The organism is Oligoflexus sp. (assembly GCF_035712445.1).
Lineage (GTDB): Bacteria > Bdellovibrionota_B > Oligoflexia > Oligoflexales > Oligoflexaceae > Oligoflexus.
Genome location: NZ_DASTAT010000053.1, coordinates 1 through 57,215 on the forward strand (window position 1 = coordinate 1; position 57,215 = coordinate 57,215).

The window sequence follows — 57,215 nt, forward strand, 5'->3', positions numbered from 1 at the left end:
CACTCTGAAAGTTCCTGCGATCAACGTCAACGACTCGGTCACCAAGTCGAAGAACGACAACAAATACGGCTGCCGCCACAGCTTGAACGACGCCATCAAACGCGGCACCGACATGCTGCTGTCCGGTAAAAAAGCTCTCGTCATCGGTTACGGCGATGTGGGCAAGGGTTCGGCTCAGAGTCTTCGTCAGGAAGGTATGATCGTTCGCGTCACCGAGATCGATCCTATCTGTGCGATGCAGGCCTGTATGGACGGTTACGAAGTGGTTTCGCCTTATAAAAACGGCGTGAACACCGGCACGGAAGACGGCATCAACAAGGAACTCCTGCAGAACACCGACCTGATCGTGACCACGACGGGTAACATCAACGTCTGTGACAAGCACATGCTGACCCATGTGAAGTCGGGCGCTGTGGTCTGTAACATCGGCCACTTCGATAACGAAATCGACACCAAGTTCCTGCGCGATAAATTCGAATGGCAGGAAGTGAAGCCTCAGGTGCACAAGATCTTCCGTGACAGCAAAGATGAAGAGAACTTCATCATCCTTCTGTCCGAAGGCCGCCTTGTGAACCTTGGCAACGCCACCGGTCACCCCTCGCGTATCATGGACGGTTCGTTTGCCAACCAGGTTCTGGCGCAGATGTATCTTTATGAGAAGAAGTGGGCGGACAAGAAGAGCGAGCCAATTTCCGTTAAAGTCCTGCCCAAGAAGCTGGACGAGGAAGTGGCCCGTAACATGGTCGAAGGCTTCGGTGGCGTGATCACCAAGCTGACCACGGACCAGGCGAAGTATATCGGCGTGAAGGCCGAAGGCCCTTACAAGAACGACGATTACAAGTACTAAGAAGAAAAAAAGCCTGCTCCTTGTTTAAGGAGACAGGCTTTTGTTTTGCACAGCCTGCTGCTTGTCAGGAGCAGGCCCTTCCCTCACCAGATCTTCACCACGTCCTTCTCGGGCAGCACCATCGCATCCTTGGCTTTGCACTGGAACACCTTGGCAAAATCAGGCTGATTCTTCATCTGCTGATTCACGCGCGCCCAGCCGAGGGCATGCGGATCGGTTTTAAGCCGCATTTCCTTTTGCTTCGGCAGCATGATGCCGCACCAGACGCGGGCATACTGAAGGAAAAAGGCGCGCTTCATTTCATCCGTGCCCTTGCCTTCCGGGAAAGCGGCGCGATAGGCGAAGGTCACACCAGTCAGATCCCCGATGTTTTCCCCCAGGGTCAAGCGACCGTTGTGACCAATCTTATTGAACTGCTGCTCAAAATTCTGACCGCGGAGTTTGAAGTTCTTCACGTCCTCATCAGTCATCCACTGCTTCAGGCGGCCTTCCGCATCAAACTGCGCGCCTTGATCATCAATACCATGACCAAGTTCATGACCGATGACGGCCCCGACGGAACCCAGGTTGATTTCCACCGGCAGGCTCGGGTCATAGAACGGGTACTGAAGAATGCCGATCGGCATGACGAATTTATTATCATCCGGGCTATAGTATGCATTGACGGTCAAAGGACCCATTTCCCAGACGTTCGAATTGCGTTTCTGTTTAAGTTCCGCCAGCGAACGCTCCTGCAGTTTCGCGGCCAGCTTCTCAAAGTTCCCGTTCGGTTCGGTCAGGCTGTACTCGGCCTCGGGATTGAAGCGCCATTCCTCATCATTGCGCGGCTTCACCAGCTGCAGACGCGCCTTGCTCATCTTTTCCCGCGCCCCGCCTTTGCCCTGCTCGCTCAGCCACTGGTTGCTACTGATGCCATTGATGATGGACTTCCTAACCTCTTCGGCCAGCGCCACGAATTTATCTTCCGGGAAATCCGGGAAGACCTTCGGCAGGAGTTCCGCATCAAGTTCCTTCGTAAAGCTGTTCATGACAGCCATGGTGCAGCGCTCCTCGCGCTCGGGACGAACCTTGGGGGCACCCAGCTGCTTCACACCGAAAGCATAGTAGGCTTTTTTGAATTCGGGATAGCCATCATCGAGCATCGAACTCAAGCTTTCAAAGAGATAGACCGCTTTCAGAGTCTCCAGCTTCTCACGGTTCAGACGATCCTGCAGCCAGGCATAGGTGTCGGGTGTGAAGTGACGAATCAAGGTCGTCTCAGGAACCTGCGGCAGCACGTCTTCAAAATGAAAGTTCGGATATTTCTTCACAAGGTCCGCGCGGCTGACTTCGCTTTTCTGGACCCAGATGTCGCGCCATTCAGCAGGCAAGGGGCTGACTTTGGCGAAGCCCGTCTCGAAATCGAGCACGGCCCGGGCTTGGGCATCGGCAGCTGCTTTCGGGGTGCCTATCGTTTGGAAGAACTGGACCAGAATCTTTTTAAAGGCGCTGCGCACTTCCGGGCTTTCATAATACGAACGCTCCGGCAGACTCATGGCATTGGCTACGAAATAAAAATCATAAACGTCCGGCTGGCTCTGGTTGGCAAGATTGCCGATTTCCAGAAAGCTGGTACGGGCCGCTTTTCTTTCATCCGCCAAAAAACGGGCGAAGGCCGCGTGGTCCTTGATGGCTGCCAGACGCTGAACAGTATCCGCGACGCGTTTTTTTTCCTCGTTCGCGCTGGCGGCTGGATCCATGCAGGCATTGTAAACGGTCGCCAGAGTCTGCGAACGCGGAGCCAGCTTCACGCCTTTTTTCGATTCGGCGGCGATATCGCGCAGAAAGGCTTTCTTCTTGTCCAGAAGACGTTCGGCCGAATCATCGAAAGCAAAGGTATGGCTGGAACGATCCGGCCGCAGGGCATAGCTGTCGATCGCGCGGGAGCAGGCATAGCTATAGAAGTCGTCGCAGGGACTGACGGTATCATTCACAGGAAATTCACGGCGATCGGGAATGGTGCTGGTGGCTTTGGGTTTGGGCGGAGTCACGGCCAGGAGCGGCGCAGTGAAAAGACCAAGGGCCAGTAAAGAAAGAGACTGACGTAGCATGAAGACTCCCTAGAATTGTCCGGAAAGCATGACGCAGAGCGGGATACGAAAATACACGAGCAGGATTCAAAGACCAATAGAATAAAAATGGTGAAGTTTCCCTAAGTTATGGCGTCATAAAAAATCCATCAAACGAAATACCCTCAAGGCCTTGAGCCGGTCGGCAGAGTTTGCCCGGCAAAGCGTTCACCAATTCTAAAATCAGCCCTGATTGCGGCAAATTTTTAAGCCCAGGAGCAAAGGCCATTTTGGTCTATTTTGTGAAAGCCTCAAAGGCTTCTGATGAAATTTTCAGCAGGCCCGGAAAAATTCTTCCGAAAGACGGTTGATTCACTCGGAGGAAAAAGCATGCTGCGCTTTTTAGGCAAACTGATCCTATGCTTTCACGCCTTGCTGCTCCTAAGCGGTTCTGCATGGGCGGAGGATCTGCGATTCAAAATCAATCTGAAATCGAAAAGACTGCACCAGGACCGGGAATGGCTGATCGAAAGAGCCGCGCTGTGGGATGGCAAACATCTCTATATCAATCCCCAGCTCGACTTCAGCAATGTCGCGTGCGCCGGAAATCCGGAAGGCGGATGGAAGTGCACGGGCACCGTGGTGGCGACAGGTGATTATGCGCCCAATGTTTCCCTGACTTTTGACTGGAATGAAAGCGGAACGCACGACAAGAGCGAAAGGCTCTATCCCTCGCAGATCGCTGAAAATGCCTTCCGCATTCAGGCTGCCGGCATGGGTGTGGTCGTTTACGCGGAACCCAACTGCGCCTGTCGCACGGCCCAGTGTTCCAATACGGTTTCCGTTCTGATCCGTGAAGGGGCTGGAGGACGCGTTCTTTGGGGACCGGAAACGCATCAGGTCATCTTTGATGAATCCTGCCGCATGCTCCTGATGCTCGGGAAAACCCAGCCGATTGATGCTTCCATTCAGCGTTATGATCCAGCAGCCCTGTCTTTGGCCGTGACTTTGGATGGTGCCGAGCAGAATCTTGATTACCTGCCGCTCAGTGGCAAAGGTGAAAACGGTGCGCAGGGTCCAGCCGGAGCCCCTGGCGCTACAGGTCCCCAAGGTCCTACCGGTCCTCAAGGTCCTCGTGGTGAAATCGGTCCGGTCGGTCCTCAAGGTTTGGTGGGTCCACGCGGAGAAGCGGGTGCTCCTGGTCCCCGCGGAGAAATCGGTCCCATCGGTCCGGGTGGACCTGAAGGCAAACAGGGTCCACGCGGTCCTGAAGGTCCTGTTGGGCCGCCCGGTTCCCAAGGTCCCAAAGGTGATATGGGTGATGAAGGTCCCAAAGGTGAACGCGGTCCCACCGGTTTGCCGGGTCCTGCCGGTGCGCAGGGACCCATTGGTGCTGCCGGTCCCAAGGGTGATAAAGGCGACAAGGGTGATGCCGGTGCGCGCGGTCCCAAAGGTGACATTGGTGAAACCGGTCCGCAGGGTCCGAAAGGTGACCTAGGTCCGACCGGACTTCCCGGTGCCAAGGGTGATCCTGGTGCGCAGGGTCCTCAAGGCGCGCGCGGAGAGAAAGGCGATCCGGGTGAACGCGGACCCATTGGTCCCACAGGTTTAAAGGGTGATAAAGGTGATACGGGCTCCACGGGTCCCCAGGGTTTGCCGGGTGAAGCTGGACCTAAAGGTGATAAAGGCGAGCGCGGTGATACCGGACCTCAGGGTTTGACCGGTCCGAAGGGTGATCCCGGTCCAGCCGGTCCAACCGGAGCCACGGGAGCCAAGGGTGATAAAGGCGACAAGGGTGATACCGGAGCCACGGGTTTACCCGGTGCCAAAGGCGATCGCGGTGATACCGGCCCGATGGGTCCGCAGGGTCCCAAAGGGGAAACAGGTCCTCAGGGTGCTCAGGGTTTGAAAGGGGACAAGGGCGACACCGGTGCGGTTGGTCCGAAAGGTCCTGCTGGTCCCCAGGGTGAACGCGGTGAGATCGGTCCTCAGGGTTTGACCGGAGCCAAGGGTGATAAGGGTGACATGGGCGATCAGGGTTTGCCTGGTGTTCAAGGAACTCAGGGTCCCAAAGGTGAAAAAGGTGATACCGGGGCGATCGGTCCTCAGGGCCCGCGCGGCGAGCAGGGTATTCAAGGTTTCAAAGGTGATAAAGGCGACACCGGTGCAGCCGGTCCCGTCGGTCCCAAAGGTGATACAGGTCCTGTTGGTCCCACTGGGCCCCAGGGTCCGAAGGGTGATATCGGTGCCGATGGTCCGCGTGGACCACGCGGAGAGCCTGGACTTCCGGGAGCCACGGGTCCTGCCGGTCCCCAAGGTGATGCCGGTCCTGCGGGTCCGAAAGGCGAGCGCGGCGAAACAGGAGCGCCTGGACCTGCTGGTGAGAAAGGTCTTCCCGGCGCGAAAGGCGACAAGGGTGATACCGGCGCTGCGGGTGCCATAGGTCCCAAAGGTGACAAGGGTGATCCTGGTGTCGCCGGTCCTGCCGGTCCCAAAGGTGATACAGGATTCACAGGTCCTGCCGGTCCTGTTGGTCCCAAGGGTGATATTGGACCCCAGGGTCCCACCGGGCCCAAAGGGGAAAGCGGTGAACGCGGTCCCATCGGCCCTGCCGGACCCAAAGGCGACAGTGGACCGGTTGGTCCCGCTGGTCCCGTCGGTCCCAAAGGTGAATCCGGTGCAGCCGGTCCTGCCGGACCGAAGGGTGACGCTGGTCCCGTTGGTCCTGAAGGTGCTCGCGGCCCCCGCGGTGAATCAGGTACTCCTGGTGCCGCAGGCCCCGCTGGTCCCAAAGGCGACAAAGGCGATCCCGGGCCCGAAGGCCCCCGTGGCCCCCGCGGTGAAACCGGCCCCGCCACCGACCTGACTGACATTCTTCGCCGCCTTGATGCTCTCGAAGCACGGCCCTAACACAAACACCCCGGCTCTGGCCGGGGTTTTTATTTCCACCCCGCAAACCTTAAAAAGACCGCGACCCGCCGCATCCGCGCGCGAAACCTCAAAACCCTCGGCACGCTTGCCGCGCTTTCTTCCGCGCCCCGGCTGCCCCGCTTCCGCCCGCGATCATGACAAAGGGCCGTCTTTCGGATTGATCACAGTTCCGCTCGGCCGCATAATCGTTTTTTCTGCCTCATGCGCAAGGAATGCCACATGCCGAAAGAAGTTTGGGTTCTGGGCTTTGTCAGTTTGCTCATGGATATTTCCTCCGAGATGGTCCACAGCCTTTTGCCGCTGTTCATGGTAGGCACTCTCGGCATCAGCGTTTTCGCAGTGGGATTGATCGAAGGCGCGGCGGAAGCCACGGCGCTGATCGTAAAAATTTTCTCGGGCGCTCTGAGCGATTACCTCGGCAAACGCAAGGCTCTCGCCATTGTCGGCTATGGACTGGCGGCTATCACAAAACCCATGTTTGCCCTCGCCCAAAGCAGTGGCATGGTGCTCACCGCGCGGTTGACCGATCGCATCGGCAAAGGCATTCGCGGCGCTCCGCGTGATGCCTTGATTGCTGACATAACGCCAGCTGCGATGCGCGGCGCTGCCTTTGGCTTAAGACAATCTTTGGACACGATCGGCGCCTTCGTGGGTCCGCTCCTGGCCACCGCTCTGATGGTGCTCTGGGCCAATGACTTCCGCGCCGTATTTTGGGTTTCTGTGATTCCCGCGACCCTCGCAGTCCTTCTCCTTCTGGTCGGCATTCGCGAACCCGCGTCCCATTCTGAACAAAAACGTACCAACCCCATTCGCATGGACAATCTGAAACGCCTGAATGCCAGCTACTGGTGGGTTGTGGCTCTGGGTGCGATCTTCACCCTGGCCCGTTTCAGCGAGGCCTTCCTCGTTTTAAGAGCCCAGGAACGCGGCATCCCCATGGCCTGGGTCCCGCTGGTCATGGTCGTGATGAATGTTATCTACGCCGCGTCCGCCTATCCCTTTGGTCGACTTTCCGATCGCATGTCTCCCCTTTATCTGCTCGCCCTCGGCACGCTTGTGCTTTTGATCGCTGACGTTGTGCTGGCCCTTGGCACCAACGGCACTCATGTGATGATCGGCATCGCCTTCTGGGGCATTCATCTCGGCATCACACAGGGTCTCATGTCGGCTTTGGTCGCTCACACCGCGCCTGCTGACCTGCGCGGAACCGCCTTCGGTTTTTTCAACCTCGTTTCCGGAGTGGCCATGCTTATCTCGTCCGCGCTGGCCGGTCTTCTTTGGGATCAGCTCGGCGCAGCCTCGACCTTTTGGACGGGGGCGGGCTTCTGTGCGCTTGGACTTGTCGGCCTTCTTAGGATACAAGGTATTGATTTTAAGCAGGTTTCCTAGTTGGTCAGAATAGTCCCCAGCCTGTCACAAAGCAGGCGGGTCCACCGTATACTGTCAGGGAAGTGAGCAAGGGTGTTGGATCATCGGAGCGATGAGGAACTTTTGGATCAATATCACGCAGGGGATGCTGAGGCTTTCCGCAGCTTCTATCGGCGGCATGCCGGGCGCGTGCTCGGCTATCTTCAGACCAAAGGCCTAAATGCCCAGGCCGCCGAGGAAGTTCGTCAGGAAGCCTTTCTACGCCTGCATCACTCCATCCATCGTTATGAAAGCGGGCGCCCGGCGCTGCCCTGGTTTTTCACGATCGTGCATAACTGCCTGGTCGACAGCATCAGGCAAAGCCAGAGCCTTATGAAAATGAAAAACGCCTGGCAGAACAAGGGACCGGAAACCGTCACGGTCCAGGATCACGCGGAAGACGAGGACCCGGGAACGGCAATCCTGAATTCCCTTTCCGCCGAACAGAGGCAGGTGGTCGAGCTGCGGGTCTTTGAAGAAAAATCCTTCAAGGAAATGGCCCATACCACCGGCAAAAGCGAAGTGGCGCTGCGAAAAATCTATGAGCGCGCCCGCCAGAAGATGCGAGGCTTTTGGAATGGAGAGGATGCATGAAACCTGATCCTTCGGACTGGCAAAAATTTCTAGACAGTGAAGCCCCGGTGGATGCTGCGGTCCCGGTTCCCGATGCGATTGAAAAAGATCTGGTGCGCTCACGCACGCACCTTTCTTTCACGTATATCGGCGGCGCCGCGCTCGGCTATCTGATCTCGCTGATGATCTGCGCGCAATGTTCCGTCGGCCTTTCGCCCCTGGCCTGGAAAGTCAACTCGCTGATTCACACCATGCCTGATCCCTGGTGCCCGATCCTCTGTGGTTTCATCTTTGGATTTTCTCCGACGCTCGTGAGCTTTCTTTATCTTTCACGCTTTCAGCATCGCTTTCTTATATTCCGCATGGGCTGGCTGCCGGCGCTGGTGCCTGTGATCAGCGGCGCTCTGATGCTGCTTTCCGATGACCCGCACGGCTGGGTCTGGCGCAGCATCTGGCTCGTCACAGCAATCCTTACGCCCTATCTTTTCGAACTGGCTTCGGCCTTCATACTGAAACAGGCCCGCTGGAAACCGGGGACCGGTTCTTCGATTTAAGAAGGGAATAGGCAGAATATCGCGCGTGGGATATCCGTAACTCGGCTAATTTTCTATGTATTATCAGGGGATACAAAGCACCTCATGTGCAGAAAAATTCGGCCGATAAGATCCTCAGAGTTTTTCAGCAGGTGCTGTAATGTCGAGGCAGAAACTGTTACATACCATCGCGAGCCGAGTGCCTGTCACCCGGTATCTCGATTATCGTGAATATCTTCAGGCCGTTTATCTGGCTCTGAAGCAGGAACTCGAATCCTATTCCTACCTCAGCTTTGCCGAGGATCTTGGCTTTTCCAAAACCAATGTGGTGCATCTGATCATCAAAGGCAAAAGACCTTTGACGGGCAAGGCCGCGGATCGTATCAGCAGCGCGCTTGATATGCGCGCCAATGAGCGGAAGTATTTCGAGCAGCTGGTCAGCTTCCAAAATAGCCATGATCCGATCGAGCGTGAAGTCATGATGCAGAATCTTCTGCATTATAAGACCAAGGACGTGCAGTCCGAGGCCAGCCACGATCAATTGGAATTTTTCACCGAATGGTACAACGTCGCCATCTATGAGCTGGCGTTCACACCCTATTTCAATGAAGATACCAAAGAGCTGGCAGGCCTTCTGACCCCGCGCATCCGGCCCGAGCAGGCGCGCAAGAGCCTGGAGCTGCTGCAGCGTTTGAATCTTCTGCATAAGGACGAGACGAGCGGCCGCCTGGTGCCCCAACGCAGACGCGTGAGCACCGGGGATGAGATCGCGTCCCTCGCGATTATTCGTTATCATCAGAAAATGATCGACCTCGGCAAGGAATCCCTGACTTCTGTGGAAGCCTCGCTGCGGGATATCAGTGCGATTTCGATTGCGATACCTGAGGAAAAGCTGCCGGAGCTGAAGAAGGAAATCAGTGCGCTGCGTAAAAAACTTCTGAGCATGGCGGAGCAGGAAACCAACCCTGATGCCGTGTATCAGGTGAACTTCCAGCTTTTCCCGCTCAGTCGTCAGAAGGCCAGGAGATCGTCCTGACCAACGAGACCGCTATCTCACTGACACGCGCAAATTCTCGTATACCCAAAGAACGGTGAACTCGAAGGATCGGTCGTGGCCGAGTCAAAGAACGTTTGCCCGTTGGCCGAGCGGTGACAACCCAGCCCGCGGAAGGTCATGACATCACTCACCCCGATGCTGGGAATAGGCGTGCGATCTGGAAACTTTGCATAAAGATCGGCACAGGCCTGGCGATTGCCCGCGGCGCCGGCTCCAAAGCGTTCGACGACCCAGGGATGAACCTTCATCTGCGACTGACCGCAGTATTCCGTACACGACGAAGCCACGGTCACCATGCAGATGCCTTCCAAAAGAACCCCATCCGTACAGGTTTGATTGGTGGGCGTCGTCACGGGTTTGGGCGCGACGGGAGGCGGTGTTTCCGCGGTCACGGTCTCGCCTTTTTCATCGGCTTCACTATAGGTATAAGTACTGGACTGCGCGGCCGTCCGCAGCTCGACCAAGGGCGCGCCGGTGAACGCAAAGATTACGTCCCAGGGTTCGCCGCTGGCGGCCATGGATTTGCTCACGCGGATATTCGGGTTCGCCGTCGGAGCGAGCTTCACTTCATAACGATTCCAGCTGTCTTCCGTGGTCGGTATGCGTTTGCCATCGCGGCTCGCGACGCTGCAACCAACCTGCACCAGCTCACCGGCGGCATTGATATCCGAGCAGTTCACCAGGTATCCAGGAACACCGGCTCCCGTTTCCGTCGGTCGGTCGTTGGATTGCGTTTTGGGATCTATGGCCACGGATTGCTGGGCCGTGGAGGCAGTAGGTTTGGAAACCAGAAAGCCCGTCGGCATACAGGCCCCAAGGCCGGCAGCCACACCAAGACTCAGGATGATGGTTTTTATGGTTCGCATGGTTCCCTCCAAAAAACGTATCGGCACTGGAGGGACTCAACCTAAATCCGACTTGTAAGATGCCCTAATCACTGGAGGAGTCGGGCTCCTTTCCCTCGTCCGTAGGCGGGGCATCGGGGCTATAAACACGGACAAGGTCTTCGGCCATGCCGAGGACATCCAGGTGCTTTCCAAAGCTCAGCTTCTGGCTCAGGGACATGTATTCATAAAGAACGATGGCCGCGATCTGCCGATGATTGCTGCGATGAAGCCAGCGGGCAAGGGCCAGCCAGACGAGGAGCCTCTGGTCGATGTTCCTCAGGACCTCGATCTTGGTGATCACGCGCTTGATATCCGAGAGCCTTTTGGCAAAAGGAATATCCGTATCATAGGCTTGCTCCAGGCACTGGGCCAGGGCGTGAAAGCCGCTGTTCCGCTGGACGTCCAGGCCATGGATCAGCTTCGAGAGCTTATCGACCTTCCGCGACCAGGTCGTCTTCGGATGCGCATAGGCCCAAAAGAAAAGCTCCAATGGATAAGTATTCGTGTAATGGGAACTGCCTTCCTTCGTCAGCTGAAAGAGACCGGATAAATCCAGCGTTTGACTGGCTTCAATACAGGTCTTTTCCCAATGCAGCTCGTGCACGCAGGCGGGATCGGTCAGCTGCGCAGCATACTGCTGAACGATCTGATTGGCCTCGGGGATCGCGCCCGAGAGCCTTGTGGATTTAATCAAATATAGGCGCAGGCGGTCCAGGGTCTTCGGCTCTTCCGTCTCGCGCAGGCCCTTTTGAAAGAATTCGATCGCCAGCGAGGTGTTGCCAAGCCGCAGCGCATTGATGCCAATCCCAAGGTTCTGGCGGGCCATATGTTCCGCGGGCATGGCCGACATGTGGGCGCTCAGCAGCCTTTCCCAAAGCGAAGGAAGAAATTCCCCGTTGCCGAGGTGAATGTCGCTCATCACGGAATGCATTTCGGAAAAGAGAAAGGAGATCGGCGAATGCCCGGGCTTCACCCCAGCGACGCGCAGGATGGCTTCACCCAGGTTCGCAAGGTCATGAATTTGTTTTTTCCCAAGGCCCCCAAAGCGTTCATGATGCACAAGGGCGGACATGATGAGGATGAAGCGCCTCAGCATGCTGACAGAATCTTTGGCCAGATCGAGGAGCTGGATCTGCTCCAGGATGTAGTTGAGCCGCTCGGCCTCGCCCGATTCTCTAAGGACCTGGTCGAGTTCGATTTTGATCTCTTTTTTGGTTTCGTCGATAAGGGCTTTTTTCCAGCCTTCCCGACTCCGGCCTGCCATAAAAAGATCCTCGTATTTAAAGTCGCTTATCCTTGCGCCCCTTATCGGAGCTTTCCGCCGAAAGGTAAAAAAAAGACTGCGGATCACAGGGATCCGCAGTCGAAATGCAAGCTAAGGCTAAACAGATAACCGAGAGAGTCGTAAAAAATCACCCTCCATGAAGACCGTATTCAGAGCTTACAGGCATGACCTTCAGGATTTTCATAAGGAAGCTCTCCTCTTTAGAAGCTCGTTGCCTGATACCTAAGAGATTGCAACGGTCGTGCTCAAGAGGGCCAGAGGCGGAAAAGCCAGTCCTGCCGGGGACGTAAACCCGTTTTGAGGAGCGTTCTCAAATCGGAGATCTGTTTATGAAAAAAGGTCCGCGCCAGGGCTTTGGATTCATGTGCTCGGAATGAATAGAAGTTTTTAAAAATGCCCAGGGTTCAACCCGGAAGGGCCGAGGCCTGATCGAAAATTCGGGACTTAATCTTTGGAAATGCCGGGAAAAAATTCCTTGGGAGCGATTTGGGAAAGGGTGTACTGAGGGGATAAAAAGCGGGTTCCACAGGATAAAGAGCAAAAGGCGGACCAAAGAAAACAGCCCCGTGCCTAGGACCAGGGGCTGCTCAATCAGGAGTAAAAGCCGACCAGGTCAGGTACGGCCACCGGAGCGGCCCGAGCCGTTGCCTTTGCGCTCTGTTTCGATCCGGCAGGGTTCGAATTCCAGTTTGGAGCCCGTACCGTCCGCATAGACGATAAGATTCTGCTTTTCCGTGAACGCGATGCTGAAGGACTCCCGCGCGTTCGTGGGATCATTCGGAGCAAAGATCTCGCCGGTGATGGTTCCCGCGGTCGGGCGGCAGCCGCCGTCCGCATTCATCACGACATTGCTATAACGCATGACGACCATGAGGCCATCATCCTCTTTTCGGGATGAGACGACGCCCGAGGTGATCTTCAGCGACTTCAGTTTCGACTCGGCATTGTACGATTCTTCCATAATCAAAGGCGCATCGGCCTGGGTTTCGATGCGTGTGCGCATCTGAGTGGCCGCCGCCTGGGCCGTGCGGTTGGTGATCTCCATATCCGTCCCGAAGGTCAGGGAGCGCTGGAGCCGCAAACCGGCCGCAGGATCCATCTTCATGTTCTTGATGGTGGACTGATGCAGGCCGCTCGATTTCACGCTGCTTTCCCGAACGAAGGCCTGGGATGGATCCATCACGATGAGGCGGCTGTTGGTCCGCTCCAATGTTCCATCGATCAGGACATCCTGGGTCGCGTTCCAATCTATTTTGGGCCTGGTCAACTCACTGTTGCAGGCCAGGGTCACGCCCGGACTTTGCATGCGCGAAGCGAAGACGCGGCTGAGGCTTTCGGTGACCTGGGTGGCGCTGGACGCCTGGCCCGAGGTGCGCGTCGCGCTGCTCGTTTCCTGATGGTTCAGAACCAGGGAGCCATCGGGCTGAACGCCACAGACCAGGCTTTCGTTGCTGGCTATGAGCGAGGCGCTGCTGTTATCAAAAGCGAATTCCAAAGCCGCTGTCAGCGCTTCGTCGTATTGGTTTTCCACAAGGTAACGGGCATTGATCCGCAGGGATTCCACTGGCTCCGCCGGTTCGATGGATTCGATGGGAACATTGGGCATGCCCGGAACCATAGGTCGGCCATCGCTTTCCTTGGGCTGGGCGGGAGTGGGTTCAGTCGGGTTGCCGACTTCCACGCCGCAGCTTGCGAAGACTGCGCTGAAGAGAGCCGCAAAAAGTGTGCTGAGAGTTCGCATGCTCACGACTTGGCTCCTTTATCCCGGCTTAAAGGAAATAATTGAATATTCGTTTGATAGACCACATCAGCGTTCCTGGCCTGTTCGGCCATATTCAGGAGCTTCTTACGGAACAGGCTGATTTCCTTTTTGACCTCCGGCAAAAGACTGCTGGGAATCGCAATGGAAACAGAACTTATGTCGCGAGCCTGGGCGTGGATGGCTGTTAAAGACTCCTTCCCCAGTTCGATCATTTTCTGGTGGTAGCGGGTAATCGCCAGGGACGCGATCTCGTCGCCGGTGCTGATGCGGGAATGCGTAGGTTTATACTGGCCCGAGTCCGCATCGCGACTCAAAAGCCCAAGGCGTTCCAAAAGTTCAAGGCTCTTGCGCGCCTGCTCGGGGCGGATGCGCGGCGTCAGGGTCGCAGCCAGGGCTTTGGGATCGTCGCTGAAGGTGCTGGTGAAGCTTAATTCATAGATGGCGCTATGAAACCATTCGGTGAAGAATTCGAGCTGGGCGAGAAGATTGTCTTCTGCTTTCACTTCCTTGGTCTTGAGTTCCACCAGTTCCTGGAAGAGGAGTTCGCGTTTCATCGAATCGCGACTGTTGTGATAGGCCACCAGATCTTCGAAGTATTTGCGCTCTTTGCCCTGCAGCTGCAAAACATCCGCAATGCGAATGGCGGCTTTGCTGGTCAAAGGACGCCGGCCTTTGATGATGAGATGAAGGACGTTGGTGCGCGAAAAGCCAAGATCATCGGAGTAGTTCAAATACGAGTACTTGCCAAGCTCCTGCTTGATCGCTTCATAGACCGCCTGCAGATACTCCCGGTAGTCGAGAAACCGGCTGACCGATACACGACTCGCAATAGCTACGATGAGTTTCGAGTGAGACATACCGTTCTTTCTCTAAAGAATATTGGCAGACATTTTCCTGTATCGGCCCGCGGTTTTTCGCACATGAGCAAATTTTGTAAGTCTTCAAAAAAGCAAAGGAAACAGCCGTGAAATTCGGGGAATGTAGAGTTATTTCTGCACCCTCGCTTTTATTTCATTTTGTAAATAATTTTGCACATGAACCTGGCTGGATCCATCTGCAGGCCATTATAACAATTGAGATAAAGTGAGCACTCTCAAGATTTACCAAGTTTTTCCGATAATAATTTGCATACGGGTTGGCCGTCAGATGCCTGCCAACTTCTTCGAGAGAGCGAGAGGGGACGTGGTTATGAAATTCAGAATGGCGATTATGAGTCTTGGGGTCGTGATGTTCATCGGGGGCTGCGAATCGAGTCCTTCGATACCTGTGCTGTCCCGGAGAAGCGGCGCTGACAAAGTAGAGGAAGTCAAAGCGCCTGTTATAACCGAGCAAGCCGATCAAACCCCAGCCAAGGAAGCCCCAGCTCCTGACCTTCAGGCCCAGGCTCTGGCGATCCTGGATCGCGCCTGCGTCAGCTGTCATAGCGCGACCAACATTCAGGGCAACTTCGGAAGCCTGGATAATGTCGAGGCGATGCTGGCCAGTGGACGTTATCTTGTTGCAGGCAGCCCGGAACGCTCTCTTGTTTATACCAAGCTCGCGCCTATGGGCAACATGCCGCCGTCCGGCACGCTGAAGCCCGAGGAGGTGACGACTATCAAGGAATGGATCAGCGGTTTGAAAGCGGTGCAGATCGTTCCTTTGAAAGACACCCAGGTATTGGACCTTGTCCAGAAAGATCTGCAGGCCAACGTTCCGGTTGCGGATCAGGATCAGGTTCGTTACTTCAGCTTTCATGTGGCGAACAATGTCGGCACCAACGAAGCGGCCATGGAAAGCATGCGCAAAGCCTTCGTCAAAGTCGTCAACAGTCTATCCCGCTCACCGGCCCTCGTGAAGCCTGTGGCGATCGACCCGAAAAAGTTGATCTATCGCATCAAGCTCAACGAGCTGGGCATTCCTGTGCCGATCTTTGATGCCGTGATGAGCGATTTCTATCCCTTCACGCAGCAATTCGTGAATAACGTTTCAGACCGAACGGCTCAGCTGGCGGCTCAGACGGATGTCTCGCTGCGGACAGCTATCGGTTCAGCCAACTATCTCTTGCGAGCAGACTGGTTCATCGCGACCGCGACCCTGCCGATTCCTTATGAACGTCTGCTGCAGATGGGTGCGGATCAGGCTGCGCTGGATGCTCAGCTGGGCGTCACCATTCAAGCGAACCTCGCTGCCAACCGCGCGATACGGTCCGGCTTTAAAAATTCCGGAGTCTCGACCCAGAACCGCGTGATCGAGCGCCATAGCCAGAGCAATGGGCTTTCCTATTGGATCAGCTATGACTTCGCGCGTCTGGATCAGATCGAGAATATTTTCGCCAATCCCATCGGTCCGCAGCCGGTCAGCGCGACGAAGGCTTTCCAGCACGATGGGGGCGAAATCATCTTTCAGCTGCCGAACGGTCTGCTGGCTTATCGCCTGGTCAACGCCACAGGTGTGATTCTGGACAAGGGTCCAACCAGCATCGTGAAACAGAATGATGCGCCTTCCCAGTTTCTCTCGGCTATCGTCAACGGAGTGTCCTGCATGAACTGCCATGGCGCGGGCCTTCTTTATAAGAAGGATGAGGTGCGGGCCTTTGCCCAGGCCAACGTCGGTGCCTTCACCGCGGCCGAGATGGAAAAAATTCTGAACCTTTATCCGGAAGAGAAGCCGTTCAAGGATCAGATGGACAAGGACAACCTTCTTTACTTCAACAGTCTGAAGACGCTCGGCATCGAACCCAAAAGTCCTGATCCTGTGAACCAGGCGTTCCGCTTCTATAATCGTTCGCTCAGCAAGAATGATGTGAGAGAGGAACTCGGCGTGACGGAAGCCGCCCTGGACAGCCTGCTTCTGAATGAACCCTATCGGACCCAGTGGACCAGTCTGCGCACCCAGGGCTTTATTTCCCGTCAGGAACTCAGCCTTCTGCAGACCCAGGCTATCGAACAGGCCCGCATCGAACTGAACGTCGTTGCGCCACTGAGCGGTGATTTCCTGGCGACGCCTGATTGCATGTTCGCCAGCCAGGTTCAGATGGATAACTGTGTCGTCAATGCTGGGGCCGCGCCTGCAGTGGCCCTGCGTTAAATGGAATCCCCGTATTGAATGTCATGAGCCTCCCCAGTGGCACATTCCAATTCCAGGGCCTTTCCTCCGGGGAAGGCCTCTTCTTTTGAAATGTAGTTTTATTACAACAAATAATGCATCGCCGTCCTCGGGATTTAGATCAAAAATATCAAATATATACAGGAAGAAGTTTAGATGGTCTTAATACGCACACGGACTGATGCCTTGCGCTTTAGGAGAGAATCTTGTAATTTAACAACGTAACGAAGCATGGAGGTTATTATGACATGCAGTTGGATTCGTAGGTCGTTTATGGTTTTAGGTTTGGGCATGTCCCATGGGATTTCACCAGTCTGGATGATGAATCCCCAGCACTCGCCGAACTGCGAGCGCAATATGGGACGTTACTGCAAGTACTGCCGCCGCAATCCCTGATTGATCCGACCCGCTTCATCGAGGGTTCTGCGCAAACTGCCTTGTATACTTGACGGCTTCACGCGCACAGTCGGGGACACCCACACGCTGACTGTCGATCGAGCAAAGACTCGTGCGCACGTAATAGTAATCCAGGATCTGACGATAGTCCCAGGCCTTGCGTCCCGCAAGCGCTGCAGCACCTTGCTGACTCATACCCACACCATGGCCGAAGCCAAGGCCCTTGATCATGATCTGGCCTTCCGGGGCGGGATTGATGGTGAAAAGATTCGAAGGCAAAGTTCCCACCACGCGTTTGAAGGCGCGGGTCGGGATGGTGACGTATTCACCTTTCGCGTCGATCATCGTCACGGCTTTCACGCGGCCGGAATTGGTCTGTCCCACCATCGGAACCACCACCTGGGCGATGGGGCGATCCTTGGTCCAGTGACCCATCTCTTTCATTTTCTCGGTCAATTCTTTCAGGCTGAAAGGTCGTTCCCAGACTGTGCGATTCATTTCAAGATCAAAAGCCTCGGGGCGCGCCACTGTAAATGGGGCCGGCTGGTCCCAGATCGTGTTGGCTTCTTCCGTCGAGCCGCCGCTGTCGGCATGATAGAAGGCCTGGATCACCTGGCCCTGATACATCAGGATCTGACCTTCCGTCGCAAACACCGCTTCATCGGTTTTTTCCTTGCGATGGGTCACGCCTGTATACGCCTGATAAAGGACCGTATCATCCACATCCCAAAGACGGGCGGGCACGTAGCGACGCGCGCGCAGGATGTGATAGACGGCATAGGTACGGGCCGCCACAGCCTGGCTTTTGATGGCTTCCAGCGGCCAGTGATGGAAGACTTCCGAAGGCACCACGCCGCGCAGATAGCCGCGAAGGCTCACGACGTTGATCGCTTCCAGGATTTTTTGTTCCTGCCTGGTCGCGGCATGAACATAGAGCAAACCTGAATAGCTCAGAGTCTTCATTTTTTCGCCTTCATTGCGTTCCAAAGTGAACTGCTCAGGGCAATCGATGACCACGGGATTTTGGAGATCCTGGGCTCTCAGTTTGATAAGAGTTTGATCGCGCTGCAAAACGCCGCCGGGGGCCATCTGATCCTGGACCGCTTTGAAGATCGTGCAGGGACTTTCAGCGCGAATCGTGAATTGATCGAGCAGCTCGTCCTTACCATGAGGCAGATAGTCACGCTCATGGGGAAAGATTTTCACACGAATGGATGCCGTCGAGGAAACATTCTCGGCTCCATTCAGATTGAGCATATAAAGACTGGCATCATCTTCGCCTTCATCCGCAATGAGTTCGCCCGCGATTGCGCGCGCGGCTGGTCCTGTCAGGACGGGGAGAAGGGTGATGACCAATGCCAATAGCTTTTTCATAAGGAGTGACCTCACTGGTTAAGCTTAGGCTCTAGTGTGCTTATGGGAGTCTTATTGCAAGAAGCGTGTCGCTTCTTAATTATCTGATATCAAAGGCATAGTAAGAATTTTTTAGGGTCTTTCGTCAAGACCGTGGGCACTAAACAGTAGTCTACTTAATGAAAGAGGATGAGTTGCCTTGATCAGGACTGGTCTGCGCGTCACGCAAGGGGACTTATCTTCTGAAAAAGAGGCCGGGAAATGCGCGTTCTCAAGTTTCAAGACAGGCAAGCCGATAGTGTGAGCGGAGGCCAACCAATGAAAAATGCTTCGTGGACTATCCAGGTTTTTTACAGCGCTGTGTTCTTGAGTGCACTGGGCTGTGCCTATTCCAAGCCTTCCGCTCCGGTGACGCGTACGAATTCGACAGCACCGGCTCCGGCGAACGGAAACGCCACACCACAGACCGGGAATAATGCGGATGAGAAAACTGCGGATTCTGTAACGGCGCCGCAGACGGACGATAAGGCCGCTCCCACGCCAGCGCCTCCAGCGACGCCGGCTGCGCCTCAGGCGATGACTTTGACCAGCACCGCCTTTGCGAATAACGGCGCGATACCTCGCGTGCATGTCGCGGTCAACGGTGGCGGAAATATGTCGCCGCCCCTTCAGTGGAAAAATCCTCCGGCAGGAACGGGATCATTTGCCATTCAGATGGTGGATCTGGATTTTCTGAGGCCGTCACCGGCCCCTTTCATTCACTGGGTGATCACCAACATTCCGGCCACCAGCACTCAGCTGCCGGCAGGCTTGCCCGGCGGCAATAACCTGGCAGCGCCAGCAGAAGCTTTGGGTGCCAGCCAATTCAAAAACTATGGGGGCCCGAATCCACCGAACCTCCATCGGTATGAGTGGACCATCTATGCGATCAAGCAGGGTCAGACGCTGAACATCATCGAGAATTCGACCATGAACAAAGCGGAGCTGGAGGCCAAGAGCCTCGGCAAGGCCACGATTACCGGAACCTTCACGCCCTGATCCCTAGGGGAGCGAGTCAGAGCTGCTTCAGAGCCGCTTCCAGGTTCCCCACCGTTCTTTCCACATTCATCAGCTTATCCAGACCGAAGAGTCCCAGGCGGAAAGTTTTATAGTCCGCCGGCTCATCGCACATGAGCGGAACGCCGGCTGCTGTTTGCAGTCCAGCCTTGGCGAACTTTGTGCCCTTGTGAATGCCATCATCATCGGTATAAGACACCACGACGCCAGGCGCTTCAAAGCCCGGGGCCGCGACGCTTGGAAAACCATACTGCGCAAGCAGCGCCCGCACTCTACCACCCAATTCCCGCTGCCGTTGGTCCAGCTCATCAAAGCCCAGGGCCTCGGCCTCTTTCATGGCCGCATGAAAGCGCGCGAGCGCATCGGTCGGCATCGTCGCATGATAGGCATGACCACCGGCTTCATAGGCTTGCATGATCTGCAGCCATTTTAAAAGATCGCAGGCGAAGCTCGTGCTGCGGGTTGTCTCGATCCTCTGTTTCGCAGCCGCACCCAGCATGATAAGCGCGCTGCAGGGGCTGGCGCTCCAGCCCTTCTGCGGGGCGCTGATCAGGATATCGACGCCCAGCTTTTTCATGTTGATCCAGACCGTCCCCGAAGCGATGCAATCGAGAACGAAGAGCCCGCCGTGCGCATGAACCGCTTCGGCCACGGCGCCGATATAATCATCAGGCAGGATGATGCCCGAGGCCGTTTCCACATGGGGTGCGAATACAAGGTCGGGTTTGTCCTTTTGAATGGTCTCCAGCACCTCTTTTAAGGGCGCAGGCTGAAACGGTGCCGCGTGACCATCATGCAGACGGCGGGCTTTCAGAACGTCATGATGAGCGGGGATGCTGCCCATATCAAAGATCTGAGACCAGCGATAGCTGAACCAGCCATTGCGCAGGACCAGACAGCGCTTTCCACTGGCGAACTGCCTGGCCACAGCTTCCATGCCATAGGTTCCGCCGCCGGGAACCAGCGCCACGGCTTCCGCTGCATAGACGTCGCGCAGCGTGCTCGAAATCGAGCGCATGATTCCTTGGAATGCGGCGGACATGTGATTCAGTGAACGATCGTTAAAAACGACTGAATATTCCAAAAGCCCTTGGGGATCGACTTGAGATACAAGTGTTGACACGATTGTGCTCCCAAAATTAATCAAGCGGCAAAAAAACCAAACGAAGGTTAGCACGAGTCTTCCAGGGGGAATAGGCTGGAATTTGCGTCAAGCGGACGCTTCGACGCAGCGGTGTGTTCCGATACGTTCAGGCGATGTTGCGCTGAGACGTCTGCTTTAAGTTCAGCTGCAGGGTGGCTGCGAAGGTCTTGAATTCCAAAGCGAGCTGGTCGATGCATGCGGCGGCATCAGCCGCGGTCATGGACTTCGGCATATCTTCCAGATTCTGACAGACGGCTGCGAAACGGCTGGCACCCAAGGCGGCGCCGACGGATTTCAGGCGATGGGCTTCGAAAGCGAGAGCCTTGCGATCCCCAGCTCTTTGGGCATTGCGCATTTTTTCAAGGCCTTCTGGAATCATGGCGGCAAATTTCTCAAAGAGCTCGTTGATCAGATTCTGCCGATTGGCGTGGGGCACGAGACTTTGCAGCTGCTCAAGGATATGCGCATCCAGAACAGGCTTTGAAGGCATGGGAGTCGATCCGCCACCTGCATTCTGCAGCGGCAGCCAGCGGCTCACGACCTCGACCAGCTGCTGTGGCGTCAGAGGCTTGGGCAGGTAGTCATTCATGCCGGCGCTGAAGCACTTATCCATATCGCTTTTCATCGCATTGGCCGTCATCGCCACGATCGGCATCGCGACCACAGGAGCCTTTAAGCTGCGGATGCGGCGGGATGCTTCGTAGCCATCCATCTCGGGCATGTTGCAGTCCATGAAGACGATATCAAAGCGCTCCCTTTGCAGTCGATCGAGCGCCTCCTGTCCGCCGTTCACCGCCACTGCGCTCATGCCGATTTTTTCCAGCATTTTCACCGCGACGGCCTGGTTCAGGGCGACATCATCCACGATAAGTGCATGGCCGTGGAAACGAAGATTCGGATCGAAGCGATGGGCCGACTTCGGTCCCTTGGACAGACTTGAGGCGCGCTGCAGCTTGATGCGGAACCAAAAACGCGAACCCTGACCCTCTTCGCTGATGACACCGATTTCACCCCCCATGCGTTCGACGAGGTATTTGGAAATCGAGAGACCAAGACCGCTGCCACCAAAGCGCCTGGATGTCGAACTATCACCCTGCACAAAAGGTTGAAAGAGTTTCGGAGTCGTGTCGCTGGAAATGCCGATCCCTGTGTCCGTGACTTCAAAATGCAGCGTGCAAATTTCCTGCGCAACCTCAAGCCGCTCGACCTTCAGCGAAACATGCCCGGCGCTGGTAAATTTGATGGCGTTGCTGATCAAATTATTCAGGACCTGCTTCAGCCGCGACGGATCGCCCAGGAAAACCGCATCGCCTGGCACCTGATTATGAAAAGTCAAAGGCAGACCCTTGCCGCGGGCGGTAAAGGAGAGGGCCGTATGCAGTTCACTCAGAAGGTGCTGCAGCGAAAAGGGCACCGTTTCGAAATCCAGTTTGCCGGCTTCGATCTTGGAGAAATCGAGGATATCATTCAGAACGCTCAAAAGCAGCGAGCCCGAAGTCTGGATGGCCTCCACATACTGCATTTGAGTCGCGTCAAGCGAGGTGTCCATCAGAAGACTGGTCATGCCCGTGATGCCGTTCAAGGGCGTGCGGATCTCATGGCTCATCGTGGCCAGAAAGCGGGCCTTCGCCTCGGCAGCTTCCAAAGCCCGCTTTTCAGCGCGGACTTTATCGGTCACATCAAAAACAAGGACTGTGAATCCCTTGACCGTATCCCCCACCTTGTCCGGGATATAATGCGCCTGGGTGTGACGCATCTCGCCCGACGGTCTATGAAAGAGGTCGCGGTCAAATTGTTGACGCTCGCCACGCAGGGCGGCTTCGATATAGGGTGTGTTGCTGGCATAAAGATCAGGACCCAGGAGCTGCAGCATGGTACGGCCCAAAAGATCCTCGGGCAGGTAGTTGAACCAGTCGACGTAAGATCGGTTGGCATAACAGCAGCGTTGATCGCGATCCCAATAGGCGATAAGTGCAGGGATTTCATCGAACACTATGAAAAGATCCACGGTCGCTCTTCGCACCATCTTGGCAGCACGATGACGCATGATAAAATCTTTAAAATAGTGACCGATCACAAGTTCCTCGTTCTTTCGCCAAATAATTGCATGGCAAGGGGGCTCAGCAAGCCATAACGGAATCCTCGCACGTCCGCAAAATATTTCCTATGGGATCGGAAAAATACGGTAAAGATTGAGAAGGCGCTATTTGATTCCAAGCCTTTGCGCCAGCCGATGCAGATTGCTGCGATGCATTCCCAGAAGGCGAGCGGCCGCGGCCCAGTTGCCATCCACGGCCTGCAGGGCCCGCAGTATCTCTTTTTTTTGAAAAGCCAGAACGGCTTCCATAAGCGGCTCGAAGCTTTCCTGGCCTTTCGATTTTTGAGGCGATGCGTGATCTGCGGCGCTTTGATTGAAGATGCCATCCAAATGTTCGGCGCGAACATGGGAGGCCGGTTTATCGGTGGCGCGTGAAGCCCGCAAGGCCGCGCGGGTCAGGCTGTGCTCCAATTCGCGCACATTCCCGGGCCAATCGTAATTCTGCAGGATCTGCAGCGCCTCCTTATCCAGCCGCAAAGAGCGGACACCGAGCTTCAGGCTGATCTGCCCCAGAAAATAATCCGAGAGAAAGACGATATCATCCTTGCGATCCCGCAAAGGGGGTATCTGCAGTGGGTAGACGCTAAGGCGGTGATAAAGATCGGCGCGGAAGCGACCCTGTTTGACCTCGCGGCTGAGGTCGCGATTGGTTGCCGCGATCACCCGCGCGTTCACCCGATGCGTGCGATCCGAGCCGACCCTTTGAATTTCACCTGATTGAAGCGCCCGCAGCATACTGGCTTGAATGGACAGCGGCAGTTCACCAACCTCATCCAGAAACAGCGTGCCGCCATCGGCGAGTTCGAATTTTCCCATGCGATCCTGCGAAGCGCCCGTGAAAGAACCTTTGACATGACCAAAGAGTTCACTCTCGGCAATACTTTCGGGCAAGGCGGCACAGTTCACATGGACCATGGCCTGCTCACTGCGGGGTGATCCCATATGAAGGAGGCGGGCGACCAGCTCCTTGCCGGTTCCAGTTTCGCCCAGAATCAGCACAGGCAAATCCGAGGCGGCCACCATATTGATTTCGCGCTTCAGAGTTTGTATGGCCGCGCTTTCGCCGATAAGCAGGCTGCCCTCGCGATGGAAGCTATCGCGCTGCAGTTCGACCGCCACGCGCTGATTCTTCTCCACTTTCTGTTCGAGCCTGTCGATCAAGGTCGCCGTTTGCATGGTGGCCGCAGCCAGAGCCGCAATGCGTTCCAGCTGCATATTGCTGATGCCATCGAAGGCGCCCTCTTCGAGCGCATCCATGGTGAGGAGTCCAACCACCCTGTTTTCCAGCCAAAGTCCACAGCCCATGCAGGCGTGAACGCGGTGACTCCGATCTTCGGGATCACGCAGCCAGGCATCGAAGGGATCGGGCAGGGGATCATCCGCCGCAAAGCGAATCGGACGGCGGGATCCAAGGATCGCGGCCAGGCGTGGATGCTCGCCAGGAACGAAACGATTTTTCAGAAGATTTTCGGGAAGGCCATCAACGGCCAGGGGAACAAGGGTTCCATGGTCAAAGCGAAAAAGAACGGCAACCGCGCAGGGAACGAGTTTACGCACGGCATCCAAAAGCCTCGAATAGCGAGCATCACTGGGAAGGCTTTGCGAAAGATCGAGGGCAACCTGCACCAACGGATCATCATGATTCATGAGCGACTCGGCGTGAGTTATCGAAAGTACAACGTGTTATCAATTTTGTAACACGACTTGTTATCAATTGTACAGCTCGCCAACGCAAGTCATCAAAAACAGGCCAATAAAAATCCGGCACGATTTTCGCTTAACCAGGGTTGAACGTTAAGGAGTTGTGCTATGCAACATGATATCGCTGGAAAAAATCCTGCGCCTCGTGACACTCTCGGCGATCGCGCTGCGCGAGATCCCGCTGTCGCCCGCGTCTTTGCCCGCTTTGGAATAGACTATTGCTGCCGCGGCTGGCAGCGTTTGGATGAAGCCTGTCAGAAACTTGGAATCAGCGCGGCCGACGTGGAAGCTGCGATTCAAGAGGAAACCGCGGCCCATCCTGAATCCCGCACCATTGGTTGGGATCAGCTGTCGCTGCGTGATCTCGTCAATCATGTCCTGACCATCTACCATGAACCCCTGCGGCCGGAGTTGGAACGCCTGCACGACCTTGCCATCAAGGTCGCCCGCGTTCATGGCAAAAAGGATCCCGATCGCCTTCCGGCTTTGGAAGAGGCCGTTCGTGATCTGCGCGAAGACCTTCTGCATCATATGCAGAAAGAGGAAGTGGTTCTTTTCCCCTTGATCTGTGAGAAAAGAGGACCCCTTCTGACCGGACCGATGACGGTCATGCATCATGAGCATGAAACAACCGGAGCGCTTTTGAGCCGCATCCGGACTTTAACCGGACAATTCCAGGCTCCCGATGAAGCCTGCAATAGCTGGCGCGCACTTTACAGCGGTCTGGAAGCTCTCGAATTTTCCATCATGCAGCATATCAATTTCGAGGAGCATGTGCTCTTTCCCCGTGGTCTGCAACTCAATCAAGGAACTGCAACATGAAGTACAAAAGACTTTGGGTCGGCCTCGCTTTCATTGTCGGACTCTCGTTCGCGCTGCTTTTAGGCGTGGGCGCGGAAATCTATCGGGAAGCCCCGCCGATTCCCGATCGTGTGACGACTCCGGACGGGACCATTCTTTATACAGGCGAACAGATTCGCGATGGCCAGAACGTGTGGCAATCGACCGGCGGGCAGCAGCTCGGTTCGATCTGGGGCCACGGCTCCTATGTGGCGCCCGATTGGTCAGCTGACTGGCTGCATCGGGAAGCGGTGGTGCTGCTCGATCTTCTATCCCAGGAAAGATTTAAAGCATCCTATGATACCCTGACCGAATCGCAGAAAGCGTCGCTCCAAATAGAGGCTCGCGAGCTGATGCGTACCAACACCTATGATGCTGCCCAAAAAACGCTGCAGGTGGATCCACGCCGCGCGCAGGCGATCCAAGCGGTGGCCGCGCATTACGATGCTCTGTTCGCCAGCGATCCCAAATTCACAGATCTGCGTTCCGCCTATGCGATGCAGAACAACGCTGTCCCGGATCCTGCGCGTCGTCAGGCGATGACGGCCTTTTTCTTCTGGACCTCCTGGTCTTCGATCACCAATCGACCTGGACAGAATATTTCCTATACCAACAACTGGCCGCATGAACCCCTGCTCGGCAATCGGCCGACTACGGATGCTTTCCTTTGGACGATGCTCAGCATCGTGGCATTGATTGCGGGGATCGGAGCCTTGGCTTACACCATGGCCAGGCAGGAAAGCGAGCATGAGAAAGAACCGGCTGAAAAAACTGGATCAACGTCCCTTCTTTGGACGCTTCGTCAAACGCCTTCGATGCGCGCCACAGTAAAATATTTTTATACCGTCATGGGACTTCTGCTGTTCCAGATTATACTAGGGATAGTAACCGCCCATTACGGGGTCGAAGGCCAGAGTTTTTACGGCTTTCCGTTGGCTGACTATCTGCCTTACGCGGTCACACGCACCTGGCACACGCAGCTTGGAATTTTTTGGATCGCCACCGCGTGGCTGGGCACAGGGCTTTTCATGGCGCCGATGCTCGCCGGCAAGGAACCGCGCTTTCAGCGTCTTGGCGTGAACGTGCTCTGGTTCTGCCTTGTCGTGATCGTGGTCGGTTCGATGGCAGGTCAATGGTTTGCGATTCAGCAAAAACTCGGAAACGTGGCCAACTTCTGGTGGGGCCATCAGGGTTATGAATATGTGGATCTCGGCCGCTTCTGGCAGATTTTCCTTTTCGCCGGTCTTTTCATCTGGCTCGGGCTGATGCTGCGGGGTCTGATACCGGCGCTGAAACGTCCGGATGAACCCAGGCACCTTCTGGCTGTATTTGGTTTGTCCTGCTTCGCCATCGCCGCGTTCTATGGAGCCGGACTGATGTGGGGTCGGCAGACGCATCTGGCCGTCGCTGAATACTGGCGCTGGTGGGTCGTTCATCTTTGGGTGGAAGGTTTCTTTGAAGTCTTCGCCACCGCGGTCATCGCTTTGATCTTTGTGCGCCTTGGGCTCTTGCGCCAGCATGTGGCGACCTACAGCGTGCTGTTTGGAACGTCCATCTTTCTTCTGGGCGGAATATTGGGAACCTTCCATCACCTTTATTTCAGCGGAACGCCGACCTCGGTGCTCGCTCTCGGGGCCACGTTCTCGGCGCTGGAAGTCGTGCCCTTGTCCTTGATCGGCTTTGAGGCCTATAAGCAGTCGCGTCTGACTCATGATCATCAGGTCGCGAAAATCTATCGCTGGCCGATATACTTCCTGGTCGCTGTTTCCTTCTGGAATCTTTTGGGTGCCGGCGTCTTTGGTTTCCTGATCAATCCACCCCTGGCCCTTTATTACATGCAGGGTTTGAACACGACTCCCGTCCATGGTCACACCGCCCTCTTTGGTGTGTATGGAATGCTGGGCATCGGGCTCATGCTCTTCTGCATCCGGTCTTTGGAATACCGTCGTCAATGGTCGGAACGCGCCCTGCGCTGGTCGTTCTGGTCCCTGAACGGTGGCCTTATGGTGATGGTGCTCCTGAGCCTTCTGCCTATCGGTCTTCTGCAGACCCAGGCCAGCGTCGAACATGGGCTTTGGTATGCACGGTCCGCTGAGTTCATGAATACACCCGTCATGCAGGTCCTGAAATGGCTGCGGGTGCCCGGTGATATTCTCTTTGCCCTGGGTGTGGCTGCTCTTCTGGTGTTCTTTGTGCGCCGCAGCACGACACCGGAAACTGTGGAATCGGAAGTTCTTCTTGGAGCCAATAAACCAGACGAAAGTCTGGAACAATATGGTGTTTGATTAACAACGGAGGGATCTTCCATGCTTCGATTCGTTATGGCCTGCACTTTGGTCAGCAGCGTCCTGGCCTGTCAACCGACGCCGAGTTCCACGGAACGCACGACGCCCGAGACGACCGCGCCTGCGACTGGAGAGAACACGAACAATCAGGACACTACGAAAAAGCCCATCCATCTGCCCTCGCAGAACCAGACCGCCGGCGGTAAAGGCTACGTCATGCCTGGAACGCGGCCGAACGAGGTCTGTATGGAAAAAGGTTTTACCTGGCTTTACAACGGCTATCTGAAACCGGAGTGTGGAACCTGCCATTACAAGGATAACCGCTACAACGTCACCCAGTTCGCCCAGGGTGAAGACGAAGCGGCCTCCTTCGCCGTCCTGAAAACCGTGACGAATTCCACGAAACTTCTGGAGGCCGTTTTAGGTAACGTCTTCTGCAAGGGCTGTGTGATTACGAAAGATGATCCTCTTTACGCGGACCTTCAGTATTTTGTGCAGCATATGGATCGCTGCGAAAAACCCTGATGGATTCCTCCAACTCCCACTCCCTCGACTGCCCTGCGGTCGGGGGTTTTTTTCTACCTGGTCGGAAGCCCTAATTGATACCAGCTGTTCAAAAGCTGAAGGGAGGATTTATAGGCTCCATCACTCCAGCCTGAACGATTGGGATAATAGGCTTCGCCCACCAGAGCCACCGCTTCTCCTGGCAAAGGCTGCAAAGACCACGCGGCTATCTCCGCGTTGCTATGCGTGGCGCCAGCCCGCAGATAATGCCAGGCCGCAGGCCAGATCTGAACATAAGTTTTCAAAGGTTTGGGTATGCTCACTGTTTCGGGCACGCTCACGCCGTTCCGATGGAAGAGTTTCATGAGGCCCTCTTCAATTTCCGCTTCCACCGCGTCCATGGATTTCTGGGAAAGCTCTTCCCAGTGGTTCACGCAGCGCGCGTCATCATCATAGACGGAGCGAGTCACGTTCTGCTGGACGGCATCGGGATTCAAAGGGATTTCGATGAAATTCACGCAGCTGTCAGTGGTCCATGCGCGCCAGACCTGGCCCTCGGCGGAAGACAGATCGGGATGACGAATGTCCTTCCACCAGGAGGTCGGCCACCACTGGGTGATGGTCGCAACCTTCACGCCGATGATGTCCTGGAAAGCTTTTTGTTTGGCGATCCGCGCCGGCACATCACCCTTCAGATAGGGAAAGACGCTGGGTGGAACGGCCAGGACCAGCTGCTTCGCGGCGACTCTATAATGGGCGCTTTTGAGTTGGTAGCCTTGGCCCCGACTATGGACGGCGGCAACAGCTTCGCCTTTGAAAATCCTGACGCCTGCAGCGCGCGCACGCTCTTCCATACCGCGAATGAAAGACGACATGCCGCCGACCGGATAGGACGCCACGCAGCAGACATCCCATTCTTCATCGAGATAATCCATGTAAGAGCGGGCATCGAGCGGATATTCGAAGTCGGCTCGAAAACGGGTCATGTCATGCAGATAATCCAGTCCCGCGGTTCCCACCACAGCGCTGACGTAGCTGCGGAAATCAGGATACTCCGTGGCCTTCGCCCGCTCCGGGCCAAAGCGCAGCTGATCATAGAGCCATGTTTCCTGATCCGTATTCGGATTATCCTTGAGCGGCATGCCGGGATAAAGAGAAACGAAGTCCTCTTTGCTGAATGACGTGCGACCGCGCACCTGAATCAGATCCGTGCCGAGCGGTGGCGTTTCCAGCTGCAGTCCCAGTTCAGCGGCCAGATTGAAAAGGACGGTCTGTCCTTCCATGATGCGGCGCGCCCCGACGCCCATGCGCGGAGCGTTGGGATTGCTGGCATCAAAAGCCACATCATGAATGCGGCCGCCCAGCTCCTCTTCCTTTTCAAAAAGACAAACCTTGGATCCCAGCTGCGGCCCAAGTCGAAAGGCGGTATGCAGTCCGCCTGCGCCTCCTCCGACAATGGCCACTTCGCAGGTCAAGGGCACCAGGTTTTTGGCCACAAGCTGGGGGCCTGGGAGAAGGGTCAAACAGAAAAGGCCCAGACATGGACCCATGCGACGCGCAAGGTTCGAGACCATAAAATTACGTACTCCCTGTGATGGGTGGTTCCAAACGAAACTCGGCCCACACTACCGGGAATATCAAGGCGTCCACAAGTCCTTAGAGGCCTTCCGCCTGAATAAGACGCTCGGTATCCCCTGCATTATAACGCGCGGAATGAATGCCATTGGTAATCCAAGCCAGCTGCAGCGAGGCGGTTTGAAACAGCATGCGAAAGGTCAGGAGATCGGGTTCGCTTGGAATCACCGTGCCGGAGATATCGCCATAGGGATTGTCAAACGAGAAGGGATGATTGTGAACAAAGGCGACGAAGGTCCAGGCCTCTTGGTCCAAAATCTGCTGAGCGGCGGGGCTGATCTCCACCGATGGCGCGCCCATGGATGCCTGCTCGATAAAAGCCGCATAAATTTTCAGGCGCGAACCTTTGCGAAAGATGTGCGCGCTGAATTCCGAACCTGGAACATTCAGAGGATGAAATCTCAAATGCTCGTTCATGAGCATGGTGTCCACGCAGCGGCTGGGGCCTATGATCCCGGCCTCCCGATTTTCGATGAGGCGAAATGCTTTGACACTCCCATCGCGGGGGCCATAGGCCTTTTCAAAAACCACCCGCTGCCGAGCCAAAAGTTGAAAGGGATCGGTATCGGTCTGATCCTGGGCGTAATCCCGATAGGCGAGGAGCGCATCCGGCAGAGGAGCCGTCTCCGCGCCCAGCCAGGCCGCAGCCTCGTTCAGATCCCAGACGTACTGCCAGACATTCTGTTCAAACCTGCGCTCCAGCGGCTCGGGTGCGTCGGGACAGGCCAGGAGCGTCGGGGATCCCAGCAGAAGAAGAGCGAGCGCACGCAGTTTTTTGAGGATATTCATCGGCGACTCCGGCTTTGGGGCATTTCTTCAGTGCATCTCTACCGGGTTTTGCTTCAGAATTCAAGCTGGTCACCGCAGGGTGGGCCATGGACGCAGATGGAATGAAGAGAGGAGCGTTGACGCATGTTTCGAATTTTGGAGATAGGGCTGGATGGGGCCGTGACGATGTATGATGATGCGGCCCGCATTGGCCCACCCCCTGAGGGCGTCATTCGCTGGGTTGATCTGTCCGCGCAGGATGAGCCGCAGCTGGAGCTTCTGCGGCTGGGTTTTAATTTCCATCCCCTGGCCATCGAGGATTGCTCGCATTTTGATCAAAGGCCCAAGGTTGAAGAGTATGACAACTATCTTTTCATCGTGACCCAGGGCTTTGTCTGCGAAGGGGGCTCGGTGGAAAATCTGAAGATTCTGGAGCTGCATACCTTCATGGGTCAGCACTTTCTCGTGACCGTTCACAGCGAAGGCATCGAAGCCCTGGATAGCGTCTGGAAGCGGGCGACGTCCGACGCCAACCTTTTAAAACGCGGTGTGGACTTTGTTCTTTATATGATCGCCGATCGCATGGTGGACGGCAATTTTCCCATACTGGACCTGGCCGCCGAGGAGCTGGAGGTATTGGAAGAGGAGGTTCTGTCCAATCCGCGGCGCGAGAACCTGACCCGCATCTTCGCACTGAAGCATCAGCTTGTGTCCATGCGCAAGGTGCTGTCCCCGCAGCGTGATGTTTTCGGAGCCCTGACGAAACTGGACCATCCTTATATAGCCGAAAGAACCCTGCATTATTTCCGCGATGTCTATGATCATCTGATACGTATCACGGAATCCATCGAAGCCAACCGCGATCTTCTGGGCAATGCACTGGAGGCGTACCTTTCCTCGGTGTCCCAGCGCACCAATGAAATAATGAAATACCTGACGATCATGAGCGCAGTCTTTCTGCCTTTGGCCTTTGTCGTGGGATTTTTTGGTCAGAATTTTCAGAACCTGATTGGGATGCAGGACTGGATGCAGTCCGACTCCTTGATGTGGGGAATGGTGATTTTGTGCGTCACAATTCCTGTGGTGATGATCATATGGTTCAAGAGGAAGGGTTGGGTTTGATGTGTTAACTATTTAATATTGATGATTAATTTAACTATTCTTTCGCAATTCTCATTTTTAACTGGCCGGGCAGTCAGCAATCGGATACAAAGATTTCAGAGAAGAAAGTCAGACACGAAGAAAGGGGTTCCGATGCTGAAAACCTGGAAACACAAAGTTGCTCATGCCGTCGCTTCCAGCCTCCTGCTCGGTCTTGTCGCTTGCGGTCAGATGAACGATACGCAGCAGACGAGCGAAACCAAGGTCACCAATGGCCTGAAAGCTTCGGGCGAGTTCCCTTCTGTGATTCTTCTCCAGTTCAGCACGGGCGGTTATGGTTCTTCGATTTGCACGGGGACCTTTGTGAACGATGCGCAGGTCGTGACGGCCGCGCACTGCGTCTATGACATTTTGAAAAACGGTCGCACGGCTTCGTCCATGACCTTCACCAAAACCTTGGCCGATGGTCGCAGCCAGCGCGTGACCGCCGTATCTTTGAAATATCATCCTGGCTATACAGTGGTTCCTGGCAAATTGAGCAATCACGATCTTGCGGTTGTCACCTTCCCAAGGAACTCGGCACCGGCCACGACGCCTCTTTATCCGCACACACCCAGTGTCGGTCAGCAGTTCACGATCGTTGGTTTCGGCGTGAATGACTATCAGTATGATGCCGCCGGTCAGCAAACCGGATCAGTTTCGGGCACCAAGCGCAAAGGTGAAAACGAGATCTATCAGGTTGAAGACGGCATGATCAAGTTCTATGGCATCCCCACAGCCCAAGATCCCACGGTGGCTCAAGGTCACGACGTGGCCAGCGGCTCGGGTGATTCCGGTGGACCCCTTCTGATCGACGGTTCGCTGGCCGCTGTGACCTCGGGCGGAGGCCTCGCGCAAGCGACCGATGATGAAGGGCGCAGTCACACGGTTAAGGTTTCCAATTATGTGGATCTGAATGAGTCGTCGAACGCTGATTTCCTCCAGGCGACTCTTTACTAAGCTCAACCATACCTCGAACATTCAAACCCGCTTGAAGTGACTCAAGCGGGTTTGTTTTTTTATGCACGTCACGCTGCGAGTGCTCAAATTGGGCCGCAAAGCCCCACAGTTTGTGTGGGATATGGGCCTTGATTCAACTGCCTTTTCCTTGCCCATCAACTGCTTCCAAAGAGGTACAGTCCCTGCAACGATGGGAATGCCGCTCGACACCGTGTGAGCGCGAGAAGGAGAAAGCTTATGAAACGATGGAACAGAAGCAGAGTCGTCCTGCAGCTGGGACTGATAATAGGGATCAGTAGCCTTTGGGCCTGTTCCCCGCGGCAGGATAAGGAAACCTCGTCGCCCCTTGTCACTGATGTCGCCCATACCATTTCCAAACGCCAGTCGATTGGAAATTGCTGGCTCTATGCAACCGGCACCTGGCTGGAATCAGTGATCCTGAGCTATCAGAATGAGACAGTGGATGTGTCCGAATCGTACTGGACCTGGTGGCATTTCTACAATCAACTGATCGTTCCCCGTGAAATGGAGAAGATTGGAACCGGCGGCAGCTGGACCGAAGCGCGGGCCATCATCCTGAGGCATGGCTTTGTGAATGAAGGCGATTTTTTGCCTGATGAGGCCGGGGTGGAAATGTCCAATCGACAAAAGCAGGCGGAATATTACATCAACGACTCCCTTCTTTATGGGGATCTAAAAGATCCGTCCGCGCGTACTCCAGAAACCGTGCGCCGGGTTTTGGATGAGGCCTTCGGCTCGACCATGGCGGACGCTGAAAAATTAGCGCAGGCAGCGGATCAGAAAATCATACAACTGCTGCCCAATGGTCAGGTCGTGACCCTGCGCGATCTTTTGGATCGACGTTCCCGGCAGGCCTGGGTCGAAGTTTCCTTCCCGCGGATTGTCGGTGAAGAGGCAGTGGTGACGCCGAGCCAGCAAAGGGCGCGAAGGAATTTATGGCAACGTGTGTTCCGCGCTTTGAATGACAAGCAGCCCGTGATCATCAGTCTGATGATCGACTTCAATGCGCTGGATCCTAATGATGGGACCTTCAAAGGCCAGCGTCTGCGGGAGCTGGGCATCGGGCATCAAGGGGGACACCTGACAGTCCTGGAAGATTATACGGTGACGGATGTTCCCGGCATTGGTTCCATCGGTCGCGGGGAGGTGAGCGAGGAACTGCAGGCGCAGGCTCTGCTCGGTACGCTCGATACCCTGGTCGTGAAAAATTCCTGGGGCGTGGATCGACCCGAGCGCGGCATCAAAGAGGGGATTACTCTCTTTGATCGCAGCTATCTTGAAAATCAGTTTGCGTGGAAAGAGGATGATGAAGATCCCGAGAGTCCTGTGAACTGGTACACGACACTGGGCGGCTTTGTTCTTCCGGCTGGCTATTGAAACGGAACGCATCCCGCTGATCAAAAAAGGACATCCCCCTGAACGGAGGATGACCGGGAAAAGATCAGCGGGATTTGTGTCTTTTCAGCGAGGCTGAACCGTGCGACAGAGGATCACACTCAGCGGCCATGGATAGGCGCATGGTTTCGGAGTGGGACCCGGAGTCGGTGTGACTGTCGGTGTTGGTTTCGGCGTTGGCGTTGGATCCGGCGTCGGCGTCGGCTTCGGAGTGGGTGTTGGAGTCGGCGTTGGTGTCGGTGTTGGTGTCGGTGTCGGCTCCGGTGCCGGCGTGACAGCGGTCAAATAAGGTTTGAACCAGCAGGTCGGACGGTAACCATAAGCCAGGGCTTCGGCTTGATTACAGGTATAGCGCAGGGAATCCTGCTCCGCGTCCTTGCTGTTGCGTTGACTGCCCAGGTCACGACCAGGGATGACCTTCACATCCCATTCCTTGTTACAGATCGCGCCTGCGGTATAGGTATCCAGTCGGCACTGTCCGGCAGGGTGCGCGTTGTTGGTGACCTTCACAACGCTTTTATCCGGTGTGGAAAAATCGGCGCGTGTTCCGCCCAGAGCTGCAAGGAGCGAGGCGAGCGAGTGACCAGCCGCGGTCATGCGATAGCAAAGGTTCTGATCCTGTTCATTGTCCCAGGCTTTATCGCAGAGTGCTTTCGGAATGGCTTCTACAGTCTCACGATAGTTCGCGTTGGTGGCGTGATCATCTCTCCAAAGCTGACGTCCGCAGGACAGAGTCGCGAAATAATCCGATTCGCCTTCATTCGCCGCCCAGGATGAACTGAAGGGATAGCCGCCCAGGTGATGGCCGATTTCATGACAAAGGACGAGCGCGAAACCATCACGGGTGACTTCAGGACGACGGGCGAGGCCACCGTACATGTTCACCTGCCAGCTCGATCCGCTCTGAATCGCGCTCGCATTCACGGTGCTGTCACTCCACAGGCGGTTGACTTTTAAAGTGCCGCCGAAGCTTGCGACGATCGGTTTATAAAAGGCTTCAGCTTCATCGATCGCCTGATTGAAATCATCCTGGGTGATGCCTGCCGCGCGCAGAAGGCCGTCCTCTTTCCAGAGATCATTCGGAGGCAGAAAATCCGCCTGAGCCTGGGATGCGGTCAAAATTATGCCCGCCAAAGTTGCTGATGTGAGTCGTGCAAGCATCATCAATTCCCTTCACTTTCTTAGGTTTTATTCATAATTCCAAGCATAGTTGGTTGGCCGGCCAGTTCAATTTCGTAAAACTAATCTTTTGACTTATTGTTTTGAGCTAACAAGATTGAGAAAGATCATGCAGAGACGCTGAGGTATCCCGTTGTTTGCCTGTGTTCACGCGTGTTTGATGAGCGTTTCCCTGTGCTCTGAAATCCAGAACGCTCCGAGTGTTTGAGGGCGAGGTTTTCCGTGGTGAGCAGAAAGCGTGACGAAGAATGAGCACGATGGTGTTTTTTCTTCGTCGTGCCGGATTTCGCCAAGATTTGCTGCGCTGGGACACGGCCTACCGGATGAATTCTCATGGAGAAAGCCATAAAAACCCAGTAGCTTATCAGTATTCACAGCTTAAAGATGGGACACTATGCACGGCTACCCTTATGCCCTGGTCTTGATGTTCCTCGTCCTTTGCGGTCCGGCCTGTCAGAAGTCGGATGATGCTGAACGCCGCTCCTCCATGATCACAGGCATCAGCGCTCCGGCCCATATCAAGCCGGGATCCCTCGCCATTGAAATCGTCAATGAACTGAATGATGACCTTGTGCATCGGACCAATCTGACACCCGAGCAGGCCCGGGCCGTCGCGGTAAAGGCGGCCGGAGCCCTGGAAATCGCCAAGACGGAATTGATGCTGGCGGGAAATGAGGAGGCCGAAGGCTATGAAGATCGCATCGAATCCTTTGCCGATGAATTGATCAAAGGCGCCTTGGATGCTTTGGATGAGCTGACGGATGTGCATCAGCGGCAGGTGAACAAGGTTCTGGAGGAAATTATCGCAAGTGTCATGGAATCCATGGAAGGGCGTACGGATCATCTGGATACCAAGGGCCTTTCTGCCCTGCTGAAGGTGATGGCTGAGGCTGCGATGCATCACCTGGATGAGGCTGGTTTTACCGTGCAGTCCATGGCCGAAGGCGCACGCACAATCGGAGCCACGGCGATTGCTTCCCTGGATGATGCCGGTGTGCTGACGCCCGCCAATGGGCAGGATATTCTGATCGCGATTGTGAGTGGAGCGATTCAAGGTTTGGCGGATGGGCCCATGGGATCCTCGACAGCGAAGCATGTGGACTATGCGACCGTGATCGATGATCTGCTTTACGGTGCGGTGGGATCTTTGGATGATGCTGGATTTTCCCTGGCCGCGATTGATGACAACCTTGCTCATATACTTTTTGCAGCCGTGAGCACCTTCGATGAAATCGGCCTTAAGCCCGAAGACCTGGAAGCGGCCATCACAGCCGCTCTGCATGGAGCCATGGATGCTTTGAAGCGGGAGGCGGGCATTACCGATCCGGCCCAGCTTGAAGATGCTTTGGGATTCTGCGTATCCGGTGCGGTTGCGAGTCTGGCTCACAGTCAGATGACAGTGGATCAGATGGATGAAGTCATCGCAGTGATTGTGAAAAAAACAGTGATGCATGTCGATAATCTGGGAGTCAGTGAAGCCGATACGGAAGCGGTCATCGAGGAAATCGTTCTGGCTGCGATCGGGGCTTTGGATGATGCGGGATTTTTTCTGGAGCGCAGTGAAGCCTATGGGGATGTGATGGCCGATATCACTGTCGCTGCCATGGAAGGGCTTGCGGACGTGGGCTTCACCCTTGCCGAAATCGAGGTGCTTTTGGATGATATCACGGCGTCAGCGTTCAAGCCGCTTTTGGATCATGGATTTACCAAAGCGCAGAGCCAGGTGATCGGTACCCATTTTCGCACCAGGTTGGAAGCAGTCCTGGCCGCGAGCAAGGAGATCGTCTTTCCCTATGACGACGCGGTGATCAGCGCCCATGTGCAGGCGGCGATCGACGCGGCCTATGGACCATCGTGACGGATCTTGTCAAAAGCGCCCGCCTCATCTATGCCCTTCCTTGACACCATGTGGATCATCAACGCGGGGGACTTGCATCGCGCGGCGATCAAGACCTGTCTCTGCTCGATTTGCAGGCGTCCAGGGCAACGTTTATTTCTCTTTGACAGTTGGAGTCATCATGAAGGCTTTTTCGCCCGCGGCTGAACGTAATCAGGGGCCTATTTTTGAAGTGCTGAGTTCTCTTCTGCCGGCTGGGGCTTCTGTGCTGGAAGTCGCGAGTGGAACAGGTCAGCATGCGGAGTTTTTCTGTGCGCAAAGACCGGACATCACATGGCAGATGACAGACCCGGATCCAGCGAGTTTTCTGAGCCTTCAAACGTGTTATGCGGAAGCGCGGCATCCTGGTTTGAAAAAGCCGATTGCCTGGTCGGTTTTTGATGCGCGGCCACCGGAACTCGATCGGACCTTTGATGCCCTGGTGAATATCAATATGATTCACATTTCACCGTGGGAAGCCTGTCTTGCGCTTTTGGATCATACGAGGACCTGGCTGGCTCCTGGCGGGCTGCTTTACCTTTACGGGCCTTTTGTGATTCAAGGTCGGCCGACAGCTCCATCCAATTTAGCTTTTCACCAGTCTCTGCAGGACCGCGATGCGCGCTGGGGCCTGCGGGATTTGGAAACGGTGACGGCTGCCGCGCGCGAGCGTGGTCTTCGCTGGATCAGGACGGTGGATATGCCGGCGAATAACGTGTCGGTGTTGTTTCAGAAGTAAGGTCGTCAACGCCTCGCTTTCACGCGATTCATGCCGCCGTTCACACCGATGACCTGTCCTGTCATCCAACTGGCGGCAGGGTCGAGCAGCATGGCGATAGCATGCGCGATATCATCGGGCTGACCAATGCGGCCCAGAGGATGCATCTGCGCGGACGCTTTTTTTGCCTCCTCGGAACTCACGAATTTATGGCTCAAAGGTGTTTCCACCAGCGCAGGCGCGATGGCATTCACCCGCACGTTGCGCGGCGCATAGCTTGCGGCTGCCGACACCATCAGACCTTCCACGGCCCCCTTGGCCGCCGCTATCGCCTCGTGATTGGCCAGTCCGAACTGAGCCGCAACGCTGCTCATCAAAACGATGCTGCCACCACCAGCCTGAGCCAGACGCGGCGCTCCGAATTTCACCGTAAGAAAAGCCGTGGTCAGATTCGTATCGAGCGTCGCCCGCAGATCATCCACACTGATCTGGGTGATGGGTTTGATCGTAATGCTGCCGCAAAGATTCACGATGCCGTCCAAAGGGGTTTCGTCCAGCGTTTCCATCGCCGCACGAAAGGCCTCTTCATCACGAGCATCCCAGGCCATGGCCTTCTGATCGTAACGCGCGGCCAGTTGCTCGGCCTTTTCCAGACTGCGGCCGGCAATGATCACCGGACGGTTCTGCTCGGTTAAACGCCGGGTCAAAGCCTCACCAATCCCACCATAAGCACCGATGATCAGAACTGCTGACATGAAACCTCCTGCGTTGCTTCCTTGAAAGATCGAAACAAGCAGAGCCTAGCAAGTTCACCTGGGGGAAACGAGATTTTTTTCGCGCACAACCCTGAGTTTTATGCACAGCTCCCCGGGCCTGCATGGCAGGATGAGCTGGAATTCTGTGCGCTGATGCATTATGGTCCTTGTCTCATGAAGACCACCTGTTTGGGAGATGCACGCATGTCCAATTTGAGCTTTTTAGCCGGGAGCAAAGCCCTTCATCAGCTTCGCCGCGATGGGATGCGGCCCGACGCCTTCAAAGTTGTCGCCGGGGCGGCAGGAGGCCCGAAGTGGCTGGTGTTGAGCCAACTGGACCGCGTGATCTTCGGTGAGTTTTTTCGGGAACGGCGTGATCCTCTTTTCCTATTGGGTTCGTCCATCGGTGCCTGGCGTTTTGCGGCCGCCTCGCAGCAAAAGCCCCTGCATGCCATCTCACGTTTTGAAGACGCCTACATCGCGCAAACCTATCAGTCCAAACCCAGCGCGGCCGAGGTGACGAAACGGAGCTATGAGGTGCTCGATGCGTTTTTACCCGAGGAAGGTCTTCAGTCGATGGTGGATCACCCCACGCACCGGCTCAGCATGCTGGCTGTGCGTTCCCGCGGACCTGCCGCGAGTGATCGTCAGCTCATGCTTTCACTTGGCCTTGGAGGAGCCGGCCTTGGGAATATAGTGAGTTCACGCGCCTTGAAATTATTTTTTGAACGCACCCTTTTCTACGATCCGCGGTCGAAGCCTCCTTACCTTACGGCTCCATCCTTTCCGGCTCAGGCTGTGTCCCTGACCGCAGCCAACGCACGTCATGCGCTCATGGCCTCAGGATCCATTCCCCTTGTGATGTCCGGCATCTCACGGATTGCCGGCGCACCCGCAGGTGTGTATCGCGATGGTGGAATTATGGATTATCATCTGAACGTCCCCTTTCTTCCAGATACGGATGATCAGCTCGTGCTCTTCCCGCACTTCGAAGAGCGTTTGATTCCCGGCTGGTTTGATAAGCACCTGCCCTGGCGCAAACCGGATGCGGGACGCATGGCGCATGCTCTGGTGATTGCACCCTCACCGGAATTCATTGCCAAACTTCCTTATCAAAAGATCCCGGATCGCACGGATTTCATGCGTTTTCAAGGGCGTGACGCGGAACGCTTCCAATACTGGCGGACCGTGCTTCGCGAATGCCAGCGACTCGCCGACGAACTTCATGATGTGATCACCCAAGACCGCATCGCGGAGCGTGTAAAGCCGCTTCCCATTTAAATCGCAAGCGACTAAACAATTTTCATCGCCAGTCATATTCAGCTTCATGGCTTTCCCGATTGATTATTTGAAAACCAATTGTAGAGTCAAGGCACGTGTTAACCCGTATGCAAAGGGTGCATTCCGCGTGAAAAAAGGAGCCTTGATGAAAGTTTATGCACGAGTCGTTCTTCCCACTCTTCTGACGACGTTTCTGCTGTCGCCCGCAGCCCAAGCCGCTGTGGAGCTGAATCCCGCCCCACTCAGTAGTCAGGATAAATTGGTCACGTTTGCCAATTTCTTTACGCAAAATCTTGCCGGTCGAATTTTTGTCTCATCAAGCAAGGATAGACCCTATCAGGATAAGATCGTCGACTATGAGTATGACGTCTCTTATTTTGGAATGCAGCTCGACCCGGCTGGCGGGCTCACTTTCAAATCAACCTATAATATTAAACGCTTCATATACTCGGTTGATTCGAACGGCAAGAAAACCGGCGAGCCCGTCATCAAGCAAAACACGCAGACCTCGCAGTGTGCTCTGCGGCAGATGACGCGCACCACCAATGAGCTGGTGGGGAACTGCCAGAAGATTGCCGATAATGCTCCGAATTCCAGCATGCTCGGCTACGCGCGTCAGCTGCGCATCCTGGAACTCACGGCGGATCGCCTCGTTTGGAAGGATAATTCGGTCGGTTACCTCGAAGGCTTTCTGATCGATAAGGCCGGTTACGCGCCGCAGTATGAAATTCAGATCCTCACCTTCGCCACCAAAGCGGGCAACGCTCAAAATCGTCAAACCCTCATGACCAAAAAAGTCAGCACCTATAACTATGATATCGAGAAGGATCAGCTCGGAACTCTTCTGACCGAAACCAGCAGCGAATCCCTGGGCACGGCCCTTTAATTTTTGACAAGGAGATGCTCTTTCATGGTCACAACCCGTTTGATTTCCGTTCTATCCTTCAGTGGTATCCTGGGTGCAGCCGCCGCATCCGCAGCGCCCTATCCTTATCCCTTTGAATCGTGCCGGCCTTCGAAGACAGGCAAAGGGCACGTTTGCGTGCAGAATTATATAGCGGGCGCGGTATCCGGCGGTCAGGAATTCGTCGATTACGGCCAGTGCGAAGTGGTCCGGGAGCAAAGGCCCTATTGGTTCGTGCCGCCCAAGGGCGGTGATGATCCCAATGATCCGAGGCTTCAGGATCCGGTCTTTAAAAAGGAATACAGCTGGGTCGTGGCGCAGATTCGTTCGGTCGGCTGCTCCTGCTGCCACACGGCCAAATCCGGGGTGAAATCGACCAAGTGGGATCTCGATTCTCCCGGAGTTTTCGCCGATCAGCTCTCGGCCTTCGGCCTCGCCGTTTTCACCGGCGAAAACGTGGATTTTCACCGACTCGCCCGTTTCGATCCCAAGGATAACTATGGTTTCGATCAGTCGAAAACCGCCGTGCCGACCCAGGATCCCGAGCGTTTTAAAGCCTTTTTCATGGCGGAAGCGACGCGTCGCGGGATCACAGCGGATGAGCTGCGCGCGCAGAGACGTTTTCCCGGCGGGATTTTTGATGTCGTGAAGGATCAACCCACGACGGCCTGCGAACCCGGACTGGGCGTGCATGCGGACGGCAGCGTGCATTGGGGGCAGGCTGCGGCGCGTTACGTCTATATCATGAAGAAGGGAACCGAAAATCCTTTGGGACCACCTTCGCTGCATCGTCCGGAAGGCACAATCTGGAGCCTTCGCATGATTTCCGCGGCCGAGCCTTTGGTTTCGGGAATCCCTTACGGCACAAGGCCGATGGGGGGGCGGCAGGAAGTTCCTGCCCTGGATCAAAAGCCCGAGCCTTTGAAACAAGGCGAAACCTATAAGCTCTTCGTCGCCAAGGACATGCTGCAGACTGCCGTGAATTGCGAATTCGTCTTCAACGCGGACTGAAAATGTTCTGCGGATGAGCGAACAGGAGCAGGGCTTTCAGGCCCCTCCTGTTTTTTTTCGCCGATTTTCCATGCTTTTTTCCTGTGCAAATTTCGCCGCGCATTCCACACTGACAAATTAATCTTTTTCGTTTAACATTGCCTTAGCAGTAATATTTACCAGCGGAATAAAGGGGCCATCCACGATGCGCTTTGCCCTCGGCTTCGTTTTGTTCGCGGCGATGACGGGTTCCTGCTCGGAAAAAAACGGTCTTTTGGATCAGTCGAAGACCATCGAGGATCTCGGCTCCATGGCCGAGCCTGACCCTTCCTCGATGCTTCCCACCCGCATGGAAGGTCAGCCTCTCAGTTATGGTGGCAAAAGCTCTTTGACGGCCGGTGAGCATCACAACTGTGTGGTGGCTGATGGCGCTGTTTACTGCTGGGGCTATGGGCTTGCCGGGCAGCTGGGGCAGGGGGACATGCAAAACGGGGCGAAACCGCTCATGATCGAAGCCCTGGGCCAGGATAATCAGTCCGTCTTCACAGGCGATCTGCATAGCTGCGCGATCAAGCAAAGCGGAGCCGTTTACTGCTGGGGTTATAATCAAACGGGAGCCGTCGGCAACGGTCGTTCGGGACGGGAATTCACTTTCAGCGGCCAGGCCAAGCTTTATAACGTGACGACACCCACCCGCGTTTTGGGTTTGGATGCTGTGAAGATCGTTCAGATTGCAGCGACCAAGATCACCAGCTGCGCGCTGGCCGATCAGGGTGATGTCTACTGCTGGGGCACAGGCGCGAACTATGAACTGGGTGATGGAGAGAAAGATGATGCAGCGACCCGCGTCGCCCATCATATCGGAGTGGCCCAGAAAGTAAGCGTCCTCGAAGAACCCGCGAAGGAAATCCATGCGGGCGATCGTGCGTTCTGCGCTGTCACATTCAGCGATAAAATCAAATGCTGGGGCACACTCAGTCTGCCCACGGAAAGAGCCTATCCCTGGGTCGATCTGAGCGCAGCGCAAGTCCCCATGAGTCTCGCGATGGCCGATCAGCATTCCTGCTTTGTCACCGCGAGCCAGCAGCTCTATTGCCGCGGGGATAACTGGTATCAGCAGACCGGCCTTGCGACCGTCGCCAATGTCTGGACCCCTGTGAGCGGCGAATCCTTCATCAAAATCGCGACGGCGCGGAAGACCACCTGCGGCATTACTCCGAATCGCCGGGTGCGCTGCTGGGGCGTTTGTCTGCATGGACTCTGCGGACCGCATTTCACGGCCAAGCTGATTTCCCCGACGCAGGCCCAGAATGTGTTTGCCTATACCACGCAAAGGTCCATCGAAATCGAGGGCCTGACGGGGGCCATGGAAATCGCGGTCGGTGCCCGTCATGCCTGTGCGCTTTTGGAAAGCGGCCAGATCAAATGCTGGGGCAATGGCTTTCTCGGTGAACTGGGTGATGGTGAAGGCCAGAGTTCAGCTGAACCCGTCGACGTTGCCTTTTAAAAATTCCCTAACCTCAAGCAGGACGTGACTGATGAATGCAGGACGATTCTTGGGACTGAGCCTTATGATCGCAAGCCTAGGCGCGCCGAAACTTTTCGCGGCGCAGGATCCTGCCGCCTGCGGCAAAGCCTGGTGGTGCCAGCCAGCGGTCACCCAGGAAAAACTGGATAAGGCCATGATCGCACTCAATGCCTGGGCCGCGGAAGAAGCGCGCAATCCCGTTTATTATGCTGCCGATCTTCAGCCCATGCCCATGGATGAAACGCTCAAGGCCTTCGATAAAAATAGCTACAACAACATCTATGGCTATGGCCCCCTCCACTGGCTTCTGAAAAAATCCGCGAAGTTCGTGAATATCCTTTTTCCAGGCTATTTCGTGACTGTTTTACGGGTGAACAGCAATCACCCCTATTCGAATCCGTCGGGCGCCCCTGATGCGCACAGCAATGGTCTGGATGTGGACATGGGCTATATTCTGAAAGATCCCAATAACGAATCCTCACCGATCGATTACGAAGCCCAGTTTTGGTTTGTGTACATGCTCTATACTGAAGCCAAACTCGTCAGCTCGCATCGTTACTCCGGCTTCAGCTATATCCACGAAATGGAATCCTACCTGGATAGCGCGATCACGCGGGCCCTGGTGCCGAAGTCCTTCCGCTTCAGCGGGATCACCGACCCCTGGGAATTCAGCCACGTCTCCCATTTTCACTTTGGCATCAATCCCTGCAGCAAGCCCGTAACCCGCACCAGCAGCGGCCCACGCTGCATGCCCTGATGTTTTTGCGTCATAAATGCCGGTAGCTGAAACCGGCGTTTTCTGCTTTATTCAGGGCCATGAGCGATTTTCCGAGCCTCCTCGCATCCCCCAAGACTTTTCACTGGACTCTGCCGCCCCGCGTCAGCTTTGATTATTTTGCCTTTCAGGAGCAGGGGGCTGGTGCTCTTTTGCTGATCGGCATGCATCTGACCGACAGCATGCCCTGGCTCTGCGCGCGCCATCCTCTGTGGTTTTCGTCCGCACCGGGTTTTATAGATCAGGAATCCAAGCGTATTTTAGGCAAACGTTTTCGCTCGCATCCTGATGAAAGTCCCAGGCCCATGGAAGTCATCGACCCGATTGCGCGCGTCCTCACGACGCTTGATGACGCCGGGCATGCTTTTGACAAGGTTCCCCGGCATCCGGAATTGCCTAAAATACCGGGCAAACTGCAGCCCCGCAAGCTCACGGCCGCGGCCAAGGTCGTCATTGCAGGCGAACAACATAGGTTTCATTCCCGCAATTTTTCCGAGCTGGGTCAATGCCTGCATGCGGAGCTGACCCTGATATTCGGCCTCGGCCGTTATCTGAGTGAGCGGCCGCAGCCCCCGGATCGCCTGCAAAGTTTTGAACTCGAAACGACGCTTAAGCCCTGTAAAATGTGTGCTGCATTCTTGCATGCGCTCAGGCGGAAGTGCGCTGCGTTTCAGGTGAAGTACCACGAGGACGACCCCGGCCGTCTGGCGGCCGATACCCTTCTGGATCGCTTTGGCTATGAAGGACCCGGCCTGGAAGATAAAGCCATAATGGCTTTATGAAAAATTTTGGAGGGCTGCAAGCTTTGGCCGGCAAACGCGTCTTATCCTCGTGAACTCTGACTGCAAACAGGAGTTGATTTGAATCCGCTCTGGCAGAGAATTGAAGCGCATCCTCTGCAATCGCCCCAGGCCCTTGATTTTCATAAACGCCTTTGCCGGGAACAACGCTGGTCCCTTGCCTATGGTGAACGCGTGATCCTCGAATACAAGCGTTTCGTCTTCCTTTCCTGCATCCAGGATCGAAGCCTCACACCCAGCGTGGATGTGGACGAGGCCTGGCATCTTCATCTGACCTATACCGAAGACTACTGGAACGTCTTTTGCCCCAAGGTTCTTGGACGGCCCTTGCACCATCGGCCCACCAGTGGATCGGCAGCCGATGGCCGACGTTTTCGTGAGCAATATGCGGCGACCCTCCAGATCTATGCCGACTGGTTTGGGCCGCCTGATCCCAACATCTGGCCCGGCTCGCAGGAGCGTTTTTTTCAGCCCGGCCGATTTCAACGAATCAATCGCCAATGCTATTGGGTGATTCGTAAACCCTGGAAAGGATTTTGATGACTTTGAATCCGTATGAACTCAATGGAACCCACTTTCTCCTCTTCTATGCCGTGACTCTCGCCCTTGTTTCCGCTCTGGTTTGGCCCCGCCGTCCACCCGCCTCGGGCCAGCCAAGGGTCAGCCCCGAAAGGCTGCGACTGGAGCATTGGGCGATCCTTGCCGGAGGGCTGCCGCGTGCCGCCCAGGCTGTCTTTGCCCGCGCGCTTCAGGATGGAATCATTCTTTGGAATGAGAACGAGCTGCGCTATGAACCCAAAAGCCCGGAGTCCACTGACCCTCTCTCGGGTCTTTTCGCGAGCCGGCCTCGTCCTGCTTTCGCTTTGAAGCAGCTTGAAAATTCCCTGACTTCGTATGAAAGCGATCTGCAAAAATGGGGTCTCTTGCAAACGCGTGACGCCGCATCTTTTCAACCGACCGTCATCAGCCTGGGCTATGGATTTGTCCTGCTGCTGGGCCTTGTCCGTATTTTTCAGGGTCTGATCAACCATCGACCCATAGGTTTTCTCGTCCTGCTTATGATTCCTGCCGGCATTCTTTGGTACAAGGCCATCCAACGCTGTCAGCGAAAAACCAGGGAAGGCCTTCAGCTGCTCCAGGATTATGCGGTGAAATATGATCACATTCGCCGTGCGCCGCCGGAAAGCGAACAGCCGCTTGCCGTGGCCCTTGGGGGGATCGCGGCGCTGAATGGCAGCGCCTATGGTCATGTGATCTGGGCTTTGGAACCGGAAAAAAAGCGGCTGGAATCGAGCGACGGTGGTTGGATCGCCAGCGATAGCTCCGGCTCTGCAGGATCAGGAGACGCGGGCGACGGTGGTGGTTCCGGCTGCGGCGGCTCGGGCTGCGGGGGCTGCGGGGGCGATTGAGGCCAGTGGAATCGCTTGCGCCTTGCTCGTCTTGTTCTTCCAGATTTCCTGCCCGTGCCGATCGACGAAGACCAGCTTCGCTTCGGATGCATCCAGACTGAGCTCCACAAAACCAATGTCGTTGGTGCGGAAGAGGCACTCCTGATCGCTGGGCATCACATGCTCGCGAATTTCCGATCCATGGCCGACGATCGCAAACTGCATGCCCTTCCACGGCGCGAAAATTTCAGCGTGATGCTCATGCCCGGCAAAGATGAAGTCCACCGGATAGCGTTCCAATAAAGGAAGAAACACGGCCTTCATCTCCTCATGATCACCCCTGAGACCTGTCGACCAAAGGTGATAGTGAAAGCATACAACTTTCCAATCGCTGGTCTCTTCCGCCAGCTCCGCTTCCAAAAACTGGAGCGCCTCCGCAGGTTGGGGAAATTCACTGCCAGCCGCGGTGACATTCAGCACAATAATTTTCACAAACCTGTCGCGGATGACATAGTTTGCGGCAGGCAGCACCCAACCGCCTTGACCGCGAGCCAGCGCATTCACCCGCTGACTATACTGAAGCTGTTCGCTGATGCGATCCTCGTCCATATCGTGATTGCCGGGCGTTTGAAAGAACGGCACACCGGCCTGAATCAATTCCGCAAAAGGCTCTTCAAAAATACGCTGCATCAGCTCCGGGGTCGTTGGGTCGTATTGATTGTCGCCGGTCGATAGCGCAAAGCGAAAGGGATTCAAAGCATGCCGTCGCGCCATGATGCGACCCAGGGCAAACTGTTCGGAATTGCCACGGCCGGCATCTCCATAAATGGCAATATGAGTCAGGGCATTCTGCATGCGATTCTTCCTTGGTGGGTGAGTAAAAACTTTACTGCGTCGGGGATGATGTTCGCAACGGAAAAGCCATGCGAAAACACCGGCCCCATGCTGCCTCTATTGTCAGCCTGGACCAATCCTGCGATAGTCGTCGGAACGTGCACACGTGGAGGACGATCATGACAGGAACCAGCAGCAAATGGCCGATTCAGCATCCCGACCGCATTCAGCTCTATGGACTGCCGACGCCGAATGGGCAGAAGGTCAGTATCGCTTTGGAAGAGCTGGAAATTCCCTATGAAGCGCATCGGGTTGATATCAGCAAGGGCGATCAGTTTTTACCTGAATATATCCGCCTCAGCCCCAACTCCAAGATTCCGGCGATCGTCGATCCCAAGGGGCCCGATGGCCGCCCGCTGACTCTCATGGAATCGGGTGCCATCCTTCTTTATCTTTCTGAGAAGGCCGGACGCCTGATGCCGACCCGGGCCCATGAGCGATTTGAAGCCCTGCAGTGGCTCTTCTTCCAGGTCGGACATATCGGTCCGATGTTTGGGCAGTTCGGGCACTTTTTTGTGTATGCGAAGGAGCAGTGCGATCATCCCTATCCGGTGGAACGCTATAGAAAGGAAACGCGGCGTCTTTTGAAGGTGCTCGACGATCGCCTCGCCGAGGTTCCCTACATCGCCGGTTCGGACTTCACCATCGTGGATATTGCTCACTACCCCTGGGTGGATTGTCTGGATGCTTTTTACAAAGCGGCCGACGCCCTTCAGCTCGCGGAGTTTACGCGGGTGAAAGACTGGCTCAATCGCTGCAAAAGTCGCCCCGCCTATGCCCGCGGAGCGCAGGTCTGCGAGGCTTAAGTCGCTGTGCAGTTTTCAAATTCCAGACGGACGCTCGCCCGTTTGGGAGCTTGAAAACTCGCCGACACCTGGCTCGCCTTGTTGGTCTTCTTCGCATACATGGTAAAGTCGTAGAAGAGCACCTGATCGGTCCCGCAGCTGGATTTTCCATCGCTGCGGACTGCAGTCAGATCCTTGGCCAGGTTCACATCAACGACAGTCTTCTTGATTTCAGTCTGTTCGTCATAGTCAAGTTTCCGCTCATCACTGCCGAACTGTCCAAAGCGCAGCTCATTAAAAACCATCAGGCTCGCGCCCTTGTCTTTTTGCAGCTCCAGCTTCACATTCCCCTCGATTTTCTTGACCCTGCGTCCCGGTTGACCACGGATGGCAAAGCGCAGCGCGCATTCCGAGTAAAACTCCAGCGCATTGTCCTTGTCCACCTGCTTGCCACTCTTCAGGCTGTAATCGGGGAAGACGAGGTCAAAGGTCAGATTCGGAGTCTTCACGGCATTTTTCGGATGGATATTGAAGATCACATTCCTATCCTTGCTCGCCATCTCTTCCACGGAACGGCATCCTGATCCGAAGGCGGCCCACTTCACAACGGCCACCTGAGATTCGTTACCACCATTCGATAGCATGATCGGATTCAACGTCTGTCCCGCGTTGGGCTCTGCAGGTGCGGAAGCCGAAATGTTCGCGGTGGCCAGAAGACTCCAAAGCAGGGAGCGAACGGTACAGTTCATTCGTATCATCGGAATCCCTCACTTAGTAAAATCGCTTGTAAAATAATCCAATGGCACCAAAGTTGAAACACATAATTCCGATCAGTTTCCTTATGAAGAAAGGTTCTCCATGAAACAGCTGATAAAAGATCTCAGAATCATATCGGTGCTGTCCTGCATGAGCTTCGGCGCTCCAGCCTGGAGCCAGACCGTGGAGTGGATGAATGGGAGTGTGCAGGGTAATGGATGTAGAACAGACGACACGGGCATCTTCATCTTCGGTGATGAGATATCCTACGTATTTTCCAGCCTGGGTATCAATTTGAGTGATGCCGGCGGTGGCCCCAAGGCCATGAATAAATTCTGCAACGTGTCTGCTGATGCACGCGTGGATCAGGGGAATTATGTGACGGATTTTCAGCAGGTCCTGACCTACGGCGGCATCAAAACGCAATGGGGCAGCCAGGCTTCGATCATGTCTTTCGCGCAATTTTATGGGCATCAGATCAAGCCCTTCAAGGTTATGCTCCGCAATGGAATGGAGTTCAACCGGCCTCTTGTGAGCGAAACCCTGAGTGATAAGGAAACGTCCGTCGCCAAAGCGAATTGGTGGTGTAAACCCAACCGTAATCCGAAAGGACATTTGAAAGGAAGGATAGCGGTGAACGGTCAGCTGGTGAGTGGGGGAGAAGGCAGCGTGGCCCTGAGCGCGCAAACTTTCGATATCAAATATGCGGCTTCGATTCGTTGGGCCCCATGTCCTTGACGCGAAGCTTCGCATTAAAATGCAGGTAAATTTCCGCATGCGGCGGAGCTGAAGAATTCATTGACAGAAAAAAGTTTCAGTCATAGGGTTTCCTCATGAGAAGATCGTCATTCCAGAATGCATTGAGTCTAATATTAAAGGCGCTGCTTTCCAGCAAAGCTTTAATCTTATGAAAGGACTCATTATCATGAAAAAACTCATCTGTGGACCTATGCTCGTCGGTGGACTTCTGGCTCTCTCCCAGCTGGGATATGGCGACACTGTGAAGTGGACTCCGACGACGCCGGCCGGGAGTGGTTGCAACTCCAGCAACACTCAAGTGTTTGTGTTCGGTGATACGGTAAGCTGGGTGTTTGACAGTCTGGGAGTCGATCTTACTGCTGGCTTCCCTCCCGGATCGTCCAACAAATACTGTGCGATCCGCGCAGGGGCTGAAGTCGCCCAAGGTATTTACCTGGCTGAGCTGAAGCAATCTCTGACCTTCGGCGGCATCAAGTCGAAAGACGGCAGCCGCGGGGCGATCACGACCAACAGCACCTTCTTCGGTTACAGCGTCTCGCCCTTCCAGATCACTCTGCCTGAAGGCATGGACTTTAACCAGGCTTTGGTGACCCGGGACCGCGTGGATAACTTCGCGGTGATCGCACCACCCAATTACTGGTGTAATCCCAACCGCAATCCTCGTGGCCTCTTCACCTCGCGCATTGCTGTGAACGGTCAGGTGACCCGTCCAGGCGCCAGCATCAGCATCAGCGCCCAGCAGTTTGATGTGAAGTTCGAAGCCACCTTCGGCTGGAGACCATGCGGCGTCTAACGCCGGCAATATCTGCCTCTCGCGGCATCGACCCCAAAGGCCGATGCGGCAGATATGGTGAAGTCTCTCTTTATTCTTATCCTCCTTGGGTTCTGGCGAACAGCTCTCGCCAGTCCCGGGCCTATTTTTGAAATCCAGGACACCATGGACGGGCCGGCCTTGGGCCCGTTTGTGGAGTACCTGGTGGATGCCCAAAGGCAGTATGATGCGTCCAGCATAAGCGCAGCGCCCGATGCTGCCTGGCGGAGGCTCGCTCAACCCTTTCGTAATTTCGGGCACCTTCATGCCCCGCTCTGGCTCCGCTTCCAGGTGCTGAATCCGAGTGATCACGCCCGGACCGTTTACTTTGAAAATAATTATGCCCTGACTGATCGCATCACCCTCATCGCCGCGGAAAGCGCAGGCGGATGGATGCAGACTCTGGGGGATAAGGTCCCCCGTGCCGACCGCAACCTCCGCTATCGCCATCCTGTCTTCAGCAGCAACCTTCCGCCTGGCGTGCATCTCTTCCATATAAAAATGGAGACCACCGAACTCGTCAGCGTGGCTTTCAAGGTCTGGGACCCCACCTCGTTCAATAGCATGATGAACCTCGAATCCCTTTTGATCGGACTTTTGTTTGGCATCACGGTGGCCTTGCTTTGCTATAACCTGATCCTCTTTTTGTCGACCCGCATTGCTCTTCTCGCGCCCTATTGCTTCTATGTCTTCTTCTTTATCCTGACAGAATTTTGTCTGATCGGTATCTCGCAGCTGGTGATTACCGATCCAGCGCTCAGCCGTTGGCTGGCGAACGCGGGATTCCGCCTTTTTCTGACGCTTGGTATCCTGGCGGCGCTGACGTTCATGCGAATGTTTCTCAATCTCAGGGCTCACGGACCACGTCTTGATAAAGTCACGAAGGGTCTCAAGATCGCGCTTGCCTTCCTCCTCGTCTATCACCTTGCAGGGGGAGCGGAAGCCAATCTGCTTATATCGGCGGCTCTTGCGCTCTGCTCCCTTCATTTTATCGTCTGCACTGTTCTGGTCGTGCGCGACGGCTATAAGCCGGCACGCATCCTGCTTCTGGCCTGGATGCTGATCATCAGCGGTTCGGGTGTCGCGAGTCTTGCCGATCTTGGTTTGCTCGATCTTGATATGGGCCGAACCCTGACGCTGCATTTTGCGGCCGGCTGTGTGGAAATGATACTGCTCTCACTGGCCATCGGCGAATGGTGGCGCGAGGAGAGGCAGCGGCGCCGTCAGGAAGCGACCCAGGCGGAAGCGGTTCGGGTGGCGATTCAGGCTCGGCAGGATCATGCCTTCGATCAGCTGAAAAAAATCATCTATCCCCATCAGCTGGAGCAGATCATGGATGGGGAGCAGCTGGAAAAGACCATGCCCGTAGGCAAGGGCACGGCCGCGGTCATTGCCTTTGATATCGTGTCGAGCTCCCAGGCTGATCACGACACGATGCAGGAATTTTTACGTCAGCTCTTCGCCCAATGCCACGCGAGCATGATGAAGGGCTATCAGCCGCATACTCTGGAGGCGCCTGCGTACCGTATCAAGGAAACCGGCGACGGCTTTCTCTGTTCAGTCGGCTATCCCTTCCATACAGCGGGCGGTCAATCCGTTTCCGAGGTCGCGGTGGGCCTGGCTCAGGAATTCGTGCGGATTTTCCATAAGGTCCTGGCGGGCTTTCCCGACCTGCGACGCTTAACATGCTGCTGCGGTATTGCTTTGGATCGCGTGGAAAGTTTCTTTCCCAAGGAAGGTGTTCAGGTCTATGACCTTTATGGTCGAGCCATCGTCCTGGCCACCCGCTATGAAGCCCTGCGGAAGGAAATCAGGGTCTTCACCACCGAGGCCAGCACCATCATCCTCCAGGAACGCGTTCATCAGAGCCTTTCGGAGCCCATGCGTTCCCGCTTTGAACTGATGAATCTGCAGGCGCTCGGGGTCAAGGTGCGGGACGATAGCGAGGCCACGACCTGCTTCGTTCAAATCATCCCGACACCGGATGAAGCCGCGGCCTAGTCAAGGCTGATCGCTTCATAGAGAGCGACGACGCGATAGATGGTTTCATAGCCACCCGGATACTTCACCGTGCCCTTCACAAAAGTTCCCGCTTCAATAACGTCAGGTGATAAGGCCATCTTCTGGAGCATGGCTGTCGTCAGCGAGGCTTCAAAACCAACAAATTCAAAGCGATCAAATTCCCGAATCACGTCCTGATTCAATCTCTGGGCCAGAATATTGGGACAGGGCGCGACCAAACAGTTATGCGGGGGCACGCGAGGCCTGCTGATCGAAAACGCCAGAGCGGGGGACGCAGGGGGTGAAACTTTCGTCTGATAAAGAGCCGTGATCTGAAGCTTCGATGTATGAAACTGGGGCTCAGGAGGTGTCAGCTGACCCTGCACGAGAAGCCGCGGCAGATCCTGATCATCGGGAAAAGGCGCGTCTTCCCCCCCATTCGGAAAACTGAGGCCGCTGACATAAAGAGTCTGCCCGGTTCCATTCACAGGCGTGAACCAATAGCCGCCGCAGAGGGGGCTCGGGCATTTTCGAATATCCCGCTCCAATGTTCCATAAAGATCCTTGCTGATGGGATGGGCCCCCAAGGCGCTCAGTGTACTGAAAAGAAAAATTGCGATGGAAAATCCAAGATTGCGAAGCATGGTGTCCTCCGGTTGAAAGTCTATTAAAAGTTACAGACCTGGTTATAGGATTCCTGGAAGAAAGAGCTGACCGTAGGGCCATAGACCGCCTTCATTGCATTCCAGCAGGCATCACGCGCGGCCTGGGGATTGCTGCTCGCCCCACAGACAAAGGCATCGAGACGGGCAAAGGTCCGCTGCCCCACCGGGCGCGCTGCGGCGGGGCCCAGATCCCGTTCCAGCTGCTTGACCGTGCCACCGACGAGCCGTCCCAAATACTCAGGCTTCAGACAATTGAATTCCGCCACGCCCTGGCTGGCGCAGCCCTGGAATTTTTCGCGAATGACGTCGATCAGCGAGGCATAAAAGCTGCTGTGCGCACAGGCCTTATGCTCCCCCGATTCCATCACGTTCAAGAGAAAGCGCTCGTTCAAATCGCTGAGTTTGGTGAGGACCCACTCCTGGCGCGACGCATCGCAGCGAATACCATCCAGCGCCGCACGTCCGAACTGATTGGCCTGATTGAAAGCATAATTTTCCGCATCCTTGCAGCTGGCGAAAAGCCCCTGAGCCGAGGCCGCAGGGGCCATTGAAACAATGGCCATCAAAAGTCCACTCATGAGAAGCTTCATCGGGATGTTTCCTTGTGCAGTAAGGGTTGCATCATTAGGGGCCGGAAAGACTGCAGAAGCGATCCCGGCTCCTGATAAAATTGGGATCATTCAGAAAGGAGGCACAGATCTGACCCGCTTCCTGATTGAAATAGGCCTGGCAGTTGCCTCCGAACTGAACATCGCAGCTGTTTTGCAAGGCGACGTCCAGATCCGTGGGATCATCCCAGGTGCCGAAGTCCAGAGCCATATCGCAGAAAAACCGTGCTCCCAATACGCCGATCAACCGGCCGTTATAAAGGCAGCCGCGACTGCAGAGCTGATTCATATTCTTGAATTTGCGAAAGATCCCGAAGGCCAGTCCCGCTTTTTTGCAGCGGTCGCGCTCTTTGGTCTTCAAGGCCTTTTCTATACTCTTTTCCAACTTTTTGATAACTTTTTCATGATTCGCGCAGTCTTCCAAAAGACTCGATCCCACCTTCCCGATGATGTCCTCACCCTCCTGGGCCGCCTCCTCAAAGGTGCGCGCCTGGATGCCCTCCTGACAGGAAAAGCTGAAGGCAGGAAGACTCTGATGCAGCATGATCAGAATAATGACCCAGGAGAATGAGTGTATTCGCATAAGGTTTTTCCTTTAGAGAACGGCTGACTTCAAATAAAAGGGCGGTGGCAATTCACAGGAAAGGCCGCGGGTCCGAAGGTAAGCGGAATCCTGCGCGAAATCAATATAGGGCTTACATGAAAGCGTGGTGATGGGTTGCACGAATTGATCCGCCTCGACATTGAATCTGATGTCGCACGATGTGGTGAAGGAATAATCACAGCTTGTGAATACGTTCCGAGGAACCCAGTTCGGATCAGCGGGATAGCCATCAAAAGTAATGGCGAAGTCGCAGTAGAATTTCGCCGAAAGTTCGCCGATGAGTTCTCCGTTGAAGGTGCACTCGAAGTCGCACTTGCTGTTGATGGCGAGCAGGGCCTCATAAGTTCCGTAAGCCAAACCCGAATGCCGACAGGCGACAAAGTCGGTGGCGTTGGCCGGCAGAGTCAGGCGCTGGATATTGGTCGTGACATCGCTCGCGAACTGATCATTGCGCTGGCAGCGCTGCAGATCATCCGTCCCCAGTTTCAGGAAGAGTTGATTGATAAGGTTTTTGCCTTGATTGTAGCCTTGATCGAAGGACTGCTTATTGAATCCCGTGGTGCAGGCCGCAGGACGATCGACCGCCAGAAGGGGGAAAGCCATCGTCATGGGAAGGATGAACAGCGCGCGATGAAATCTGAGCATACAGTATTCTCCTTGTTTGCGAGGCATGAGTTTCAAAAGTCTGACATGCAGCGTCCCGGTGCCAAGGGCAAGTCAGCATCCCAAAGTCGCCTTTAAAACAAGAATCTCTTCTGGACTTTCCGCATGCGGCTATCCCCCAGAAAATTCTCGGAATTGCAGTGGGGACTGGCATTTTCCTGCTATCAGTGCTTATGTGCAGCTGTCCCTGAAGCGATCTCATCCATTCATTAGCCGAGCTTATTCATGAGTCTCAATGTTTCTACTCCGGCCCTGCTCTTCCCCGCCATCTCGCTTCTGATGCTGGCGTATACCAATCGTTTCCTGGCTATTGCGAGCCTGATTCGTTCGCTGCACGGTGTCTGGAAATCCACCCAGGAAGACCATCTTCTGCTTCAGATTCAGAATCTGCGTCGCCGGGTGCGATTGATTCGGGATATGCAGGCCCTGGGCGTGACAGCGATCAGCTCCTGCGTCGGATCCATGCTGATGCTGTTTTTGGAGTGGGAAAACTGGGGTGCCGGGCTGTTTTTTCTGAGCCTCTGTCTGATGCTGGCGTCCCTGGTTCTTTCCATGCTGGAGATTTTTCTTTCGGTCGGCGCTTTGAATGTGGTTCTGCAGGATCTGCAGTCGAATGTCAGGAAGGGGCGTTTGAATCCGCGTCCGGAGAATCCGTAGGCTTCGGCATGGATTGAAAGAGTTCATCGACAAAACCCGTCAGAAGGCCGAGTGCTTTCTGAGCATTCTTCAGCTCGACCTTGAGCCTTTGAATCTCGACCTTTTCCGGTTCCTTGTCATCGAAGGTTTCGCCGGGCTCTTTTCGATAAGCCGCGATCTCCTTTTTCAGATTCTTGATATCTTCATTCCGGGCGCGCAGCATAAGCCCCAGCCATTCGATCTCATCCCTCAGGGTGCCGATCTCATCTTCCAGCTTCAGATCCAAAGGACTCCGGCTACTGATACAGCCGGATGCGAAGGATTCCAGCCACGAAGACAAGGACCCGCCCGCCAGACGCGAGGCCATGCGAAGAGACGAGAGCGCCAGCTCCGGATTGGGGCTTTCGGCCAGCTTCAGAGTCTCGATGATTTTCAGCGCCGTCTTGTCCATTGGGCTTCCATGACCATACAAAGATTTAAGGAGAAAGATGATAGCCGGCCGGGAAGCTGACGTGCAAGCGAAGATGAAAAGTTTTGTAAGTATCTGAAATAATAGCATTCTATTTGGGCGTCTGCCAATTCATACAGCCAAGGCTAAATTCGCCCCCAGTTTAGCCGATGCCTGCTTATAAACTGCGCACAGAGAAACCCATGGCATCAAAGTTCAAACTTGGCTTTTTCGCATGCTGGCTGACAGCCTGCGTCGGTGAGGAAGTCTCGGTCCGCCATATGCAGGGAAAAACCGCGAACGCTCCGGCGACTCCGGCTGCAGCCGAGGCGTCAGCTGAACCCACAAGTTTTCAGCCCACCCAGTTCGATCTGCGGCCGCTGTCGAAAATGGAAATCCAGAATTCCCTGCAGGATGTGCTTTTGCTTCCCGCACCGCCTGAGCTTGATGGTTTCGTGGAGCAGTCCAGCAAATCCCAGATCTTTCGCAATTCCTATGGAATTTTGAATGATTCATCGAGCCTCGCAGGACTGAGCCGTGACATCAGCGCTCTGATGGATGGCATGGACTGGTCCCTCGTTTCAAAAACTCTTCTGCAGTGTGATGCCCTCGTGTCTCCCGACTGCCGCGCGCGTCTTGTGCTGCGTATCGCCGCTCATGCCTGGCGCCGGCCTTTGGAGCCCAAGGAGAGTCAGCTGCTCGACACCCAGGCGCGGGCGATTTCGAAACTCGATGCCACAGTTGAGATGCCGGCCTTTTCCCAGCTCATGAGCCAGATCTTTTTTGATCCTCGTTTTCTTTTCCGCAGTGAAATCGGCGAGGATGAAAAATCCCTCGCATCACCTTATACTCTGGCATCCTGGGAAAAACTTTCGTCGATTGCCTATAATTTGAAGCACCGTCCGCCGACCTTTGAGCAGATCCAAGCCCTGGCGGATTTTGAAAATGATCCGGCGCGTTTCCCGCAACTGATCGACGAGATCATTCAATCCCCGGCCCTTGCCGATTCCCTTGCGACCATGATCAGCCAGTGGCTTATGTATTATGGGCTGGAAAGCATGGATATCCAAGGCGATCCCAGCTGGTCACGGCAGAAAGCCAAGGATCAGATGGATGCCGCGCATCAGTTCGTCAAAGATACTCTGCTACGCGAGGGAACCCTGCGGGCTCTTTTCTCAAAACCCAATCCTGACAATGATGGCTATGGAATTTTCTCCAGCAAGGCCTTCCTCACGTCCACGAGCAAAAACGGTCAGGGCTCGATGATCCTGCGGGGCGTCCGCATCATCCGCAATGCCCTTTGCCAGGGCATGGGCGTTCCGCCGGGAACCTTGGAAGCCGCCGCCCCCAAGGAGCTTTCGCCTTTGGATCCCAACTACGATATCAAACTCACTCTGATGCATGGGGCCCGACCCGAATGCGCCGCCTGCCATCGACTCATTGATCCAGCCGGCCTTGCCCTTCATACCTTTGATGGCTTTGGCGCCAACACCAATTCCCTGGTCGACTTCAATGCGCTCAGCATTCCTTCCCAGGTTAAAGTCGGGCTGGGTGGCGAATGGGATATCATTTCCACGGTTTCAGCCAAGGACTTTGCGGAAAGCATGGTCCAGTCGACCACGTTCGCCCGCTGTTTTTCGCGCAATGCTCTGCGTTATGTCCTGGGTCGCGATTTGAA

The 57,215-nt window shown here is 55.3% G+C and carries 50 protein-coding genes (1 of these 50 running past the window's edge); 30 read left to right on the forward strand and 20 right to left on the reverse strand.

The genetic code is table 11. The features are described from left to right. The coding region (locus tag VFO10_RS10290; RefSeq protein WP_325139699.1) for an adenosylhomocysteinase at positions 1-847 on the forward strand (847 nt) is incomplete at its 5' end. A gap of 83 nt (positions 848-930) precedes the next feature. Here VFO10_RS10290 and VFO10_RS10295 read toward each other — a convergent pair. Beyond that, a complete protein-coding gene (locus VFO10_RS10295; protein WP_325139701.1) occupies positions 931-2,937 on the reverse strand; it encodes a M13 family metallopeptidase in 2,007 nt (668 codons plus the stop codon). Positions 2,938-3,285: 348 nt separating this feature from the next. Between VFO10_RS10295 and VFO10_RS10300 the strand changes: the two genes are divergently transcribed. From VFO10_RS10300 to VFO10_RS10320, 5 genes are all read left to right on the forward strand, one after another. Further along, positions 3,286-5,805, forward strand: a complete 2,520-nt coding sequence (locus VFO10_RS10300) for a hypothetical protein (protein WP_325139704.1) — start codon at positions 3,286-3,288, stop codon at positions 5,803-5,805. Positions 5,806-6,045: 240 nt separating this feature from the next. Continuing rightward, positions 6,046-7,215, forward strand: coding sequence for an MFS transporter (locus VFO10_RS10305; protein ID WP_325139706.1), 1,170 nt, complete (start codon positions 6,046-6,048; stop codon positions 7,213-7,215). Between the two features lie 72 nt (positions 7,216-7,287). Beyond that, on the forward strand, positions 7,288-7,827 hold the full coding sequence (locus VFO10_RS10310) for an RNA polymerase sigma factor (RefSeq protein ID WP_325139708.1): 540 nt from the start codon (positions 7,288-7,290) through the stop codon (positions 7,825-7,827). Next, on the forward strand, positions 7,824-8,360 hold the full coding sequence (locus VFO10_RS10315) for a hypothetical protein (protein WP_325139711.1): 537 nt from the start codon (positions 7,824-7,826) through the stop codon (positions 8,358-8,360). The genes VFO10_RS10310 and VFO10_RS10315 overlap by 4 nt, the downstream gene beginning before the upstream one ends. A 139-nt stretch (positions 8,361-8,499) precedes the next feature. Then, entirely contained in the window at positions 8,500-9,375 is an 876-nt protein-coding gene (locus tag VFO10_RS10320) for a TIGR02147 family protein (protein ID WP_325139713.1), read from the forward strand. Between the two features lie 17 nt (positions 9,376-9,392). Here the strand turns inward: VFO10_RS10320 and VFO10_RS10325 are convergent, their stop codons facing one another. The 4 genes from VFO10_RS10325 to VFO10_RS10340 all read right to left on the reverse strand — a co-directional run bounded on the left by VFO10_RS10325 (position 9,393) and on the right by VFO10_RS10340 (position 14,187). Next, positions 9,393-10,262, reverse strand: a complete 870-nt coding sequence (locus tag VFO10_RS10325) for a hypothetical protein (RefSeq protein WP_325139715.1) — start codon at positions 10,260-10,262, stop codon at positions 9,393-9,395. Between the two features lie 64 nt (positions 10,263-10,326). Continuing rightward, the gene (locus tag VFO10_RS10330) at positions 10,327-11,547 is read right to left on the reverse strand and encodes a hypothetical protein (RefSeq protein WP_325139717.1); all 1,221 of its coding nucleotides are present in this window, start codon (positions 11,545-11,547) and stop codon (positions 10,327-10,329) included. Positions 11,548-12,181: 634 nt separating this feature from the next. Continuing rightward, on the reverse strand, positions 12,182-13,315 hold the full coding sequence (locus VFO10_RS10335; protein WP_325139719.1) for a hypothetical protein: 1,134 nt from the start codon (positions 13,313-13,315) through the stop codon (positions 12,182-12,184). Beyond that, a complete protein-coding gene (locus VFO10_RS10340) occupies positions 13,312-14,187 on the reverse strand; it encodes a TIGR02147 family protein (protein ID WP_325139722.1) in 876 nt (291 codons plus the stop codon). Before VFO10_RS10340 ends, VFO10_RS10335 begins: the two co-directional genes overlap by 4 nt. A 331-nt stretch (positions 14,188-14,518) precedes the next feature. Here VFO10_RS10340 and VFO10_RS10345 point away from each other — a divergent pair, with 331 nt between their 5' ends. Continuing rightward, positions 14,519-16,399, forward strand: a complete 1,881-nt coding sequence (locus VFO10_RS10345; RefSeq protein WP_325139724.1) for a c-type cytochrome domain-containing protein — start codon at positions 14,519-14,521, stop codon at positions 16,397-16,399. 429 nt (positions 16,400-16,828) lie between these two features. On the opposite strand, the gene VFO10_RS10350 is transcribed toward VFO10_RS10345, so the two are convergent. Further along, complete coding sequence (locus tag VFO10_RS10350; protein ID WP_325139725.1) at positions 16,829-18,187, reverse strand: SpoIID/LytB domain-containing protein; 1,359 nt, start codon at positions 18,185-18,187, stop codon at positions 16,829-16,831. 297 nt (positions 18,188-18,484) lie between these two features. On the opposite strand from VFO10_RS10350, the gene VFO10_RS10355 reads away from it, so the two are divergent. Next, the gene (locus tag VFO10_RS10355; RefSeq protein WP_325139727.1) at positions 18,485-19,204 is read left to right on the forward strand and encodes a YbhB/YbcL family Raf kinase inhibitor-like protein; all 720 of its coding nucleotides are present in this window, start codon (positions 18,485-18,487) and stop codon (positions 19,202-19,204) included. Between the two features lie 16 nt (positions 19,205-19,220). Here VFO10_RS10355 and VFO10_RS10360 read toward each other — a convergent pair whose 3' ends face one another. The 3 genes from VFO10_RS10360 to norR all read right to left on the reverse strand — a co-directional run bounded on the left by VFO10_RS10360 (position 19,221) and on the right by norR (position 24,111). Then, on the reverse strand, positions 19,221-20,345 hold the full coding sequence (locus VFO10_RS10360) for an aminotransferase class V-fold PLP-dependent enzyme (protein ID WP_325139729.1): 1,125 nt from the start codon (positions 20,343-20,345) through the stop codon (positions 19,221-19,223). A 127-nt stretch (positions 20,346-20,472) separates the two neighbouring features. Next, positions 20,473-22,413 carry a PAS domain-containing sensor histidine kinase gene (locus VFO10_RS10365; RefSeq protein WP_325139731.1) on the reverse strand — a complete coding sequence of 647 codons (1,941 nt, stop codon included), beginning with the start codon at positions 22,411-22,413 and terminating at the stop codon, positions 20,473-20,475. Positions 22,414-22,569: 156 nt separating this feature from the next. Further along, positions 22,570-24,111 carry a nitric oxide reductase transcriptional regulator NorR gene (norR, locus tag VFO10_RS10370; RefSeq protein ID WP_325139732.1) on the reverse strand — a complete coding sequence of 514 codons (1,542 nt, stop codon included), beginning with the start codon at positions 24,109-24,111 and terminating at the stop codon, positions 22,570-22,572. 162 nt (positions 24,112-24,273) lie between these two features. Between norR and VFO10_RS10375 the strand changes: the two genes are divergently transcribed. From VFO10_RS10375 to VFO10_RS10385, 3 genes are read left to right on the forward strand one after another with little or no spacing between them, the layout of a single operon-like run. Beyond that, entirely contained in the window at positions 24,274-24,987 is a 714-nt protein-coding gene (locus VFO10_RS10375) for a DUF542 domain-containing protein (protein WP_325139735.1), read from the forward strand. After that, positions 24,984-27,290: a nitric-oxide reductase large subunit gene (locus tag VFO10_RS10380; RefSeq protein WP_325139737.1), complete on the forward strand. Its 2,307-nt coding sequence runs from the start codon at positions 24,984-24,986 to the stop codon at positions 27,288-27,290. Before VFO10_RS10375 ends, VFO10_RS10380 begins: the two co-directional genes overlap by 4 nt. Before the next feature lie 21 nt (positions 27,291-27,311). Then, positions 27,312-27,815 carry a hypothetical protein gene (locus tag VFO10_RS10385; RefSeq protein ID WP_325139739.1) on the forward strand — a complete coding sequence of 168 codons (504 nt, stop codon included), beginning with the start codon at positions 27,312-27,314 and terminating at the stop codon, positions 27,813-27,815. 53 nt (positions 27,816-27,868) lie between these two features. Here the strand turns inward: VFO10_RS10385 and VFO10_RS10390 are convergent, their stop codons facing one another. Then, positions 27,869-29,368 carry an FAD-dependent oxidoreductase gene (locus VFO10_RS10390; RefSeq protein ID WP_325139740.1) on the reverse strand — a complete coding sequence of 500 codons (1,500 nt, stop codon included), beginning with the start codon at positions 29,366-29,368 and terminating at the stop codon, positions 27,869-27,871. Between the two features lie 82 nt (positions 29,369-29,450). Further along, on the reverse strand, positions 29,451-30,218 hold the full coding sequence (locus VFO10_RS10395; protein WP_325139743.1) for a hypothetical protein: 768 nt from the start codon (positions 30,216-30,218) through the stop codon (positions 29,451-29,453). Between the two features lie 123 nt (positions 30,219-30,341). Here VFO10_RS10395 and corA point away from each other — a divergent pair, with 123 nt between their 5' ends. From corA to VFO10_RS10410, 3 genes are all read left to right on the forward strand, one after another. Continuing rightward, positions 30,342-31,319, forward strand: a complete 978-nt coding sequence (corA, locus tag VFO10_RS10400) for a magnesium/cobalt transporter CorA (protein WP_325139745.1) — start codon at positions 30,342-30,344, stop codon at positions 31,317-31,319. A 132-nt stretch (positions 31,320-31,451) separates the two neighbouring features. After that, positions 31,452-32,297, forward strand: coding sequence for a S1 family peptidase (locus VFO10_RS10405; RefSeq protein WP_325139747.1), 846 nt, complete (start codon positions 31,452-31,454; stop codon positions 32,295-32,297). Between the two features lie 237 nt (positions 32,298-32,534). After that, the gene (locus VFO10_RS10410) at positions 32,535-33,695 is read left to right on the forward strand and encodes a hypothetical protein (protein WP_325139748.1); all 1,161 of its coding nucleotides are present in this window, start codon (positions 32,535-32,537) and stop codon (positions 33,693-33,695) included. A gap of 84 nt (positions 33,696-33,779) precedes the next feature. Here the strand turns inward: VFO10_RS10410 and VFO10_RS10415 are convergent, their stop codons facing one another. Next, positions 33,780-34,877 (reverse strand): hypothetical protein, encoded by a 1,098-nt coding sequence (locus VFO10_RS10415; protein WP_325139750.1) that lies wholly within the window; start codon positions 34,875-34,877, stop codon positions 33,780-33,782. Between the two features lie 409 nt (positions 34,878-35,286). On the opposite strand from VFO10_RS10415, the gene VFO10_RS10420 reads away from it, so the two are divergent. Then, complete coding sequence (locus VFO10_RS10420) at positions 35,287-36,750, forward strand: hypothetical protein (RefSeq protein ID WP_325139752.1); 1,464 nt, start codon at positions 35,287-35,289, stop codon at positions 36,748-36,750. A 160-nt stretch (positions 36,751-36,910) separates the two neighbouring features. Then, positions 36,911-37,507, forward strand: coding sequence for a DUF938 domain-containing protein (locus VFO10_RS10425; protein WP_325139755.1), 597 nt, complete (start codon positions 36,911-36,913; stop codon positions 37,505-37,507). Positions 37,508-37,512: 5 nt separating this feature from the next. Here VFO10_RS10425 and VFO10_RS10430 read toward each other — a convergent pair whose 3' ends face one another. Beyond that, positions 37,513-38,241 (reverse strand): SDR family NAD(P)-dependent oxidoreductase, encoded by a 729-nt coding sequence (locus VFO10_RS10430; protein WP_325139757.1) that lies wholly within the window; start codon positions 38,239-38,241, stop codon positions 37,513-37,515. Positions 38,242-38,445: 204 nt separating this feature from the next. Between VFO10_RS10430 and VFO10_RS10435 the strand changes: the two genes are divergently transcribed. The 8 genes from VFO10_RS10435 (at position 38,446) to VFO10_RS10470 (ending at position 45,928) form a co-directional block, all read left to right on the forward strand. Beyond that, a complete protein-coding gene (locus VFO10_RS10435; RefSeq protein WP_325139759.1) occupies positions 38,446-39,522 on the forward strand; it encodes a hypothetical protein in 1,077 nt (358 codons plus the stop codon). Positions 39,523-39,667: 145 nt separating this feature from the next. Beyond that, entirely contained in the window at positions 39,668-40,408 is a 741-nt protein-coding gene (locus VFO10_RS10440; RefSeq protein ID WP_325139761.1) for a hypothetical protein, read from the forward strand. 24 nt (positions 40,409-40,432) lie between these two features. Beyond that, positions 40,433-41,437: a hypothetical protein gene (locus VFO10_RS10445; RefSeq protein WP_325139763.1), complete on the forward strand. Its 1,005-nt coding sequence runs from the start codon at positions 40,433-40,435 to the stop codon at positions 41,435-41,437. Between the two features lie 184 nt (positions 41,438-41,621). Next, positions 41,622-42,923 carry a hypothetical protein gene (locus VFO10_RS10450; protein ID WP_325139766.1) on the forward strand — a complete coding sequence of 434 codons (1,302 nt, stop codon included), beginning with the start codon at positions 41,622-41,624 and terminating at the stop codon, positions 42,921-42,923. Between the two features lie 31 nt (positions 42,924-42,954). Further along, the gene (locus VFO10_RS10455) at positions 42,955-43,701 is read left to right on the forward strand and encodes a hypothetical protein (protein WP_325139768.1); all 747 of its coding nucleotides are present in this window, start codon (positions 42,955-42,957) and stop codon (positions 43,699-43,701) included. Between the two features lie 59 nt (positions 43,702-43,760). Then, positions 43,761-44,501, forward strand: coding sequence for a Bd3614 family nucleic acid deaminase (locus tag VFO10_RS10460; RefSeq protein ID WP_325139771.1), 741 nt, complete (start codon positions 43,761-43,763; stop codon positions 44,499-44,501). A 78-nt stretch (positions 44,502-44,579) separates the two neighbouring features. Then, positions 44,580-45,059 (forward strand): hypothetical protein, encoded by a 480-nt coding sequence (locus VFO10_RS10465; RefSeq protein WP_325139773.1) that lies wholly within the window; start codon positions 44,580-44,582, stop codon positions 45,057-45,059. Further along, the gene (locus VFO10_RS10470; RefSeq protein ID WP_325139774.1) at positions 45,059-45,928 is read left to right on the forward strand and encodes a TIGR04222 domain-containing membrane protein; all 870 of its coding nucleotides are present in this window, start codon (positions 45,059-45,061) and stop codon (positions 45,926-45,928) included. Before VFO10_RS10465 ends, VFO10_RS10470 begins: the two co-directional genes overlap by 1 nt. Here VFO10_RS10470 and VFO10_RS10475 read toward each other — a convergent pair. Beyond that, positions 45,857-46,762 (reverse strand): metallophosphoesterase, encoded by a 906-nt coding sequence (locus VFO10_RS10475; RefSeq protein ID WP_325139776.1) that lies wholly within the window; start codon positions 46,760-46,762, stop codon positions 45,857-45,859. The two genes, VFO10_RS10470 and VFO10_RS10475, sit on opposite strands and share 72 nt — an antisense overlap. 158 nt (positions 46,763-46,920) lie before the next feature. Here VFO10_RS10475 and VFO10_RS10480 point away from each other — a divergent pair, with 158 nt between their 5' ends. Continuing rightward, the gene (locus tag VFO10_RS10480; RefSeq protein WP_325139778.1) at positions 46,921-47,607 is read left to right on the forward strand and encodes a glutathione S-transferase N-terminal domain-containing protein; all 687 of its coding nucleotides are present in this window, start codon (positions 46,921-46,923) and stop codon (positions 47,605-47,607) included. Here VFO10_RS10480 and VFO10_RS10485 read toward each other — a convergent pair. Next, positions 47,604-48,344, reverse strand: a complete 741-nt coding sequence (locus VFO10_RS10485; protein ID WP_325139780.1) for a hypothetical protein — start codon at positions 48,342-48,344, stop codon at positions 47,604-47,606. The two genes, VFO10_RS10480 and VFO10_RS10485, sit on opposite strands and share 4 nt — an antisense overlap. 100 nt (positions 48,345-48,444) lie before the next feature. On the opposite strand from VFO10_RS10485, the gene VFO10_RS10490 reads away from it, so the two are divergent. The 3 genes from VFO10_RS10490 (at position 48,445) to VFO10_RS10500 (ending at position 51,913) form a co-directional block, all read left to right on the forward strand. After that, positions 48,445-49,080, forward strand: a complete 636-nt coding sequence (locus VFO10_RS10490) for a hypothetical protein (protein ID WP_325139782.1) — start codon at positions 48,445-48,447, stop codon at positions 49,078-49,080. A gap of 187 nt (positions 49,081-49,267) precedes the next feature. Continuing rightward, on the forward strand, positions 49,268-49,894 hold the full coding sequence (locus tag VFO10_RS10495; protein WP_325139784.1) for a hypothetical protein: 627 nt from the start codon (positions 49,268-49,270) through the stop codon (positions 49,892-49,894). 54 nt (positions 49,895-49,948) lie between these two features. Next, the gene (locus tag VFO10_RS10500; RefSeq protein ID WP_325139786.1) at positions 49,949-51,913 is read left to right on the forward strand and encodes a 7TM diverse intracellular signaling domain-containing protein; all 1,965 of its coding nucleotides are present in this window, start codon (positions 49,949-49,951) and stop codon (positions 51,911-51,913) included. On the opposite strand, the gene VFO10_RS10505 is transcribed toward VFO10_RS10500, so the two are convergent. Genes VFO10_RS10505 through VFO10_RS10520 form a run of 4 tightly spaced genes read right to left on the reverse strand, consistent with a single transcriptional unit; the run spans position 51,910 to position 54,435 of the window. Continuing rightward, positions 51,910-52,557 carry a DUF6748 domain-containing protein gene (locus VFO10_RS10505; RefSeq protein ID WP_325139788.1) on the reverse strand — a complete coding sequence of 216 codons (648 nt, stop codon included), beginning with the start codon at positions 52,555-52,557 and terminating at the stop codon, positions 51,910-51,912. The genes VFO10_RS10500 and VFO10_RS10505 overlap by 4 nt on opposite strands. A 23-nt stretch (positions 52,558-52,580) precedes the next feature. Next, positions 52,581-53,168 (reverse strand): hypothetical protein, encoded by a 588-nt coding sequence (locus tag VFO10_RS10510; RefSeq protein WP_325139790.1) that lies wholly within the window; start codon positions 53,166-53,168, stop codon positions 52,581-52,583. A 34-nt stretch (positions 53,169-53,202) separates the two neighbouring features. Beyond that, a complete protein-coding gene (locus VFO10_RS10515) occupies positions 53,203-53,769 on the reverse strand; it encodes a hypothetical protein (protein ID WP_325139791.1) in 567 nt (188 codons plus the stop codon). Between the two features lie 12 nt (positions 53,770-53,781). After that, positions 53,782-54,435, reverse strand: a complete 654-nt coding sequence (locus VFO10_RS10520) for a hypothetical protein (RefSeq protein ID WP_325139793.1) — start codon at positions 54,433-54,435, stop codon at positions 53,782-53,784. Positions 54,436-54,678: 243 nt separating this feature from the next. Between VFO10_RS10520 and VFO10_RS10525 the strand changes: the two genes are divergently transcribed. After that, positions 54,679-55,110, forward strand: coding sequence for a DUF2721 domain-containing protein (locus VFO10_RS10525; protein ID WP_325139795.1), 432 nt, complete (start codon positions 54,679-54,681; stop codon positions 55,108-55,110). Here VFO10_RS10525 and VFO10_RS10530 read toward each other — a convergent pair. Continuing rightward, the gene (locus tag VFO10_RS10530; protein WP_325139797.1) at positions 55,070-55,540 is read right to left on the reverse strand and encodes a hypothetical protein; all 471 of its coding nucleotides are present in this window, start codon (positions 55,538-55,540) and stop codon (positions 55,070-55,072) included. The genes VFO10_RS10525 and VFO10_RS10530 overlap by 41 nt on opposite strands. Before the next feature lie 200 nt (positions 55,541-55,740). Here VFO10_RS10530 and VFO10_RS10535 point away from each other — a divergent pair, with 200 nt between their 5' ends. Beyond that, on the forward strand, positions 55,741-57,215 hold the 5' portion of the coding sequence (locus tag VFO10_RS10535) for a DUF1588 domain-containing protein (RefSeq protein ID WP_325139799.1). It continues 133 nt past the right edge of the window; the window shows 1,475 of its 1,608 coding nt (coding positions 1-1,475); the start codon lies at positions 55,741-55,743; its stop codon lies beyond the right edge, outside the window.

What these genes read in the sequence shown, in the direction of transcription:
- VFO10_RS10295 (WP_325139701.1), bottom strand. Translation starts at nt 2,937, where the DNA reads ATGCTACGTCAGTCTCTTTCTTTACTGGCCCTTGGTCTTTTCACTGCG.
- VFO10_RS10300 (WP_325139704.1), top strand. Translation starts at nt 3,286, where the DNA reads ATGCTGCGCTTTTTAGGCAAACTGATCCTATGCTTTCACGCCTTGCTG.
- VFO10_RS10305 (WP_325139706.1), top strand. Translation starts at nt 6,046, where the DNA reads ATGCCGAAAGAAGTTTGGGTTCTGGGCTTTGTCAGTTTGCTCATGGAT.
- VFO10_RS10315 (WP_325139711.1), top strand. Translation starts at nt 7,824, where the DNA reads ATGAAACCTGATCCTTCGGACTGGCAAAAATTTCTAGACAGTGAAGCC.
- VFO10_RS10320 (WP_325139713.1), top strand. Translation starts at nt 8,500, where the DNA reads ATGTCGAGGCAGAAACTGTTACATACCATCGCGAGCCGAGTGCCTGTC.
- VFO10_RS10325 (WP_325139715.1), bottom strand. Translation starts at nt 10,262, where the DNA reads ATGCGAACCATAAAAACCATCATCCTGAGTCTTGGTGTGGCTGCCGGC.
- VFO10_RS10330 (WP_325139717.1), bottom strand. Translation starts at nt 11,547, where the DNA reads ATGGCAGGCCGGAGTCGGGAAGGCTGGAAAAAAGCCCTTATCGACGAA.
- VFO10_RS10340 (WP_325139722.1), bottom strand. Translation starts at nt 14,187, where the DNA reads ATGTCTCACTCGAAACTCATCGTAGCTATTGCGAGTCGTGTATCGGTC.
- VFO10_RS10345 (WP_325139724.1), top strand. Translation starts at nt 14,519, where the DNA reads ATGAAATTCAGAATGGCGATTATGAGTCTTGGGGTCGTGATGTTCATC.
- VFO10_RS10350 (WP_325139725.1), bottom strand. Translation starts at nt 18,187, where the DNA reads ATGAAAAAGCTATTGGCATTGGTCATCACCCTTCTCCCCGTCCTGACA.
- VFO10_RS10355 (WP_325139727.1), top strand. Translation starts at nt 18,485, where the DNA reads ATGAAAAATGCTTCGTGGACTATCCAGGTTTTTTACAGCGCTGTGTTC.
- VFO10_RS10365 (WP_325139731.1), bottom strand. Translation starts at nt 22,413, where the DNA reads ATGCGTCATCGTGCTGCCAAGATGGTGCGAAGAGCGACCGTGGATCTT.
- norR (WP_325139732.1), bottom strand. Translation starts at nt 24,111, where the DNA reads ATGAATCATGATGATCCGTTGGTGCAGGTTGCCCTCGATCTTTCGCAA.
- VFO10_RS10375 (WP_325139735.1), top strand. Translation starts at nt 24,274, where the DNA reads ATGCAACATGATATCGCTGGAAAAAATCCTGCGCCTCGTGACACTCTC.
- VFO10_RS10380 (WP_325139737.1), top strand. Translation starts at nt 24,984, where the DNA reads ATGAAGTACAAAAGACTTTGGGTCGGCCTCGCTTTCATTGTCGGACTC.
- VFO10_RS10385 (WP_325139739.1), top strand. Translation starts at nt 27,312, where the DNA reads ATGCTTCGATTCGTTATGGCCTGCACTTTGGTCAGCAGCGTCCTGGCC.
- VFO10_RS10390 (WP_325139740.1), bottom strand. Translation starts at nt 29,368, where the DNA reads ATGGTCTCGAACCTTGCGCGTCGCATGGGTCCATGTCTGGGCCTTTTC.
- VFO10_RS10395 (WP_325139743.1), bottom strand. Translation starts at nt 30,218, where the DNA reads ATGAATATCCTCAAAAAACTGCGTGCGCTCGCTCTTCTTCTGCTGGGA.
- corA (WP_325139745.1), top strand. Translation starts at nt 30,342, where the DNA reads ATGTTTCGAATTTTGGAGATAGGGCTGGATGGGGCCGTGACGATGTAT.
- VFO10_RS10405 (WP_325139747.1), top strand. Translation starts at nt 31,452, where the DNA reads ATGCTGAAAACCTGGAAACACAAAGTTGCTCATGCCGTCGCTTCCAGC.
- VFO10_RS10410 (WP_325139748.1), top strand. Translation starts at nt 32,535, where the DNA reads ATGAAACGATGGAACAGAAGCAGAGTCGTCCTGCAGCTGGGACTGATA.
- VFO10_RS10415 (WP_325139750.1), bottom strand. Translation starts at nt 34,877, where the DNA reads ATGATGCTTGCACGACTCACATCAGCAACTTTGGCGGGCATAATTTTG.
- VFO10_RS10420 (WP_325139752.1), top strand. Translation starts at nt 35,287, where the DNA reads ATGCACGGCTACCCTTATGCCCTGGTCTTGATGTTCCTCGTCCTTTGC.
- VFO10_RS10425 (WP_325139755.1), top strand. Translation starts at nt 36,911, where the DNA reads ATGAAGGCTTTTTCGCCCGCGGCTGAACGTAATCAGGGGCCTATTTTT.
- VFO10_RS10430 (WP_325139757.1), bottom strand. Translation starts at nt 38,241, where the DNA reads ATGTCAGCAGTTCTGATCATCGGTGCTTATGGTGGGATTGGTGAGGCT.
- VFO10_RS10435 (WP_325139759.1), top strand. Translation starts at nt 38,446, where the DNA reads ATGTCCAATTTGAGCTTTTTAGCCGGGAGCAAAGCCCTTCATCAGCTT.
- VFO10_RS10440 (WP_325139761.1), top strand. Translation starts at nt 39,668, where the DNA reads ATGAAAGTTTATGCACGAGTCGTTCTTCCCACTCTTCTGACGACGTTT.
- VFO10_RS10445 (WP_325139763.1), top strand. Translation starts at nt 40,433, where the DNA reads ATGGTCACAACCCGTTTGATTTCCGTTCTATCCTTCAGTGGTATCCTG.
- VFO10_RS10450 (WP_325139766.1), top strand. Translation starts at nt 41,622, where the DNA reads ATGCGCTTTGCCCTCGGCTTCGTTTTGTTCGCGGCGATGACGGGTTCC.
- VFO10_RS10455 (WP_325139768.1), top strand. Translation starts at nt 42,955, where the DNA reads ATGAATGCAGGACGATTCTTGGGACTGAGCCTTATGATCGCAAGCCTA.
- VFO10_RS10460 (WP_325139771.1), top strand. Translation starts at nt 43,761, where the DNA reads ATGAGCGATTTTCCGAGCCTCCTCGCATCCCCCAAGACTTTTCACTGG.
- VFO10_RS10470 (WP_325139774.1), top strand. Translation starts at nt 45,059, where the DNA reads ATGACTTTGAATCCGTATGAACTCAATGGAACCCACTTTCTCCTCTTC.
- VFO10_RS10475 (WP_325139776.1), bottom strand. Translation starts at nt 46,762, where the DNA reads ATGCAGAATGCCCTGACTCATATTGCCATTTATGGAGATGCCGGCCGT.
- VFO10_RS10480 (WP_325139778.1), top strand. Translation starts at nt 46,921, where the DNA reads ATGACAGGAACCAGCAGCAAATGGCCGATTCAGCATCCCGACCGCATT.
- VFO10_RS10485 (WP_325139780.1), bottom strand. Translation starts at nt 48,344, where the DNA reads ATGATACGAATGAACTGTACCGTTCGCTCCCTGCTTTGGAGTCTTCTG.
- VFO10_RS10490 (WP_325139782.1), top strand. Translation starts at nt 48,445, where the DNA reads ATGAAACAGCTGATAAAAGATCTCAGAATCATATCGGTGCTGTCCTGC.
- VFO10_RS10495 (WP_325139784.1), top strand. Translation starts at nt 49,268, where the DNA reads ATGAAAAAACTCATCTGTGGACCTATGCTCGTCGGTGGACTTCTGGCT.
- VFO10_RS10500 (WP_325139786.1), top strand. Translation starts at nt 49,949, where the DNA reads ATGGTGAAGTCTCTCTTTATTCTTATCCTCCTTGGGTTCTGGCGAACA.
- VFO10_RS10505 (WP_325139788.1), bottom strand. Translation starts at nt 52,557, where the DNA reads ATGCTTCGCAATCTTGGATTTTCCATCGCAATTTTTCTTTTCAGTACA.
- VFO10_RS10510 (WP_325139790.1), bottom strand. Translation starts at nt 53,168, where the DNA reads ATGAAGCTTCTCATGAGTGGACTTTTGATGGCCATTGTTTCAATGGCC.
- VFO10_RS10515 (WP_325139791.1), bottom strand. Translation starts at nt 53,769, where the DNA reads ATGCGAATACACTCATTCTCCTGGGTCATTATTCTGATCATGCTGCAT.
- VFO10_RS10520 (WP_325139793.1), bottom strand. Translation starts at nt 54,435, where the DNA reads ATGCTCAGATTTCATCGCGCGCTGTTCATCCTTCCCATGACGATGGCT.
- VFO10_RS10525 (WP_325139795.1), top strand. Translation starts at nt 54,679, where the DNA reads ATGAGTCTCAATGTTTCTACTCCGGCCCTGCTCTTCCCCGCCATCTCG.
- VFO10_RS10530 (WP_325139797.1), bottom strand. Translation starts at nt 55,540, where the DNA reads ATGGACAAGACGGCGCTGAAAATCATCGAGACTCTGAAGCTGGCCGAA.